Origin of the sequence: Streptomyces zaehneri, assembly GCF_032248645.1 — a bacterium.
GTDB classification, from domain to species: Bacteria; Actinomycetota; Actinomycetes; order Streptomycetales; family Streptomycetaceae; genus Streptomyces; species Streptomyces coriariae.
Genome location: NZ_JASTTJ010000019.1, coordinates 1 through 57671, shown reverse-complemented (window position 1 = coordinate 57671; position 57671 = coordinate 1). Strand labels below are relative to the sequence as shown.

Genomic DNA, 57671 nt, shown 5'->3' with positions numbered 1-57671 from the left:
CCTGTTCGCCCTCACTGTGTCCGGCGACTCCATGATTGACGCGGCGATCTGCGACGGCGACATCGTCACCGTCAAGCGGCAGGACAGCGCCGACCACGGAGACATCGTCGCCGCGCTTCTGGACGACGAGGCCACCGTGAAGTTCCTGAAGCGACAGGACGGACAGGTGTGGCTGATGCCGCGCAACCCGTCCTTCGAGCCGATCCCCGGCGACGACGTACGCATCCTCGGCAAGGTCGTCGGCGTCCTGCGGCTTCTCGGAGCAGAAATCCCTTGGAGAAGAGCCGGTGGGTCATGCCAGGCTGACTCCTACTGAAGGGGCGTAGCTCAGCTGGCCAGAGCGCCGGTCTCCAAAACCGGATGCCGCAGGTTCGAGTCCTGCCGCCCCTGCGAGACGAAGTCGGTGTGAGACCAGCGGGTTTCACCTCGCCGGTCTCACACCGATCCCGACAGAGCTGATGATCTGTAGGCGGCTCCCTCAAAGTGGACCGCACCCTCGGACACCCCGGAGACCGCGTGAGTGAGAGCAGCGCCCACCCCCTCGGCTTCGAGCCGCCCATCCCCCATCTCATAAGCGGCGCGGACGCAGAGGAACTCACAATCAACCTGGGGTTGGGGCTCGTCGCCCGGAAGGCCGCGGAGGCCGAGTACATCCTGCACGGGATCTACGTGCACCTCGTCGAAGCGGAGAAGGCCTATAGCGAACTGGCAGTCGCCACCGGCGGCGCGCTCGTACAGCAATGCCGAAAGAAGCTGGAAGCGGTCACCCTTTCCACTTCGTGCAAGACGTCACTCGCCGAAGCCCTGGACGCTGCGGAGGAAGGATTCCGCCTACGGAACCGCTACCTGCACGGCTACTGGATCTACGACGACGAGTCCTACCAGTGGCTCACCTTGAAGGGAGCCCACCGCAGTGACCGTCCCGAGATCACTTTCATCAACAGCAGCGAAGTGTGGGAATTGGCCGAGCGCTTCCAGAAGCTCTGCTTCAGCCTGCTTCACTGGGACACCGCCCACTTCGGCGAGCCAGCCGACGACGAGGACGGCCACCAGGGCCTGGTCTCGCGCAAGCAGATCTGACGCTAGGCCCGATACGGCTGGACGATCAGTTCGTGGGACGGACGATTGGACTGCTGGATGGCGACTCTGCGTTTTGTAGGTCCGGACGATATCGATGACATCTGGGGGGGCAGCAGCCCGCTGATCAGCCTTCAGCGGCACACGCTCACGATTCGACGCCACTCCGCACCTGCTAGTGCAAGAGTGGCGGTATGTGTGGTCGCTACGTATCCACTCGCAGCCCGCAGGAACTGGCGCCGCTCTTCCAGGTGCCCGACGTCCCCGCAAAGGAGACGCTCGCGCCGAACTGGAATGTCGCCCCGACCAACGACGTGTGGGCGGTCCTCGAACGCGCACCCCGCGACGACAGAGAAGACTTCCAGGCGGCGAAGCGGGAGCTGCGGCCTCTGCGCTGGGGCCTGGTCCCGTCGTGGGCGAAGGACGTCAAGATCGGCGCCCGGATGATCAACGCCCGGGTCGAGACAGTGCACGAAAAGCCCGCGTTCCGCCGCGCATTCACCCGCCGCCGCTGCCTGCTGCCCGCCGACGGCTTCTTCGAGTGGCAGCAGGCCAAGGACCCCGACACCGGCAAGGTCCGCAAGCAGCCCTACTTCATCAGCCCCGAGGACGACCAGGTGATGGCACTCGCCGGACTGTACGAGTACTGGCGCGACCCGGCCGTGAAGCAGGACGACGACCCGGCCGCCTGGCTGATGACCTGCACCATCATCACCACCGAAGCCACCGACACCGCCGGCCGCGTCCACCCCCGCATGCCACTCGCCCTCACCCCCGAGCACTACGACGCCTGGCTCGACCCCACCCACCAGGACCCCGACGAACTGCGGACCCTGCTCGACCAGCCGGCCGGCGGACATCTGGACGCCCGCCCCGTGTCCATCGCGGTCAATAGCGTCCGCAACAACGGACCTCAACTCCTGGACGAGCTCACCCCCTGACGAGGCTCAGGCAGCTCCTGCGGCGGCGACTTCCACTCAGGGGTGAGCACGCCGTCCTCAGGTGTGGCACCGTAGAGCCAGGCTGGCTCCGTCGCTTTCCCCCGTAGCGACGGAGCCAGCCTCACTGCATCCCGGACTCCTCCGCGTCCGAGGGCCCGGGGAGCGCCTGCCGGAGATCGGTGTACAGGCGGATCCGTACGCCGGGCTGACCCGGCTCCCGCGTCACGTGCTCGGCCTGCGCCGTCGCCCACGTCCGGACCACGGCATCCCGGAAGGCCATCACGCTCGCTTCATCGGCTCCAGCGACGTCGATGACGAGCAGGCCGGGTTCGGACAGGTGCACTTCTCGGATCGGGTCCACGCCTGCCAGTACGTGTTCGTGGACGCCCAGGGTTCTGTTCAGACTCCTGATTCACCTGCCCGGGTGAGTTGTCAGTGGCGACGTCTACCGTCCCTTGCATGACCAGTTCGCCGAACTCACGCGAGGACGCTTGGGTGTTGGAGGCCACCATCCGGACAGCACCGGCCGCCGATCCTCAATGGCAGAACCAACTCGACAGGCTCCGCCCGATCGCCGCGTACGATCCTGAGACCCAGACGTGGCATGCCCGCCTCGGCGCGCTCGACCTGGCGGGCCTGCAGATGCTGCAGACCCTCTTCGACACCGCGCGCGTCCACGGCACCGAGGTGCGCCTCACGCACGTGGCGGTCCCGGCGTACTGGGACGGCCCCGCCTTTAGGCGGGGGCCAGACGTGTCCGCTTTCCTGGAGGCGCAGGCCGACCGCGGTCGGCCGCTCGGTCAGCTGCCTCTGGCCTGACGAGCCCCCGCGGGTACGGCTATCGCACTGGGACGCTTGCCCATGGGCAGAATCCTGCGCCAACACCGCGAGCGTCAGCTGCTCACTCTGAAGCGGCGGAACATGTCCGGGATGAACTGCCGCAGAAGGTCCTGGGCTGCATCGAGACGCTTAAGCTCGTCGTGGCCGAAGCGGAACACTTCGTATCCCCTGAGCTTGAGGTCTCGGTCAGCGGCGACCATTTCGGCGTATTTGGCAGTGTCCGGGGTGCGGCCATGGTCGCGGGTGTAGTGCTGTGATCCGTCGACCTCCAGGACGACGCGCTGTCCGTGCGGCAGCAGCAGAAGGAAGTCCATTCGGGATCGCAGCAACGCCTCAGGGCCGCGTTCTTGAACGGTCCTGTGGTCCCAGTGCAGCCAGACTTCGGGCAGGAGAGCCGGATCATCGGGGGAGGGCGGGAGAGCCGTCTGGTAGGCCACGAAGAGGTTCCTCTGGCCAGGCGAATTGGCCGGCAGGCTCTTGAGGAGTCGTTGGTAGAGATCCGTCCTGACGTCGGCCTCACTGCTGATCTTGCGGGTGTCCTGCCACCAGCTATGCAGATCACGCCAGCGCAGGCCCGTGGCGGGGATCTCCCGGTCGTAGACAAGGGTGGCGTCCGCGCGCCCTTCGACGATCTCGATGTCGTTGTCCACCGAGGAGCGGAAACGAATGTCCGGTTTCTCAAGGGAGGCAAAGATGATGTTCTTCGGCCGCCGGTTGCCATGCAGTCGCGTCGACACCACTGTGAACAGGGGATAGCCGCCATCGCTGCCGGTCACTCTCAACTCGACCCCAGCAGTGACGAGATGACCGTTGATGATGCTGACGGCCTTCTCCTGGAGGTGCTCATCAAGGAGTACGTCCGCTGAAACCAGGCCCTCCAAGAAGCGGGCGAACCGTGCGTCCCCGGCCTCGAACACACCGAGGTTCTCGAAAAGGTCTTCCGTCGACCAGTCTCCCGGGTTGCGGAAGACGTGCCGCTCGATGCGGTCCCTCAGCGTCACCGGCCGCGTCCCCTTCAGCAGCAGGCCCTCAAGCTCCTGGAACGACAGGTCCGATTCCGCAGCTATCCAGAATCGGTCCAGTAGCCGCGTGAAGCGGTCGTGGTGCTGCGTCAGTTCCGACAGGTCGAGAGCGCGTGCCAGTTCACGGCGGGCCTTCTTGGGAATCTCGGGCGGTGCGTCCTCTGCCCACAGCAGGTCTTCGAGCTGGTAGCGGATCGGCGGCCTCACATGGACGTGACTCTGTTCCAGCATGCGTCGCGTGACCTGTGGCAGCTCAGCGTCGGGTACTTGGCTGAGACTCAGCTCAATCCGGTCGCGCTTACTCCCGGCATCGTCAGGGACCGGTGGCATGCCGAGGTGTTCGAAAGCCGGGTTCAGCTCGCGGTGCGTCAGGCTGCCAAGACCCGCGACGACCTCGCCCACCAATGTGCGAAGTGCTGAACGATCCCTGCTGTCGGCCATTGGCAGATGGTCGCAGAAACCGAGAGGATCCGGCAGCGGCACTATGTCGCACGACGTCCGCGGTCGTTCTCTGGGCGACCGCCTTGGTCCCACTGCTGGGCTGACGGGGGACGGGCGCTGACGGCGAGGGCGGCGGGGTAGATCACCTGGTGCCCGTAGCGGGTGCGGGCCCGATCGGCGACGGCTTCGATCGCGAGGGGTTTGTCGTCACCGCCGTCGAGGGCGAGCTGCCGGGTGGCCCGGTCGGCGGGCCGAAGAGCGTCGGCGCGCAGCGCGATGCTGCGGACCCGGGCGCGCTGGAGACCGAGGGAGTCGTACACCGCGTAGGCGGTGCGGGCCAGGAGGACGGTGTGCTGGGTTGCTTCGGGCAGGGTCCGGCTGCGGCGGGTGGCACTCAGGTCGGCGTAGCGCATCGTGCAGGTCACGCCCGTGGCGATCTGGTCGGTTGCACGGAGGCGGGCACCGAGGTCGTCGGCGAGGGCGAGCAGGATGCGCCGGTGGGCGCCCGGGTCGAGTTCGTCCCGGGGGAAGCGGTGTTCCGTGCTGAGGCTTGCCGGTGCCGGGGTGGGGTCGACGATCGTGGTGTCGTGGCCCTGGGCGTGCTCGTGGAGGGCGCGGCCGGCGCGGGCACCGAGGATGCGCTGCAGGGTGTGCTGCGGGACGTCGGCGACATCGCCGACGGTGTGCAGGCCGTACTCGCCCAGCAGCGCCGCGGTCTTCCCGCCTACGCCGGGCAGTTCCCGCACGGGCCGGGGCCGGAGGAAGGCCGAGATCGCCTCGGGGGAGTCGTCGATGACGGTGCGCCGTCCGAGCGGCGTGAGGGCGCATGCCATGGCGGCGAGCATCGGGGTGCCGGCCACGGCCGCCGAGCTGCGCATCCCAAAGTAGGCGAGCGCGCGGAGCTGGACGAGTTCGGTGATGCCGCGGGCATCGCGCTGCCACCATCGGGTCGCCCCGGTGAGGTCGAGGAGGGCACCGTCCTCGAGTATCTGAACGCGCGGCGTGAAGTCCTCCAGCAAGCGGCGCAGCCGTTCCGGGAGGTCGGCGCCGGCGTCGGGCGGCAGGTCGAAGGAGAGGCGGAGGATACGGCGGCCGCTCATCATGATCATCCTGCGCTTCCCTGGCTTCGGTGGCCGAGCCGTCGCAGGTCGGCGGAGCGGGTGCCGGCGGGCTGGAGGTCGGCGTAGGGGTGCAGCCGGGCCCCGGCCGTGCCGTCGGCGAGCGTGCGCTGGAGCGTGGCCGGCTGGGCCGGGGTGGGGGCCGGGCCGGTGCGGCCGAGGAGGTCGAGGGCGGCCTGGGGGCCGTGGTCGCGGCGGGCGGCGGCCACCTCGTCCAGGTCCCAGGCCATCTCACCGACGACGGTGCGGCGCGGGCCGCGGGCCTCGACCGTTCCGCGCACCAGCAGCAGGCCTGAGTGGAACACAGTGTGTGCGCAGGCCTCGTGGGAGTCTTCGAAGAAGGCGATGTCGACCAGGCCGGAGCCGTCCTCGAGCGTGGTGAAGATGACCCGCTTGCCGGACGGGATCGGCGGGGTCTGCGTGGAGGCCCGCACGCCTGCGACGAGAACCTTCTGCCCCGGCACCATGCGGCGCAGGTGGGCGGCGTCGGTCGCGCCGAGCTCACGCAGCAGCCGGTGATGGTGCTCCATCAGATGCCGGCTCACGTCGATGGACAGGGTGTCGAGTTCGGCTCCGAGCTTGTCGCGGCTACTCATGTCCGGCAGCCCGCTCGGCTCGGCGGTCACCAGTTCGCCGCCCAGCGGCAGTTGCCCGTCAGTGGTGGTGCGGTTGCGCAACTGGCGGTGCAGTTCGGTGGCCTGCAGCAGCAGGTCCCGCCGGGTCAGGCCGGGGGAGAGGGCCTCGAGTGCGCCGATGCGGATCAGGCGCTGCGCGAGCGGCAGCGACGGGCGGGCGCGCAGCCACAGGTCCTGAAGTCCGGTGTAGGGCTGGCCCGCCACCAGGCGGGTGGTCTCCGCCTCGTTGATGCCCTTGATGGTGGAGAAGGCGAGCCGCACGGCCCAGCCCTGTTCGGTCTCCTCGACGCTGTGGTGGGCGCGGGAGTGGTTGACGTCGACGGACAAGACAGGCACGCCGTGGCGGCGGGCGTCGGCGACGATGACCCGGCGTGGCCACATCCCCGGATCGTGCTCCAGCAGCCCGGCGTACAGATACGCCGGGAAGTGCGTTTTCAGATAGGCGGACTGCAGGGCGGGGACGGCGAAGGCGACCGCGTGTGCGCGGCAGAACCCGTACGCGCCGAAGGAAGAGACGATCTCCCACACCTCGTCCAGCACGTCCTTGGTGTACCCGCGCTCGCCGGCCGTGCGGCGGAACCACTGCTCGACCTTCGGCAGCCGGTCGGGGTCGGCCAGTGCGCGGCGGGCGATGTCGCCGGCGGCGCGGTCGCAGCCGGTCATCCGGGAGAGGATCGCGATGATCTGCTCGTGCCAGATGACGACGCCGTAGGTGTCGTTGAGTACTGGTTCCAGGTCGGGGTGCGGGTATTTGGGGGCGGCGCCGTGCCGGGCGGCGATGTACAGCGCCGGCATGCCCCCGGAGACCGGTCCCGGACGGAAGAGGCTGATGTCGGCGACGACGTCCTGCATGTGCCGGGGCTGGAGGCGGCCCACCAGGTCCTGCTGGCCGGGGCTTTCGAGCTGGAAGAGGCCGATGGTGTCGGAGGCCCGGATCATCTCGAAGGCTCGCTGGTCGTTGAGGTCGACGTGGTCGGGATTGTCGAGGTCGATCGCGCGGCCGGTGGTGCGGCGGATCTCGGCGACCGCGTACGCCATCGCCGACTGCATGCGCACCCCGAGCACGTCGAGCTTGAGCAGCCCGAGATCTTCGACGTCCTCCTTGTCGGCCTGCACCATCGCGTAGCCGGCCGGCGTCGGCTGCACCGGCAGCCGGTCCAGCAGCGACGCGTTCGACAGGATCACCCCGCACGGATGCATGGCATAGCCGCGGGGCAGCGCGTCCAGGCCCTCGGCGAGCTCCCAAAGCGGCCCGAACTTCTCCGCCCGCGCGGAGAGCTGACGCAGTTCCGGCAGTTCGGCCAGGGCGGCGCGGATGTCGCGTGCGCGAATGTGCGGGAAGCTCTTAGCGACGTCGCCGATGACCTGGGGCGGGATTCCGAGGGCGAGCCCGGCGTCGCGCAGGGCGTGCCGGGCTCGATACGTCTCGGGCATGCCGGTGACCGCGGTCCGCTCCTTCCCGAACCTGTCGATGATCGCGTCGTACACCTCCAGGCGCCGCTCGGACTCCACGTCGAGGTCGATGTCCGGCAGCGACGTACGCCGCTCGCTGAGGAAGCGCTCGAAGAGGAGCCGGTGCTCGAGGGGGTTGGCGGTGGCGACGAACAGCGAATGGTTGACCATGCTCCCGGCGCCGGAGCCGCGCGCGGCGACCCGGATCCCGAGCGCCCGGGTGTCCGCCACCACCTGGGCCACGGCCAGGAAATACCCCTCGAAGCCCAGGCGGCCGATGACGTCCAGCTCGTAGTCGAGCTGCTGTACCGAGCGCTCATCGCGGTCCAGGCCGCGGGCGACCATGCCGGCCTCGCACCGCTGGCGCAGCAGCCGCATCGCCGAACCCCGCTCGCCAGTGGCGCCGACGACGGACGGTTCGGGGAAGTGCGGCCGCCCCAGCCCCAGGTCCGCCGGGGTGAGCGTGCACGACTGGCCCGTGGCCTCGGTCTCCGCCAGCAGCCGCCCGGCCCGGGCCCGGTCGTCGCCCACAGCCTGGGCAAGCCGCTCGGCCACCGCGGCCATGCCAGCCGGGTCCTTCAGCCACCGCTCGCCGCCGTCCAGCCGGCGCCGGCCGACGGGCCGCAGCAGACGGGCGGCGTCCAGGACATCGGCCAGCCGGTGCTGTGCGGGATCGGCGTAACGGACCGCGTTCGTCAGCACCACCCGCACCCCGAGCTGATCGGCCAAGCCTACGGTGCGCGCGGCCAGCCGCAGCGAACCCGCACCGGTGCCCTGACCTCCCAGAAACACGCCCTCCAGCCGCAGCCGCTCCCCGGCCAGCTCCCGCCACGGCGCGAGCAACCGCTCGGCGACGTCGGGGCGACCGACGGACAGCGCCCGCACCGGTTCGGAGGTGGGGCCGAGGAGCACCACCAGGTCTTGGTCGGCGTACTCGCGCAGTACCGGCCAGGACACGACCGGCGCCGCGCCGTCGGCCTCGGCGTGCGCGGCAGACACGAGACGGCACAGCCGCGCCCACCCCGCCGCGTTCTGCGCGAGCAGGGTGATCCGCAACGGCGGCTCAATCACGTGCGCGCCACCACGTGCGGGCGTACGCGGCCGTCCAGCAGAAGGGTTCGGCGGGGTAAGCGGGGCGACGGCGATATCGACACCGAAGACGGGGCGGATGCCGGCGGCCGCGGCGGCTTTGGCGAAGCGGACGGTGCCCGCGACGGTGTCCCGGTCGGTCAGCGCGAGCGTCGTCATCCCACGCTCAGCGGCCCGCTGGACCACGGCCGCGGGAAGAGAGGCGCCGTAGCGGGCGGAGTAGCCGGACGCGACGTGCAGATGAGTAAATCCACGGCCCCACACCTCCAGCCTTTCGCTTGTCCCTCCCTGACCTGTGACCTCTCCAGGTATCCACCATAACGCTTAATCGCGCAACTGTTCGATTGCAGGGATCGATGCCATCCCTCCGCGAACGGGACCGAGGGCTGGGGCCTCGCCGCGAGGACCAATCCCCGCCTGTGCCGCGCGTCACCGCCAGCAGGCGGGGGCATTTCCCGGGGACGGACCCATCGCTCCGACTGCTCGAGGGGGTCGGGGCTGGAGAGGCCACCCCCAACGTCACCAGCTGGTCGCGTGCGACAGCGAGGAGGATCATCGACAGACTGGCGTGAAATTGAGAGAAGGGCACGATGACGACTTCGTATCTCGTCCGGTTGAGGTTCGAAGCTGACGGGCCGGCCGTAGAAGGCGAGTGGGCGCTACCAGGCTCCGCTGAGGGCCGGTACACGGAGTGGGTCGGGCTCTACACCAAGGACCCGAAGGTCGAGGTCCACCTCATCGAGAAGACGGGCGCCCGGGAGCGGGTGCTTCGGACGTGGACGGCGCAGGGCGAGAACACGTCGTAGGACATGCGCGTCCGGCGAGGTGTCGGAACCCCCGGCACGACCGACATAGGATCCGTCGTCGTGGCACACACATTCGAAGAACTGGTGGAGATGCAGAGACTGGCCGACGAGGCGCACAGCCGGGTCCTGGAACTGGGAGATACCTATGGCCGGCCCACGGTGACGCCGTGGACTGCGCAGCAGACCGAGACATACGAGACGGCCTGGCAGCACTGGCGGGATCTGGCCACGCAGGCCCAGGCCGCCGTCACCGCCCACGCCAAGGAGCAGGACAAGCCCCGCTTCGGCATCGAAGCTGCCGTACGGGCCAAAGCCTGGCATCCGGAGCAGGCCGCAGCCTAGAGCGGCAAATCCGCTCCACGGGCAGCTCGTGCGAAGAGGATGGAGCGCGCCAGCAGGCCCACCCTGCCACGAAGCAGGGAAGACGAAGTGCGCCGCTGAAGGCGCGCTCCGCAGCCCCTTACCCGGTCGTACTGCCCGCGTCTTTTGTGGCGAAGTCCGGCCATGGCGTGCACGCCGCCGGGAGGAGGGTCATGGTGCGACGCCTACGTCCCCTGACCGCCCCGCGCGCCGCTTGAGTTCCCTGCGTTAGCGCCGCGGTTCGGGGAGTTCCCCGGGCTTGACGGTCACGATCTCCACGCCGGTGCAGCCGGCCGTCTCAAGCGCGGCCTTCTGCTGCTGGGCGCTGGGCTCGTCATAGCCGACGGCGGAGCCGCGGGGCATGCCGTCGGTGTCGGTCCAGGTGAGTCCGAAGTTCTGCATGGTGATCGCCATGGGTGCATCTTCGCTGGTGGCACTGACATCGCATACTTCCGGCCGCGATCTAGCCCACTGGCTGGATTGTGGTGCATGGTGTGCCGGTGGGATCCCGCTTCACCCCCGGGTGGATCCCCCTTGCTGGGCCCTGCACTCCCGTGGGCGGCGGGGCCCGCCGCGCCTCCCGGCTCCCCACGGGAGGCATACGGCTGCCCGGGTTCAGCTGGTGCGGGCAGCGCGCACCCCTCGTAGGCTCGAACTGCTCGGGGCCTGCTGCGGAGGTCTCCCATGCCCCGAACCATCTGGTCCGGCGCCATCAGTTTCGGCCTGGTCACCGTCCCGATCCACGTCCAGTCCGCCACCGAGAACCACTCAATCCAGTTCCACCAGTACCACCTCGAGGACATGGGCCGGATCCGCACCCGCAAAATCTGCGAACTCGAGGACCGCGAGGTAGCGAACACCGAGATCGGCAAGGGCTACGAGTACGCCAAGGACCAGGTCGTCGCCATCAGCGACGAGGAACTGCGCGACCTGCCGCTGCCGACAGCGAAGGCCATCGAGATCGACGCCTTCGTCGCCGCGGACGACATCGACCCGATCCGGATCGGCGAGGGCTACTACCTCTCCCCGGACGGCCAGGTCGCGGCCAAGCCCTACAAGCTACTCCGCGAGGCCCTGGCGCGCTCGTCGAAGGTGGCCATCGCCAAGTACGCGTGGTCCGGGCGCGAGCGGCTCGGCATGCTCCGGGTCCGCGGCGACGCCATCGTCCTGCACGCCATGCACTGGCCCGACGAGATCCGCGACCCCTCGGAGCTGCTGCCGCCGCCGGTGGACGTGTCCGAGGAGGAGATCAAGGGCGCGCTCGCCCTGATGGAGTCCATGTCCCGCGACGACCTCGAAGGCGACGACTTCAAGGACACCTACACCGAGGCCATGGAAAAGATCATCGAAGCCAAGCGGGAGGAAAAGCCGCTCCCCGAGGCACCCGAGCCGGAGAAGCCGGGCCGCGTCCTCGACCTGATGGCCGCGCTCGAGGAGTCCGTGTCCAAGGCGAAGGCCTCCCGCGGTGAGGACGCCGACGTGCACGAGCTGCCGAAGCCGAAGAAGAAGACGGCTGCGAAGAAGACCGCGGCGAGGAAGCAGCCGACCAAGAAGAGCGCGGCGAAGAAGACAAGCGCACGGCGGCCCCGGAGCGCCTGAGTTGCCCGCCGGTGGCAAGTGTGGGCGCCTCGCAAGGATCAACAGCCACCGGCGTCGGCTTGGCCTGCTTCCGCGCAGAGGGGCTCATCGCGTTCTGACCAACGGCCTTGCGCGCCTCTGGTCAGCCATCCAAACGGATCCCCTTGAATCCGGGCCCCAGCCCCCGCCGCCGGGAAGGCTGTGCGGAACGCCGCAGGCCCGGCACGTCCACTGTGGCCGCCACACCTTCGTCGTCGCCGAGTCCGAGCTGCCGGCGGGCACGGGTGGTAGCAGCCGTCACCGGCGCGAGGGCGGCCGCGAGGTCCGGTCCGAGCGCGGACAGTGCCCCGGCGAGGGTGTCGATCGCGTCCAGGGCGTCGTCCGCGGCCGCCGGGCTCCAGCTCTCCGGCCTGGTCAAATCGGCGAGGTGGCAGGCGCTCTCGGCGGCCGTCTCGGCATAGTGCTCCACCCCGGGCATGGTGTTCGGCGACAGTTTCACGCCCGTCCAACGATTCTCAGGCGGAAAAGATCACCAACTGGCCCGGGTCGTCTGCTGAAGTCAGCGGGCTCGGACGACCTCGATGACCGTGTCCGGGCAGCCATCGAGGACTTCGCTGAGCACGGCCTGTTCGGCAGGGTCCACGGCAAGCCCCCAGCGGATTTTCACGGCGGTCCAGTCGGTGGCGTACGTGCAGCGGTAGCCCTGGACGGGTGGCTGCCAGGTGGCCGGGTCCTGGTCGGCCTTGGACCGGTTGCTGGTGGCGGAGACGGCGATGAGGGCGCGGGGGTCGTCGAGGTCGTTCGCGTAGGCCTGCCGTTCGGCTGGCGTCCATCCGGAAGCGCCGGAGTCCCAGGATTCGGCGAGGGGGACGAGGTGGTCGATGTCGAGGGCCCGGGCCTGGGTGAAGGCGGTGTCGTCGTAGCGCGAGTACCAGGTGCCGCCGCTCAGCGTGCAGTTGGCTCCCTGTTCGGGGGCGGTGAGGGCTTCCTCCAGGAGGACCTCGTTGCGGGTGCTGCAGCCGTCGCGGTCGGCGTCGATCCAGTGCCGGAACTTCGTGCGTTCATAGCCGGTGCGGTCCTCGTCCTGCACGGTGAGCGCGGCCAGGGCGTCGCGGACCGGGAGGGTGATGGTGTCACCCGGGGCATGCCGGAGCGATGCTGGAGCGGGGGAGACAGCGTGGGCGGCGGGTGAGAGCAGGGCGGCGAGCGCGGACAGCGTGGCGGCCATCACGCTGGCGGTGCGGGGGTGGCGCACGGAGTCGGGTCCTCTCGAAGATCACAAAGCGGTTGGTGATCTTCGTAGTGGCCGTGTCCGCGTCGTGACGGCTGTTCGGCTCAGGGTTCACCCGCGCGGTGGGCAAGTCACACGATCGCACGAGATCGACAGCGAACACCGCGAACACTTCGGACGGTGCGGCACGCTCGTTTCGGCCGTAAGGCCGGCCGTACGGCTGCTGTCGAGACGCGTATGGGGTGGCGAGGTGCAGGGAGACAGGACGCTCGAGGCGCTCAGGGCAGTCTGGGCGGCAGCGAAAGCGGCCGAGCACGGCTGGGTACTGGACACGGCGGCCCCGTCGCCGCAGCGCAGTGCGCGTGCTTTGGCGGGGGAGGGGCTGGTGGAGACGGCCGACCGGGAGACGCGTGCGGAGCTGTCGGCGTGGGAGGGGCGTCCGGTGCGCTGGGCGGTCCGCTTGTCGGCGACCGGGCACGACTTGCTCGCCTACGCCGGGGTCAGGCCGGCTCCGATGTCCCTGGAGCCGGGGCCGGGGGAGCGGTTGGTGGAGCTGGCTCCGTCGCAGATGACAGCACTGCGGGTGTTCGTCGGCCTGGTCGGCGAGCTGAAGTCACCGCCCGCGACAGGCCTTGCCGAGCAGGTCCGTACGGCCGTGTACGACCGAGGCGCAAGGCGGTGGCAGCTGCGTCTGACGCAGGAGCAGATGGAGTCGGCGGCGTACGGATTCTGGCTGCACCGCCTGACCGGGTCCGCGGCGGAGGCCAACCGCTTCGGCCGCGATTACAAAGTCCTGTTCATCCCGGAGCCGAGGAACAGCGGTTCAGCTGCCCTCCCGTGACGTTGCAGGTTCCGTGTGGCTTTGTACGCGAGAAGCGGCGTCGTTTATCGACGGCTTCGGGAGTCACTGGGCAGTCCCGTCTCTTGATCAATATCGATGAGTTCGGGAGTCACCATCACGCTGGGCACGCGTCCCTCATACGAGCTGATGCGGGACTGCGACACACTGCCGAGAGCCTTGAGGCATTCGCGGTGGGCGAGCGTCGGACATCGCCTTTTGCCATGGTTGCACTGATCGTGCGGTTACTGCGTGTGATCTAGTCATCGCTTTCCGTGCTTGCCGCTTCATGATCAGGTGGACCTGCCACTACACCCGGGGGCCGTCATGGAGCCCTGGGTGCCACCGCCGCAGCAAGGAGCGCCCGATGGCCCTTGACGAGGAAACACCAGCGACAGAAAGCCCCAGCCACGTACTGGGCACCGACCATGCGGAACCGACATCGCAGGACATCGCGCGCGCTCAAAAGGCCCAGGAGGAACTGGCCGCACGCGGGTACAACGTCTCGACCAAGACGAAGTGGTGGGGCTTCGAGGTCCATCTCGACGCTGAAGCCGCCAACAAGGCAGGGGACATCGCTGAGTACATCGGCGACGTGGCCGGCAACGTCCTGCCGTCACCCTACGGCGAGATCGTCGAGCTGTTCTGCAAGGTCAAGTCGGCATGGATCAAGGAGGTGGGCAAGGACTACGGCTGCAAGCTCGTCTCGCCGTGGATCGCGCCGGGCATGCTCATCCCGATCTCGCTGCGCCCCAGGGAAGACACCCACCTGTGGTGGACGGTCATGGACGCCTCGCACAAGTGGAGCGAGGACGAGAAGTTCACCGACCACCGCTCCAAGTCCAACCCGGCCATGGCCGAGTACCAGGGGAAGCTGTACTGCGTCCACCGCGGTGACGGGGACGGCAAGCTGTGGTGGACCGTCTACGACCCGGACGGCAACGGCTGGTCCGCGGACACCGCCTTCCCCAATCACTACAGCCAGAACGGCCCCGCCCTGGCCGTCTTCAACGGCCACCTCTACTGCGTGCACCGCGGCGGCAGCGACGACAACCTGTGGTGGACCCGCTTCGACGGCAGGACCTGGAGCGCCGACACCAAGTTCGGCAGCCAGAAGACCAGCCGCGGGCCGGCCCTCGCGGTCTTCGGCGGCAAGCTGTACTGCGCCTACAAGGGCACCGGAAGCAACAACAACCTGTGGTGGTGCACCACCTCCAACGGCACCAGCTGGAGCGGCGACCAGACCTTCGGCTCCCACCGCACCGACTCCAACCCCGCCCTGGCCGTCTACAAGAACACCCTCTACGCCGTGTACAAGGGCGTGGACACGACCGCCCTCTACTACGCGCGGTTCAACGGCGCCAACGGCTGGAACGGCGACAGCAAGCTGCCCAACCACCACAGCAAGGAAGGCCCCGCCCTGGCCGTCTACAACGATCACCTGTACTGCGTGCACCGCGGCGGGGCCAGCGGCGGCAGCCTGTGGTGGACCCGCTTCAACGGCAGCACCTGGCACCCGGACACCCAGCTCCCCGACCACTTCAGCGCGCAGGGACCGACCATCGTCAACTACCGCGACCGCAACGGCACCGAAAACCAGCTCTTCTGCGTCCACCGCGGCAACTGAACCCTGACAAGACACACCCGCACGGCCGCAGAAAGGCTCTGCGACCGCCGACCGCTTGCGGCCGTGCGACCAACACGACGCAGCGCCGCCGCCCCGGCGTGCAGGCACCCCTCGAGCCGAAGCGGGAGCGCCTCCCGAACTCGTGAACATCGACCGGGCCGCTCGCGAGGTGCCTCCCACGCTCATCGACAAACGACGTCGCAACTCGTGTACAAAGCCATTCCGTGCCTTCGGGCCTGCTGGGAGCGCGGACTGCTTCGTCAACCGGTTCACCTACCGCGCCGCCTTGCCGTCGCCGGAGGGCATAGCGTGCGCGGCATGCGCTTCCGCTGGGACTGGCTCGGGCCTGTGCTGTCCGTGCCGTACGTGCCGACCCTCGGACCGGTCCACCCGGGCGGCCCGCTCGCTGACCTCTTCGCCGCCGTGGTGGAGACCGCCGGGACGGGCCGCTTCCTCCCGCACGACAAAGACAGGCGGTGGGCCGACCGCAAGGCGGAGCACGTCCTGGCCGATGCCGTCGAGCACGAACAGCGGCGAACGCTCGTGCCGACGCTCACCGGACAAGGTGCCGGCGCGGTGAAGGTCTACGTCTACGGGGACGGTGCGGCTGTGGCCGTCGATCTTGCGCGGGAGCTGGCCGCCGCCCATGGTGCGGCGCGGGCGCGCGTCGTGTGCTTCCTCGGGCCGGACCAGCCTGGGGTGTCTGCCGGGGGTGGTACCCGCGTCCAGCTACGGGAGTTCGCTGGCGGTCCCGGGCTGCCCCCGGCGGTCCCGGTCCACGACTACAAGCAGCTGGTCGACGGGGCCGGGTTCGGAGAGTTCGCCGACGCCATGGCGGGGGACGGGTTCGCGTTCCTGTACGGACGGATGCGGGCCGGGGCGGTCGGGCCTGTGCTGACCGTGCTGCATCACGGCCGCGTGGCCGGTGCCATCGGTCCGATGGAGATCATGGCCGACGCCGCCGGTGCGGCGCGCCTGTTGCCCCAGTACTTCGGCGTCCTGCCGCAGCACCGCGGGCGCGGGTACGGGCGGGCCCTGTGGCGCGCAGCGATGCACTGGGGACACCGGCACGGCGCCGCCTACCAGCTCCTCCAGACCGAGGTCGGCGGGGCATCGGACCGGCTGTGCGCGGCGGAGGGCCTGGTGCCGCTCGGAGTCGTCCATCAAGCGGAGGCCTCGGTCGGCCCGCGCCTCGTCCTCCCGGCCGCCGGGAGCTCCGGGGGCGCCTGTCCCGCCGAACGCTGAGACAACCGGTACGCCCCGAACCGCTATGAGCCGCGCGGAAGATTTCAGTGCGGGCAGCAGGGGTGTCGGCCGGACGTGGACCGGTGGGACGCGGCGGCAACGGCGGAGAGGGTGTCGGAGACGAGCGCTATGGTGCGTGGCCGTGGACGCTACTGATCTTGAATACCGGACCCGGACGCGGTCCGGGTGCATCCCGCCGGAGCTGGTCTCTCGGCTGCTCGAACGCGGCCACGTCGACGTGGTGGAGGTGCACGCCGGACGCGGGGAGTGGTTCTGCGCACTGGCGTGGGCGCGGTTGCCGGGGGAGCAGGGCCGGCAGGCCGACGCGTTGGACGTGCTCGCCCCGTACCTGGCAACCGGCTGGTGGACCGCCGTCGAAGCCGCGGCCCAGCTGCTGGAGGGCTGGGGCCGCGCCGACGAGGCGATCGAGATCACCCGGGTCCGCATGGAGGCCGGACACCCGATGGCGCTGGAGTCCTACACGCGCCTGCTCGCGCGGCACGGCCGCGCCGAGGAGGCGTTCACCCTGCTGCGCCGGCACATCGGCGAACTGCCCCTCGGCACACTGGTCGACGTCGCGGGCGCCGCCGGCCGCGACGAGGAAGCCGCCGCGCTAGTCACCGCTCGGACCGAACACCGGTGCACTGACTTCCCGTGGTGCTGCAAAGGCCTCGATCGCGACACGGCATTCGGGTACCTGGCCACCATCCGCGAGCGCCAGGGCCGCACCGACGAGGCGATCGCCCTGCTGCGCGCCAGCAGCACCAGCCTGCTCAACAACCATGAGCAACTCGCCGCGGTCCTGGCACGGGACGGCCGGCTCGACGAGCTCCGGGCCATGGCGGCGACTGACGACTCAGGGTGCGCAGTTCGGCAGCTCGCGAGGTTGCTGGAGGAGGCCGGCGACGTGGAAGGGGCGATCGCGGCATACCGGCAGGCCGGCACAGCGATGGCCGGCACCTCCTATTCGGCTTTCGAACTCGCGCAGCTTCTGGCCCGGCACGGCCGGGGAAGCGAAGCGATCGACGTGATGCGGGGCCAGGCAGACATCTACAACGGGTACGACTGGGTCCTCCATACGCTGGCCGAGCTGTGCCTCGACCACGGCCGCCCCGAGGAAGGCCTGGCACACCTCGACGCCCTCGCCGCCGCCCGCGGGGGCGAGGAGGAGTGGGACCTGTACTGGATACGGCTGCCGCTGATCGCCGCCCGCGACGGCGTCGACGAAGCGGTCGCACAGGCCCGTTCCCACCCCGAGGGCACCACCCGGTACGCGGCGCCGCACATCGCCGAGCTGCTCGCCGGCGCCGGACGTACCGAGGAAGCCGTCGCCGTCCTGGAACAGCACTCCTCCTCGAACTGTCATGACCTGGCCGGGTATCTCATCGACCTCGGTCGCGTCGAGGACGCTTTGGCCATCCTCCTGCAGCCTGCCCCCCGCCCGCCCAAGTGGGCAGGCGGCCTCTGGCACGACGAGCCCCCGTTCTGAGGCCCAGCCCGCTACCGGGTTGCCCTGCAGCGCCGTTCTGCAGCCGGTGCAGGGGTCATCCGACCTCAGTGGGCGATGTGAGTTCGGGTACGTGAGGCATGTATGTGCCGCGGCAGGCCGGGGCCGTGTGGTACTTGGCCCCGGGCCTGACGTCCTGGTGTTCGGTGTGGGCTCAGGTGAGGTGGTCAGCGAGCGCGACGAGGCGGTCGAACTGACGCCGCCGTCGGGAGTAACGCCCGCAGGCACAGTACGGCCCAGCCCCGACAGCCGACCAGCTTGACGATCTATAGGAGCTTCAATAGGCCGTCCGCGCCCGGCACGACACCTCGGACTGGGTCGGCTCCTTCTGGTGGCTGCGGCTCGGCGGCCGTCACCGTGCCCTCGGTGACTGCGAGTCCGCGAGAAAGGTGTTGATCCGGATGTCGCATGGCCGGGGCGCCACGTTCACGCCGACCGCGCCCGCACCGGGCGACCCCGTCCCCGGACCGCCTGCCGGGTCGGTCCTCGTGGCCACGGCCCTGACCACGGACGACAGCTAGACAACGGAGTCCTTGGCGACTTCGGTCATCGGGGCCCGGGTCCGAGCCTAGGGCGGTAAGGTGCGGGCAGTGGCCGTCGCATCGGCCCAAGCCAGTGGCCCGGCCCATGACCGGGGCGCATGACGGCAGAGGTGCCCGCGGCCCCGTACAACGGGGTCCGGACTGTGAGCATCAGTGCGAGGCGAACATCAACTCCCAACGGCCGTACAGCTGTTGAAGCCTTCCGCATGCTGCTCTTCGTCGCGCGCATCGGGTCATGGGGCCGGGCGCGGGAAATGCGAGAGCCGTATGACCAAGAGCCACGGCCGCAAGAGCCGGGCGAGAAACAAGAGCCGTACTCGGGGCGCCGCGTACGCCGCGGCCAACGCCGGCACCCTCCATCACCACGGCAGCGCCCCCTCCAACGAGGACCTGCAGCCAGTCGACCCCGGCCGGTGGGGAGTCGAGACCGCACCGGACATGTGGACCGCGTCCGCGCTGATCGGCGCGCGCATCGAGCAGTGCGCCCCGTGCCTGGAGTCCCTTACAGCGAAGCTCCTCGACGAGGACCCGATCGTGCTAGCGGTGACGGCCGAGTCAGTCTTCCGCCTGCAGCCAGCCGACGAGTGGCCGAACGCGGGAGGCATCGCCGGCAAGTCCACCCAGATCTTCTACCTCCTTGTCCAGCACGTCCGTTACACCGCGGGCGATTACCAGATGCTTCCAGGCGCGGTCGAGCGGATGACCTGTGCCGACCGCGCGGCGCTCCTGGACGACGTGCTGGGCCTGTGGGCGATGTACGGGCCCAAGTACTCCGGTCTGCTGCGCGGCCCGGACGCCAACGCGGTCGGCCTGGCGGACCTCGCCATCACCATCCCGGGCAGCGAGCCGAACGGCGGCGGGCCAGGCACGGCGATCGACGTCTCAGGCCTCACGCACCCGGTTTCTGGGGGCCGCCCTGCAGAAGGGATCGGTCCTGCTCCGCGGCCTGCTGCTCCCGGCCGAAGTGCCCGCCGGCCCGTCCTGCATGCCATTCGTACCCGCCAGCACCAACCGCCCGTGACCACCACCAGCAAGGAGAGCCGGATCCACATGAGTGAGAACACCCCGAACATCGAGCAGCACGCGGAGGGCGCGGCGCGTTCCCTGGTCGAGCTGGTCAGCGCTCTTCAGTACGGCGGGATCAAGTACCCGCTGGAGGCGTACCACATCCTCAGCTACCTCACCCGTGCGGCCGGAGAAATGAGGACCGCTCTCGACCTCCTGCAGACCTCCGTACAGGGCCTCGACGACAGGGGACTCCTGATGCCCGACTACCGGGGCGAGCCGCTGGACGAGGTAATGGAGCGCTTCACCGAGTCGTCCGGCCGGGCGCGGGACCTCGCGGGCGGCCTGCACGGCAACCTGAGCACGGCCCACTCCGCGGTCGGACACCTCGCGTACAACGAGGCATCCGAAGTGCCGGGCGAACCCGAGGGGCAGGAGTCGGCGACGGGAAGCTGAGTCCGCTGGTTCGGCGGGTGTGATCGTCTGCGGATGGTGTGGAGCGGAGGCCGGGGCCGGGGCCCCGGCCTCCGTGCTGTCGGCTTCTGATCGACTTCGGGGCAACCCTGCCCGTCGACTCACCCCACCAAGACCTCCAAAAGTGAGTGAGATTTTCAAAAAACATAGTGACTTTACGTGTTGAGTGAGTGGATTCTGTTACTGTGGAGGGGAGTTGAAGTGTTCTAGGAGGGTGAGTGAGCCAGTCGCCGCAAGAAGAGAACCCGGTCAGCGTGACCACGGCGCGGAACAGCCTGTACTCGCTGGTGAAGCTCGTCGAAGAGGAGGGGCGCACCACGGTGATCACCAAGCACAAGGTGCGCGCTCTGCTCGCGCCGCTGGACCGGTTCCCGGCAGCCCGGAAGACCGATGCCTTCCCGGCCCACGTGCTGAGCGCGGCGCAGAAGGACTTCGGTGACCTCGTCACGCTGGCAGCGCAGGGCGAACCGCAGGTCCTCCTTCGCAACACCACGCCGGTCGCGGTTCTGCTCCCCGCCGACCCCGCCTCAAGTCCCCTCTCGACCGACACGGCCGCGCACTCCGGCGCGGCGACCGCAGGAGGTGCGGTGAACAGCCAAGGCCACCAGGACCACGGCAGCACCCCGCGCAGGCTCGCCACGCTCGGCGACGCCATGTCCGTACTCACCGGTGGCCCGGTCGGCGGCCCCACGTTCGGGCTGCCCGGTCTGGACGCCGCGACAGGCGGTCTACAGCCGGGCCGGCTGACGCTCGTGGCGGCCCCGCCGAGCGTCGGTGGAAGCCTGCTGGGTCTTGCCGCCGCGCGGAAGACTGCGCTCGACGACCACGCCGTGGTCCTCTACGCCGCGTCGGGACCAAACCGCAACGACATCTTCCGCCGGATCATCTCCGCCGAGAGCGGGGGCGACTACCCGCGCCTGAAGCAGGGCCGCCTCACCGAGCACGAGCAGCAGATCGCCCGGCAGTTGGTCCAGGCGGGCGATCTGCTGCTCATCGATGACGGCACCAACCTGAGGGCCGAGGACATCGCGGAGACCGCGCCGCACATGAAAGGCCTGGCCCTGGTGGTCGTGGACCGCCTCCAGGCCGCGCACAGCGCCCGGCTGCCGCTGTCCGGGGACCGTCTCCCGGATGCCTCCCAGGTCCTGGCCGGCCTTGCCCGCGACCTGCATGTACCGGTGCTGGCCGTCGTGGACAGCGACGACCCCACGCTCCTGGGACTCCTGGACGCCGACGTGGTGGTGACGCTCTCCGCGACCGCGGACCCGGGCAAGGTCCAAGTCACGGTCACCGAACGTGACTTCGGCACGATCGGCTCGGCGTACCTGAAGCCTGATCTGATGCACGCCCGCTTCCTCGATGCCGGAGTCGCTTCCCTCGAGCGCGTCGACAGTCCGGCGGGCCCGGGGCTCTCGACAGCCGCCGGCGGAACGGCGGCTCTGGAACTGGCCGAAGCCGCCCTTCCCTACACGTCCGGCGGACACCAGGGGATCCCCGCCGCCCTCACCCACGAGCTGGCGGCATGGCGGACCGCGGTCGCAGGCGGCGACCAGGAAGCCCTCAAGGAGATCCTGCCGTCGCTGCTCCAGGCCGCCGCAGCGGTAGCGGAGATGCCGGACACACATGAGGGGCACCGTCTCGCTGCGGCGCTGCGCCCCTACGGGACGCCCGTGCCCGCCGCCGCTGCCGAAACCACCGGAGGCGCCGCTCAGGCCACTGCTGCCGGTGCTTCTGTCCAGGCCCCGGTTGACAGGGGACAGGCCCAGGACGGTGTGGCGGAGGACGAGGAAGACGGCGAGGACGGTCTGGCGCCGGGGGATGAGGAGGACGAGCCCGAGGGCCACGTCTTCCCCGCTCTGAAGATCCTCAAGGACGCGGTCGGCCGCTCGAAGATGCACCCGATCCCCGTCATCCGAGCCGCCGACCGCGACAGCGGCCCGTGGCCGCTGATCAGTGAGGACATGGACGGTGAGCCCGGCTGGGTCCACCCCGACGTCACCAGCACCCGCGTCGCCCACGAGCGCAACGGCAAGCGGGTGCGGCGCGACCAGCTGGACGTGCCCGCATCGTTCGGGGACGGTCTGATGTGCCTGATCGACCGCAACGGCTCCTTCCCCTCCGCCTGTTCCGCGGTTCCGCTCGCCCCGAACAAGCTCCTGCACACCGGGCCCCTCGACGTCTTCGACAAGAGCCAGGCCGGCATCTACCAGATCAGCGTCCCCGAGTGGAACTACCCGGGCATGCCGCACCCGCTCGGGCGGCTCGCCGAGCGGCCCGACGAGCAGGGACGGGTGTGGGTGACCACCCCGCACGTCAAAATGCTCGAACGCCTCCACCGCGACGGCCACCTCGCCGAACCGGTGGTCATCCATGACTCGTGGACGGGCAAGGCCAACGAATCCCTGTTCAAGCCCTTCTACCAAGCGACCAAGGACGCCCGCACCGAGCTGATCCAGGCCGGCGGCGATCCGTACAAGGCCTACAAGACCCGTCTGTCGATCGCGCTGCGTCTGCTGTGGCCCAAGCGCCCGGAATCGCGCTCCCCGTTCTGGCGGCCGGACTGGCGCATGAGCATGGTCGCCGAAGCCTCCGTCCGCCACTGGACCGTCGCCTTCAAGGCCGTCCAGGCCGGCCACACCCTTATCGCCCTGCGCAACGTCGACGCCGCGATCTTCTGGACCCCCGACGAGACGGCACCCGACACCTACCGGATCGGGACCGGGTTCGGCGAAGTGAAGGCCAAGTTCATCCAACCCGGGACGTTCATCCCGGAAGGTGACGACTGATGGCCGGCCCCACCGGCCACGGAGGATCCCTCGGCGCCGCCCTCAACAACCTCCTGCGCACCCAAGTCACCCCACGCCACCGCCTGTCCACCTACAGCGCCAAGCACTGGCACGCCCAGCTCAGCCAGCTCACCGGCACCCGCCGCGGCTACGAAGCCCTCGAAACCGCCGGCCTCAACGTCCGCCCCGACACCTTGATCAAGTGGCTGTCGGACCCCGAGTACAACGTGCGCCGCGGCTACCGTGACCTCATCCACACCGCCTACGAGAACGTCGCCTTCGTCCCCGCCGAACCCCTCACCGACACCGTCAAGAACGGCCAGTACGAGATCAGCGGCCTGGTCAAGACCGGCGCGGACGAACGCGAACGCGGCAACCGCCGCGCCGCCCCGCTGCGGATCGACGCCAGCCGCGGCGACTGGACCGAGATCGAGACCCTGTGGCTCGCCGGCGACCTGCGCGATGACGACCTCGAAGACCTCTTCATCGACGAGATCATCGTCTCCGACATCGGCGCCGGCACCGACGGCTGGGAGTTCAGCGGAAGCTCGTACACGGTCGAGCTCCGGTGATTGCTGCGTCAGTTCACTCGCCAGAAGCGGTGCAGGGGAGTCCACGACCGGGAGATGCACGGGTGCGAGCCCGAGGCGTACTCGGCAGCCGCCGGACGCCGCTCGAACGTCGTTCGGGTATTCCCGAGCCGAACCCGCCACCGTCCCCCACGCCGCCCAAGCCGTTTTGCGGCGAGGATCCGCCGTTCAGGCCGCGTTGCGTCGCGAGTGGAGCCGGGTCATCTGGGCCTGTCATTCAGGGACGACTCCTCGGCACGCTGCTGGCCGCGGCCCTCCTCACGAGCTGCGGCCAGCAGCCGCCGATGACCAACGCCACTCCGGCGGCGGCTGAACCGAGCCCAGCCCTGGGCCCAAGGCGCCCCGCCCGCAGAGGCCCTGCGCCGGTAAGACCTTCCCGCCCCGGAGGGGTCCGGCCTGTCGGCCACCTCGTAGACGACGACTGTCCGGTGGTGCCCTGTTCCTGGAGGTCGCCGGGGACAGGACGACAATCGATGCTTACTTGGGGCGCCTTACCCGCCGTTCGGCGCTGACCAAGGGATATGTGCCCATCGATTCGTACACGGGAGCGGGAGGCGGGCTGGTCGCTGGACCGGCTCCCTGATGCCACTGGCGGTTCGGCGACCCTGTCACCGGGCGCACCGCCGCGCCGCCCCGCTGCGGATCGACGCCAGCCGCGGCGCCGATCGGCGTCGCCTGTCAGCGCCTCCTGACAGGATGCGCGGATGACCTCAACTGGCCACCAAGTCACCGACAATGACGATCAGCCGCGTGCCCGCCTTCTGGAGCTGGTTGGCGCCATCGAGCCCTGGGACAGCCTGGAGCGCACCCACCTGAAGACCGCCGCGCAGTGGATCGCCAGCGGAGCCCCGGTCTACCGGGTGCACAAGCCGGATGTTCCCGCGATGCACTTGGTGAGCTACTTCGTCGTCCTCGACGACACGCGCGGTCAGCTGTTGCTCGTCGCGCACCGGAACGCGGGCCTGTGGCTGCCGGCCGGCGGACACGTCGAGCCGGGTGAGGACCCGTGGGCCGCAGTGGCCCGCGAATGTCGTGAGGAGCTGGGCATCCACGCCACGGCATCGCCGATCACCGGCAAGCTCCCCCTCTTCCTTACCGTCACCGAAACTCGGGGGCAGGGCGCACACACTGACGTCTCGCTCTGGTACCTCCTCACCGCCAACGCTGACACCATCACCTCCTACGACAAGGACGAGTTCAACGCGATCCGGTGGCTGACCGACGAGCAGGTACTCGAGGAGTCGGACGACCTGCTCGACCCCCACATGCACCGCTTTACCCACAAGCTGCAGCACGCCCGGGCCGGAAGGCATTGCGGGTAGCCTCCCCCGGCCGTCCACGGTGCTGTCCGACGGCACAAGGCCGAGAACGACACCAGCACCGCTCCGGTCACGACTCCCCATGGGGAGTCGTGACCGCGAGGGAGGGGAATTACGTGACGCTCAGGCCGTCGGAAGTGGGGAATTGCGTGAGCGTCGACACGTTTCTCCGAATGGAGTGACTCGTTGGGGATACGTCTCTTCCCACTTGGCGAGCTCGAGCACGGCCGTTTCTTTCTCGGTATCGATGACGACAGTGAGATCTGCCTTGTCGAGACCTGGGTCGCCAGCTTCGGGCCAATGCCGCACGCCCTCGAGAATTTGATCCGCGGGGTGATTCCCCGCAGGATTGATGACGATCAGTAGGATCAGGCCCGCTGACTCGTCGGCGTCCCCTTCCCCTACCGGGCCGACCTGTGGGCTGCTCGAACGCATCCGGCATCGACGTCTGGTGCTGACCTTCACCTTCGGATCGATCAAGCTGCCGTGCTCCTCGGAGGGCTTCGGGTGGCGGTTGTAGGGACCGACGCCATGGCGTTCACGACTTCCTTCACTCGCGCCAGATCAGCCGCTGCGCTTGCCGTTCGGGGAGCGGTCACTGCGACCGCTCCCCGAACGCTTAATTCCTGCGGCTAGAGCTTCTGCTTTCACCATTCTGGCTGCGCACCAAACCGGTTAACCGCTGGTCCGTGAATCGCATAGTTTGTCAGTGCCTGCTGCTCCACTGACGACATGGCAGAACATAAAGCGTCCCTCGACGGCTCCGACCGTGCGGATGCAGACGAATGCGATTCGATGATCCAGGCCCTTCTGGATCGCGAGGAGCGGCGGCTACTCGCCTCGGCATCGACAGTTCCCGATGGCGTTGATGAGTGGCGGGCGCTGGTGGCCGCGGTTGGCTTTGTCCGACGCAGTTCGGTCCTGGCTCGTGGGGCCCCGCTGCACCGGATCGATCAGCGCCAGGCCTGGCAGCGCTTCCCCCGCGGTCTCTACGACCCCCGCACCCTTGCCCTGGCGGCGCTGGAGGCGGTGGTGAGCAGGCAGGAGATGGAGGCGGAGGCGACGACGGAGGAGGTGGTCGAGTTCCTCGCGTCCCTGGCGGCGGGCGCGGCGCCCGAGCGGGAAACCTCGGAGCATCTGGCGGTGTCCCGGTTCGTCCTGCGCGAGCTGCTGAATGACGCCCAGCACGGAGAGGAGTTCGAGGTCTCCTACAGCGACTACCGCGCGGGGCACAGCCGGGTCACGCTGTCGCTGCGGATGCTGGAGGAGGGCATCGGCAGGCGTGGCCAGGCCGTGCTGCGGGCCACCACCCCGGCCATCAATCTGCTGCTGTCCGGGCTGGAGCACGACCTGGAGGACGAACAGGCAGCGAAGGACACGATGCTGCGCCGCCAGGTGGCGAGCGGCCGGTGGGGACGCGCGGAAGAGAGCGCAGCCGAGAGCCTGAAGCTGTCGCTCATGTACTGCGAGCGGGTGCGAGCGGTGCTGGAGGAGACCGAACGCGATGTGCGGGCGGTGGACTGGAGCCGGGACGTTCCCGTGCTGCTGACGGCGTCCCGCGAACACCTCGGTGAGCGCCACCGGGTGGAGCGCGACCTGATGGAGTACATGCGCGGCGTCCGCAACGCCGTGGAGGACGCCGACGTTCTCCGTACCTGTGAGCGGGTGCTGCGGCTGCTGGGCCGGGCCCATCTGCGGCACACACAGCTGCTCGAGAAGATCATCGATGCCCGTCCGGCGTTCTTGCGATCGCAGGCCGACCAGCGCTTCCGTCCCCCGCCGCGTCTGGCTCTCGTGGGAGTGCAGGAGGACGTGCTGGAGCCATTGCTCTGCCTCGAAAACGAGGAAGCCGAAGTGATCGCGAGCCGGTTCGCCGATGCGGTCGGCGGTCCTGTGGTCTCACGTCAGCCGCGGCTTCAGGATTGGTGGGCGTCGCTGCTGGCCCCGGCCCGGGAAACACAGGAGACAGTGCCCGACGAGGACATCGAGCTGATCGCCGACGACCCGGGCGAGCTCTCTGCCTACAGCCAGGAGGACCTCGCTGTAGCGCGCACCGTGCTCATGGAGGCTCTGCGTACCCCGGTGCGGCTGTCCCAGCTGCTTGAACAAGCACTGGATCACGCGGCAGAAGCGGCGGACTTGCTGGCTGTCTCCGTGCTGCGCGCCTATGCCCCTGATCCCGAGGAGGACGAGGAGGACGATGCCGCGGACGAGCTGGCGGACCTGCTCGGTGAACTCGTGGTGGTGCTCGATGACGGCGCCGTCTTCGACATCGGTCCCCTCGCGGGCAGTGACCTGCTGCTCGTCCCCGCGCAGTCGCTGATTCCCGATCCCACTCGCGCTGAGGACGACTTGGAGGTCGTGGCATGACCACCAGCACGTATGCCTACTCTCCCGACGACCTGGCCGACGCGGCCGTGCTGGTGCGGTTCGGATGCCAGCCGCGCCTTCGGCCCTTGCAGTTCCCGCAGTACCGGGACCTGCTGCAGCGTTACCGGATGGACCAAGCCTTCCGCGACGCGGCGGACGCCGCCGCGGACGGTCTGGACCTGGACGTGATGGAGGCGCACACGGTCGAAGGGCTCATCCTGCATCCCCGGGAGGGCTCCTGGCTGTCCTATCGCCTCAAGGACCACCCGAAGCTGGGGGTCAACGACCGCCTCGTCCTCGGGCTCGCCCATGTCGCCATCGCCGCCCGCGCCTACCCCACGGCCGGGGATCTGGAGGAGGAGAACGTCAAGCGGATCTCGCTCACGGATGTCGACGACTTTCTGCGGCGGCTCACCGCCAAGCTCCGCGAGGCGGCCGTGGACGCGGACGGCCTGCCGGTTCCGCACCCCGAACTCCAGGCCGCCTGGCAGCTGTACACCAAGCTCCCGCCCTCCCAGCTGACACGCAAGAAGGGGCAGCTGTCGCAGTCGAGCACTCAGCGGGTGATCAAGGAAGCGCTGGAGTGGCTAGTGGATCAGGGCATGGCCTATCGCGCCGACGAGCTCGGGCCGGGGACCTACCGGCTCGCCCACCGCTTCCGCGTCCAGGTACGCGAAGCAGCCGCCTCGGCGGCATTCACCGCGCTGTGCGACCTGCGCCGCGCCCACCTCGCCGAGGAGGACTGACCATGCTCCAAGTCCGACGCATTCGTCTGGTGAACATCGGCCACCGGGCAGCCGGCTTCAAGTCGCTCGTCCTGGACCTGACCGGCGGACCCAGCTCGATCGACGGCCGCTCCCTGCAGCCGGTCGACGTGATCTTGTGGCTGCGCAACGGCGGCGGCAAGTCGAGCCTGCTCTCGCTGCTCTTCAGCCTGCTGCTGCCGGCCAAGAAGGACTTCATCGGAGCGGCCAAGGCCAAGTCGCTCGCCGAGTACGTCCCCGACGGACAGGTCTCCCATGTGATCGCCGAGTGGGGCGACTCCGAACGTCCCGCATCCGGCGCCGTCCTGCTCACGGGAGGGGTCTACCAGTGGCGCGACCGTCAGCGTCCGGCGGACCCGAGCATCGGCTGGGAACGCCTGGAGCGCCGCTGGTACCTGCTGCGGCCCCAGCCCGGCGGAATGGAACTGGACTCACTGCCGGTCCGCACCGAGGACGGCCAGCTCACCATGTCCACGTACGTCAAGGCGCTAGAGGCAGCCAGCAAGACGGAGCGGCGGCTGCAACTGGCCGTCGCGGACGAACAGTACGAGTGGGAGGAGCACCTGGGGAACCACGGCCTGGACCCCCAGGTCTTCAAGATCCAGAAGGCCATGAACCAAGAAGAGGGCGGCATCACCGACCTGTTCAAGTTCCGCACCGCCGAGGAGTTCGTTGACTTCCTCATCGACATGGTCGTTGATCCGGCCGCGCCCATTGCGGCGCGCGCGGCCCTGTCCAAGCATGCCGACAAGCTGGCCGCCCGTCCCGCGCGGGAAAGGGAGGAACGCTTCCTCGCCGAAGCTGTTCTGAGGCTGAAGCCGGTGCAGAAGAGCACGGCCGAGGTCAATGTCGCCGAGCAGACGCTCTACCAGCAGGCCCGGATCGCCCAGCGGGCAGGCGAGCACCTCCAGGCCCAGGCCGAGCGCCAGGAGCACCAGGAAACCGCCTTGCGCCGCGAGGCGGACACCGCCGAACACGAAGCGCGCGAGGCCGAAGGCCGGGTCGGGGAGCGCAAGCAACGCGTGGCCGAGGTCAGGGAGGTGGCCGAACGGCTGCGGATGGCTGACCACCAGCGAGACCATGCCGCTCGGGTCGAGGCGGTTGCCGACACGGGACGCGAGGCAGCGGCCTGGAACGCGGTCCCCTGGCTCCTGAAGCTTGCAGACCAGGAGACGGAACGCCGCGAGGCCAAGCAGCTCTTGGCCCGCGCCCACAGCGAGCAGGCCCCGTTGCGCGAGGCCGTGGAGCACGCCGGTGCCGAACTGTACGCCAAGCTCGAAGACGGGCTCGCACGGCTTGCGGTCGAGTCCGACCAAAGCCGCACCGCGCTCGAGACAGCCACCGGGCAGGCCCAGGCCGGTGAGCGGGAATACGCGGAAGCAGAGGCTGCGACCGGCCGGGCCGAGAGCCGGGCGCTGTCCGCCAAGGAGGCCCGCGAGAAGGAACAGGCGAAGCTGGCGACTGCCCGCCGCACTGGCCTCCTCGACAAGCAGGAAGATCCCACCCAAGCGCTGGCACGGCTCGTCCACGAGGAAGAAGCAGCCACAGAGCAGGCCGAACAGGCGCGGTGCCAAATGGAAGAGGCCCGCGAGCAGGCCACCGCCATCGCGGCGGAGCGGGTCTCCTGCGCCAGCCGGCTCAGTACCGCCCGCCAGCGGCACGACCAGGTGTGGGACCAGTGGAACGCCCTTGTCCAGGAGCGCCGCGACCTGGTAGCCGATCTCCGCCTGAGGGAGCTGGCCGGGATCGGGGAGACGGCCGGCGAGCTGGACCTGGACGCGGTCGGTGCCGACCTCGTCGCCATGCTCACGGACCAACTGGTGACCGCGGACGGGCAACTGGCCGCCGAACGCGCCCAGGCGTTCGAGGACGAGCGGCTGCGTGACGGCCTGGACCAGGACGGGTTCTGCCCGCCGCCTCGCGAAGTCGCACAGGCCGTCACCGCCCTGCGCGAGTTGGGCGCCCCCGCGGTCGCAGGGGTGCAGTTCCTCCGCGAGACCGTGCCCGCCCAGCAGCACGACGCCGTCATCGCGGCCATCCCCCACCTGATCGCCGGCGTGGTCATCTGCGGACCGGTGCCCGGCGGCGATCTGGCGGCGCTGGCCCGGCGGGCCGATGTCGCCCTGCCGACGGTGCTCACTCTTTCCACCGACGACCAGGCCCGCGCCCTGCTGTCCCAGCCCCTCGCTGACATCGCGGTGCTGCCGCTGCGCCCCTCGGTGCTGGATGCCGAGGCCGGCGAGGAGGAACTGCACCGCGTCAATGCCCGCCTGGCCACCGTGGACGCGCGGTGCACAGCCATCGTCCAACGGCGGGATGCCGATCGCGTTCTCCGCGGGCGGCTGCGCAACCATCTGGACAGGTTCGACGCGCGGACACGGACCAGTCTGGAGGAACTCCTCGCGCAGCTCGACGAGGAGGTGAACACGCTCACCGAGCGCACGAGCGTCCTGGTCAGCCAGGCCGCCGAAGCCGAGAAGGCCGGGCGCCGGGCGGAACACCGGTTGACCCAGCACACGGCTACGTTGCGGGCACTCGCCGCGGCGCTCCCCCAGGTCCAGTCGCTGATGGAGACAGCCCGCGCGGTGGAACACTGGACTGCGCAGCGGCAGCACGCTCAAACCGAGGCCCGGGAACACCGCGTGGCCGCCCAGGCATGCAAAGACCGCTGGCAAGGCGCCCAGGAGCAGCAGCGGGGCGCCCAAGCAGCACTGCGGCAGTGCCAGGACCGCGCGGAGCGCTGGAAGGGATGGGCGCAGGAAATCCGACAGGACCTGTCCGCCGAGGTCCTCCATGCCGCCAGTCCGGCTGCCGTACCCGAAAGCAGTGCGCAGGCCCTGCGTGAGCGCTGGACCCAGGCCCGCCGAGACTGGATCAACGGCATCAGCGACACGGTCCTGCACCAGCGGCTGACCACGGCCGAGACCGCCATCGAGAGCCTCAACCAGAAGCTCGCCGAGGCCGGCTCTGTGGCCCGCACGCGAGCGACGGAACTCGTCGACCACGCCCACACGATGGATACCGAGCACCTCGCCGCCCGCATCGCCGTCGCCGACAAAGCCCTCAAGGACGCTGAGCGGGCGGAGGCGGAAGCTGGGCTGCTGCTGCGGCAGGTCACCAAAGACCATCAAGAGGCGACCACCGCCCTCGACGACTTCCCCGGCGCCAAGGTGCCGGTCTTCGACAGCAGCCAGCAAGCGCAGGAACAACTCCAGTCAGCCAAGCAGCTGCTGGAACAGGACCGCGCCCTCGCCCAGGTACGGCACCTGGACGCCCAGAAGATCCACCGGCGCGCCGACCAGGCGGCCAGCCACGCCGCGCAGCTTCGGCAATCAGTCAGCGCCCTACGTGCGGCAAGCGACCGTCCGGCCCCCGGCCAGGGCGCTGACAGCGGCCCGGAGATGACCGTGGACGCGTTCCTGCTCGAACAGCACACGCTGTCCGCAGTGACCGCGCAGTCGCTGCAACCGATCGACGCCGAACAGATCAAGGACTCTCTCGTCCGCGAGGTCACTCAGGCCGACCGCGCCCTGGAAAGGGCCAGGAACGCCCTACGCAAGGACGTGCAGAAGGTTGAACGGCTCGCACAACAGCCGGAGTACATGGAGATCGTCGACGGACGGCTGCGCGAACGCCTGCAGCAAGACCTCACCACCCCCACCCGGCTGACCACACTCCTCGAGGACATCGAGGAACGTGAACGGCAGGTCGTCGCTTTGCTGGCCGAGTCCGCCGAGGACCAGGCCCGAGTCGTAGACGCCTGTACAAGCACGGTCGAAGCGGTCCTGGACAGCGTCGAAGAAGTCGCCCGCCACTCCCGTCTTCCCAAAAACCTGGGTACCTGGTCCAGCCAGCGGTTCCTGTCGCTGGAGCTGCGCCAGCGTGCCACAGGCGACGAACTGGCCCGCAGACTGTCCGCCGAGGTCGACCGTCTCATCACCGCTCTGCCGGCCAGCGCAGCCGGACGAGCCAGCGCCCTGCCCGAGGCAATGCCCCTGGCCAAGCGACTGGTCCTGGCAGCCCTCGGCGGCCGCGGCAACATCGTCGCGAAAATCATCAAGCCGACCCAGAGCCTGGACACCGTCGAACGCGAATCCGTCACCGAGATCCAGAAATTCAGCGGCGGTGAACTGCTGACCGTGTCCGTGCTGCTGTACTGCACGCTTGCCCGGATGCGTGCCGCCCAGCGCGACCGGCGCATCCCCGGCGGAGTGGGCACACTCGTACTGGACAACCCCTTCGGAAAGGCCAACTACAGGCCCTTCGTCGACCTCCAGCGCCGCGTCGCCGCCGCCCACGGCATCCAGCTCGTCTACACCACCGGATCCAACGATCTGCCCGCCCTGGGCCGCTTCCCCCTCATCATCCGCATGCGCAACGGCGTGGACCTGCGCACCAAACGGCGCTACGTCCAGATCCTCGACCGCTACGGCGACGCCGTAGCGGCCGGCGTCGCCCACGCCCAGGACGACGGCATCACCTCCGCCCACCTCCTGCGCCGCGCCGTCCTGCGCACGGAGACAGAACCAGACACGCAGGCCCCCGAGCAGGAGGCCGGGTGACCGCCACCGACCACATGGCCGCCTTCCTCGCCCAACAGCCGCGCCAGCGCGTCATCTTCGACGCGCTGGCGGGCGCCGCCGACGCGGGCGACTCCAGCCTGGCCACCTCGCCCCGGCGCCGCCGCATCCTCGCCGACGCCGCCCGCACCTTGGCCCACCGCGGGCTGGCCACCCTCCCCAAGGGAAACGACGGCTGGGACTACAGCGCCCACCCACCCCTGCCCCGCTGGGTCAAACGCCCGCCTGCCGCGCGGCCGCCCCGCCATCAGCCCGCCACCCACGCCTATGTCGAACAACTGCGCTTCGCCACCACCCTCCGCCTCACGGCAGGCGACCACGCCCTGCTCGGCCCCATCAACGCGCTGCTGCGCGACCAGCCGGAAGCCGAGATCATCCCGCTGGCCGACCGCTCCTACGAGCTGTACGGCGACGAAAAGCGCCTCAAGAACATCGAGCGCCACCACCTCGTCACCAAGGGACTGCTGGACCTCACCGTGCACCTCCGAGCCCGCCTCACGCCCGCCCCACTGGCGATGTACGAACTCGGGCCGGCGCCCTGGCTGCTCATCGTCGAGAACACCGCCGCGTTCACCAGTCTGCGCGACATCCTCGGCACCTGGCCCGACCGCAGCCAGGTCGGCTGGCTCGGCTTCGGAGAAGGCGACCACCTCATCGCCTCCCTGCCCACCGCCCAGGCCTCCTTCCGCGAGCGCGACCACCCCGTGGACACCCTGCTGCTCTACGCAGACCTCGACCTCAAGGGCCTGTGCTGCGCCCAGAAGGCCACAGAGCGCGCCCACGCAGTCGGTCTTCCCCCGCTCCAGCCCGCCGCCGGCCTCTACCAGTCCCTCCTCACCCGCCCACCGCGCTCTCACCCGCCCATCGCCGCCGACGACGCCCATTCCGCGGCCAGCTGGCTGCCACCACCCCTCGCCGCTCCCGTCGCACAGTTGCTCACCGACGGCTTGGTGCTGCGCCACGAAGCCCTCCCGCTTCCTCAGCTCCGCTCCCTCCTCACCCCCAATGCGCCGCTGCTGCCCCAGATCCGCGACATGGCGATGCCTTCACGCCGGTGATCTCGCAGCTCCCATTTTGATAGCACCGGCACCGAGAGGTTCCAGCAGATGAACCCCCGCTACCTCCCGCCCCGCCCGCCGTCCCCCACCAGCGCTATGTCCCGCTCCGACCCACAGACCTGGAGCGACATCTTCATCACGACCATCGACACCGTCCCCATCGAATGCATCCGGCCGAGCGACACCAACCGGCCCATCTGGAGCATCTACACCCGAGGCAGCTACCGGCCCGAGGACTACCTCGGCACTCTCCAGGCCCGCGACACCGACGGCCTCTGGCACGTCCAGGCCACCGGCGAGCGCCACGCCTCATTCACCGACGCCGTCCGTACCCTCCGACGCCCGCCCACCTGACCCCACGAACACGCCCGCGCCACGCGGTGGGCCCGCAGCCTGCTGGCCGATATCCGGCCTTCACCGCCGTGACCTGGCAGCTTGCCGACTCCGGCACGCTTCTGGTCGCCTGGCGCACCGTGGCCGAGCCGCCGTCGTTCAAGCCGAGGCGGAGCTGATCGCGGAGTTCACCGCGTTTCACGGAGTGCTCCCCTTCGCCAACCGCAACCGGGGTTCCTCGATCTTTGCCCCGCTTCGCCAACTCGTACTCGATCGGCGAGCTGACGCTCAAAGTCGCCCCGGCCTACCTGTTCGACCCTCAAAGCCACCGACGTCCTCGCCCCACCGTGCGCCGCAATTGGCGAGCGCCTCAAGAGCGGCCTGGCTGCCCGCCGCGGTGCCAGCGGATGAAGGCGCGGGCAGAGGCGCCGCACGGGGCGCAGGCCGGGCAGAGCGCCATACCGGTCATCAGCGAGCGTGCCGACAGCAGGAAATGCCGAGCCGGGCCAGGGCCGACTGTTCGTCCTCATCGCGATCAGCTGCAGGTGGCCGACTTCCTCGTCGCTGACGTCGCCAAGACTGCCTTGTGCGTTGGCGGCCTGGTGTGCAGGGGTCCTATTCTTCGTTTGTGCCGCGTTCCTGGAGGCTGGTCGGCCTGTCTGAGCGAGGAGTGAGCGGTTGAGTAGGGGGGCTTCCCCGATTGGTTCGGGCGGGGGCGGCACGATCTATGAGTATCGGGTTGCGGCACTGGATCTGGTTGGCCTGCTGTGTGGCGTGCAGGTTCCCGGTCTCGATGTGGTGCCGGACTCCGTCTGCCTGCAGAAGGCCAACGACTTCCCGTTGGACGACGTCGTCGTCCTCAATCGCCAGGGCTCCTACGAGCTGGCCGTGCAGCGGCAGGTCAAACGCACGCTTGAGATCGTGTCCAGTAGTGGCCCGTGGCGCAAGACGATAGGGCAGTGCTTGGCAGGTCTGGAGTCCTTCGGCGACGAGGTCGACGCTGACCGGCACCGCCTCGGCTTGACCGCCTCCGGACCTACAACCGGCCTGGAGGCATTGCGAGATCTGGCCGCGTCCGCTGCTGCACAGAAAAGTGTGGCCGACTTTCTACAAGAGCTGCCCCGCCTGGGACAGTCCTACCATCGTGTGTGGAAGCACCTGACACGAACTGTCAGTGATCTCCTCGCAGAGTCCGAGGGCAACGTTCCTGAACAGGAGCTGGTGCATCGCAGCGCCTACCGGATTGCTCGCCGTCTCGTCGTCCAGATCGAGCCCACGGATCAGATCAGTCCTCGCTACCCTGCTCTATGCGCCGCGCTGCAGGAACGCGTGCTGCACGCGGACACTTTGGTAGACGCCGCTGGAGTGTTCCGGATGGTCGAGGAACTTGCTCAGGAGTGGGGTCCACGGGGCGGTGCCATTGATGCGGCCATGCTGCGTAACCGGCTGCGTGCGCGGGGTGTCGCGCTTCGTGGCGATCCGCCGGCCCGATCTGCTGTGCTGGTCCGCCGAGGCGTTAAACAGCCTGGGGCGGAAACGCTCACCCCGGCAGCGCAGGTGCAGAGCCTCACCACTCACGCCGGCCGTTCCGCGCGGTCGGATGTGATCGGAGAGCTGAAGCCCTCCGACGCGCTGCGCTTGGAAGTACACCCTGCTGTGGAAGCGGATGTCGGACCCGGTGCGCTCGCTGCGCTTCCTCCCTACATTGCCCGCCCTGATGGCGTGGACGGCCGGCTGCGGCGCATGGTGGCTCAGTCGGCCAACGGGAGCCGACTGGTAATGGTGGTGGGTGGTTCCTCCACCGGGAAGACACGGGCCTGCTGGGAAGCGGTGCGGGCCGAACTCTCCTCTTGGCGCATTGTGCATCCGCTGGCCCCGGACCGGCCCGCAGCTCTCCTGCGTGCCTTGCAGGATGACGTGCTGGAGCCGCGCACGGTGCTGTGGCTAAACGAAGCCCAGTTGTATTTCATGGTGAAGGACTACACGGCCCAGGTTTCATCGGCACTTCAGGCCCTTTTGACGGACAGCCAGCGAGGCCCCGTTCTGGTCCTGGGCACCATGTGGCCAACGTACTGGAACCACCTGGCGGACGACCCGGCGGAGGGGGACGAACTGCATGACGGAATGGGCGCCGTGCATCAGCTTGTCGATCTTGCCCTGACCATCACGATGCCTCCCGCGTTCAATACGCGAGAACTGGCCGATGCTGCAGCGCTAGTCGCTTCTGACCCGCGCCTGAGACTGGCACGAAGCCGTGCCGCCAGCGGACGCATCACTCAGTTCCTGGCCGGTGCCCCGCACCTGGTGCGCCGATACGAACAGTCCGACGGGGCTGCTCGTGCCATCCTTCATGCCGCCATGGACGCGCGCCGATGCGGACACGGACCACTGCTGACCGAAGAGTTCCTACGGACCGCAGCCGAGGGCTATATCGATGAGGCCACCTGGCACACGCTGGACGAGGACTGGTTTACCTCCAGCCTGGCCGAACTCCTCAAGCCGCGCCGTAAACTGCCCGGGCCGCTGACACGGTATCGGCCCCGTCCGGGTGAGCCACGCCCGCATAGCTCGTTGTACCAGTTGGCTGACATCCTTCACGAGAAGAGCCGGACAACCAGGAAGAGGAAGCCTCCTGCCTCCTCTCTGTGGGCAGCGGCAGCGACTCACTCCCGCACGGACGCTGATATGCGGGAACTCGCCGAGGCTGCGCGCACCCACCAGGCGGTGGATTGTGAGGCGCTGTACCTGCGGGCAGCCTCGAGCGGTGACTCTTCCTTGCTGAGGTGGTTCATCCGCCGGCTCATCGCCCTCGGGCAGTTTCAACGCGCGGAAGAACTCATCGAAGAGCGTTGTCTCTCAGGTCTACTCCTCGGTGAGCTCTCCGCAGCTGTTGGCCTTGCTGGACGGTACGGGGACAGTGAACGCCTGGCCCATCGTGCGTTCGCCGTCAGCGGCGACCGGTACGGTCACCGTCGCCTAACCCACCATCTGCTCAGTCTGGGCATGCGCCGCGATGCGGCACGCCTCTACTCATGGGCCGCCGACCATGGCGACCCGTCGGCCGCTCGGTGGCTCGCTGGACACTATGAAGCCCAAGGAGTCCGGATCACCGCAGAACGGGTAGCGTGCGCCGCTCTTACACAGCACGGTAGCCCCGCCGCCCTCCTCGCCCTGGCTCAGATCCGGGTTGCTGCCGGAGAAGTCACCGACGCGGCGAGACTGTCCCAGATCATCGCTGACCATGGCCATGCCGACCGCCTCGTCGCCCACGCGCGCGAGCGTTCAGAACACCGGGATCACGCCGGCGCGCTGTGCTTCTACGGTGCTGCTGCCGCGGTCGAGCACCCCAAGGCCCTGGAGTGGATGTCATGGCGCTGTGACGGGCAAGGCGACCACCGGCGCGCCGAGGACCTGGCACACGTCGCGGCGGCCCGCGGCAACAGCCACGCCCTGCACGGCCTCGCCATCCTCAGATTTGCCAAGGGCCACCTCCAGGACGCCGAGCGACTGAACCGCGCTGCCGCACAAGCAGGATCGCTGTCCGCCCGCGGATGGCTCGCCCGTAGAAGCCTGCTCGCATAAGCCCCCGTCGACGCCATCTCATGCCGCCCGACCGAGTGCCGGCCCCTCACCAGTTATCCAGCGTGCTCATCAATCCAGTCTTGGGGGATGAGAGCCTCTCCGTTGCGCCAGTTGTAGCGGACGCAGTCTTGGTACCACTTGTCGGGCAGGTTGGCGTGGTCGCTGACGATGAGCTGGAAGTTGGGGGCGAGGTCGCGGGTGAAGCGGTACATCAGCTCGAACATGCCGCGGACGGTGTTGCGGTCGGCGTCGGAGCGGATGAGGTCGGGGTCGCCGCTGTCTCGGGCAACTTCGGAGGGGTAGAAGGGCTGGGTGACCTGGTCCAGCAGGAGCATGCGGGGCACGGGCCGCTGGTGGAGGGTGAAGTAGCGGTGCAGGGCCAGGTGGGCGACGAGGTGGTAGCCGACCCAGTTCTCGCCGCTGCCGATGCGCAGCAGAGGGACGATGCCGTCGTCGGAGTCGGCGAGGACGGTCAGTTTGCGTACGTCGAGGCGAATGCTGCGTGCGCTGTGCTCGAGGTTTAGTTCTTGGGCGTAGGCGGTCATGTCGGTGCTGATGTAGGTCAGGGCGTGATCGAGCCGGTCCTGCATGGCCTCGGTGTCGAGTTCGGCTTCGAGGTCGTCGACTTGGGCCTGGGCGAACGCTGCGGCCGCTCGCAACTGCAGGAGACTGCCTTCGTAGGTGTCTCCGGTGTCCGGGAGCTGACTGAGGTGGGCGTCGATCCGGCCTCGCAGGAAGGCCTGTTCCTCGGCCTGGGCGCGGAAGCGGGTCCGGCCGGCTTCCAGCTCGGCCAGTGAGTTGAGTGCTCCCTCGACGCCGCGGAGTTCTTCACGGGCGATATCGGCCTGGTCGGCGAGTTCCCGCAGTGTCTGCTCGCGCCGGGGTCGCACCGTGCGCACGGAGGTGAGCTGGCCGCGCAGCTCGTTCAGGGTCTGCTGCATGTCTTCGACCGCGTGGTCGGGCTGGGGCAGGTGCGATCCGCACAGCGGGCACGCAGCGGATTCAACCCGCGGGTCGGCGTCGGGGAGCAGGTCGACGGCGTGCAGCCGGGATATCCCGCGCTGTACCACCTCGGTGTAGCTGTCCTCCGCGGCTTCCTGCCGTATGAGGAACTGCCGCTGTTCGCCGATCTCGCCCAGCTGGGCACGTAGTTGGGAACGGCGCGCTTGCAGGGGCGCGATGCGCTCTGCGTGGGAGGGCTCCTCGCCGGGGGCCGGCGGTGGGAAGCGGACCGCTTCGCGCAGGGAGTCGAGCAGCGCCTCGCGGCTGTCGAACTCTTCGTCGGCCGATATCAATCCAGCCGTGCGGGCTTGGGCCAACAGCAGGTGCAGGTGGGCGTCGAAGTCGCCGTCGGCTGTCTCGGCCATCTTCAGGTCCTGCTGCCTGCGCCGCAATTCGCGCCGCTTGGCCGTCAGTTCGTGCTGCTTTTGCGCCTGGTCCTCGCCGACGGCACCGAGGAAATACGGCAGGGTGGAGGTCAGCCGCGCTCCTGCGTCGCGTTCGCCCTGCCGGTGGAACAGGATGCTGCGTGTGGTGATCTCGTCCTGGTTCTGCAGGCACAGCGGTACCGCGTGCCCGAGGTGGACTGCGAAGGGCGCCTGCAGACTTCCGGGCTGGGGTTCGCTGCGGACGTCGCCTAGGCCGATCCTCCGCCCGAGCTGCTGGCGCAGCTCGTCGGAGTCGCAGTTGTTCGCGAGCCGCTCGTAGGGCAGCGGCTGCAGGGTGGAGCCGAACTCGAGCATCGCTGTGGAGATGGACTTCTTGCCTTTGGCGGGGAGCCGGCGGGCTACGAACGCCCGCGTGTCGGGCAGCTGCAGCAGCACGGCCACCCATTCGACGGTCCTGGTGATCGGGCCGACCGAGACGGGGGCGTCGTCTCTTCCCAGGCAGAAGTCGACGATGTCCAGGACGATGCTCTTCCCGGTCCGTGAACTGCCCGTGATGATGTTGAGCTCGCCGAGCCGGAACGTCAGCTCGCGGACCTTGCCGCTCTTGCTGTAAAGGATCAGAGACCGAAGCTGCACGGTGATCAGACTCTCACGCCCAGTAGTGCCAGGAGGGTGGAAGGCTGATCTATGGTCGCCGTCCATTTGCCCACCAGGCGCGCCGCTTTCAACAGCTCCTGCAGTTCTCCTTCGGCACGTCGTGTGGAGAAGGGCACGGCATGCAGGGCCCCGGTCTCCAGGCGGATCAGGCCGTAGCGCAGAGCTAACCGCAGCCCTTCGCGGAGCACAGGCAGCGTCGAGTCGACCCGGGCGCCGAAGCCGGCGAGGAGGGCGGGATTGCGCCCCGCCCACGCCGGCAGGTGCGTTCTGATACTGGACGGCAGCGCCTCACGTGTGGAGCGGTGCAGCACCAGCACGGGAAGGACCATAGCCAGCGGCCAGACCATGGCCCGCCCCCGTTTGAGCTCGTACTCCTGGGCCATCACGGCCTGCACCGCACCCACCATCGCTGGATTCAGGAACGCGGCGAAGGCCTGCGGCTGCTGTGCGCGGCTAGGCATGTACGGCCCCGACAGTCAGATCCTGAACCCGTTGCAGGAACTCGGGATGCCATCCCACGCGGGCTTCATCCGCCAGGCAGTGGTGCTGGCCGCGGTGGAAGAAGATCTGGTCATACTTGTCCCGAATCCTGACCGTGACACTCTCCAGCACCTGCCACAGCAGTTCTTCGCCCGCGTCCCGCCGATCCTTCTCACTCGCATCCGCTGGCAGCCGTCGGACCATGCGGGCAAAGAGCCGCTCCCACTCGTCAACCAAGTCGGCCTGATAGCGCTCCAGGTCGTCCAAACCGATCAGGTCGTTGTCAGCCCAGGCCGCTGCCTGCTTGTAGGCGCGGTAGTAGTCCATCATCGCCTTCTCCAGCTCGGACCCGCCGAGGTTGACCCACCGCAGCTGATGGACGAAGTACCGCTCGCTGTAGTCCACGCCCCCCTGCTGAGCGGCCTGCCAGTCGCCCCGCTCCACCAGAGTGGGAAGCCGATCGGCGGCGTAGTCATCCCGGATCTGCTCCACCCGCCGCTTCACTGTCTCCACGGAGACGCTCGTCCGGCGCTTCTGCAGCATCTCGACGACCTGGTCGTACCACCACGCCCACAACTGCTCCATGAACACCGTCTGCGGACCGTCGCCGGACGGGAGAGCGAACAACAAGCACTTGCGCACAGCCCCATCGAGGCCGTCGATACCGAGCGTGCCGTCGATAACGCGCATACGCTGAACGAACGTCGCGCGCTCACCGGCCGACAGGGCAAGAAAGCGTGCCCGAGCCTCAGCAGTCTCCTTCGACTTCGACTCCGCCGCGGCCGTCTCAAGCCGTCGCAGAGCCACACCAGGATCTCGGCGTGGGCTGCGCAGCGCCGCAGCTGCCGAACCGTCGCGCGCGTGTTGGGTGGTGACGAGTGTCAGCCACGGCCCCTCTGCATCACCGGGATCATGGGTGTCCATCCAGGACCTGATCGTGCGCCACAGATCGTCATCACGATCGCCCAGCGTGCGCGTCGCTCGTTGGTGAAGCTTGGTCTGCAGCAGGTCGACAGGACGGCCAGCAACCTCCCAGGCCACATCGTCGTGCAACTCGAGACTGATCGCTCCGTCAGGCCGTTCGGAAGACCCACGCAACAACTCCAACAGAGCCCACTTCGCCTGGTACAGATAGCCCAGAGCGGAGGCTGACGCATCGTGAGATACCTGAGAGGTCATGATCCAGTCTCCTCACGTACCACGCACCGTGTCTAGCCGCTTGCATGCCGTGGACGCCAGTGAGCCTGCCGAGTCACGGTGTCCTGCCCAGTCAGATGGAGAGGATCTGGATAACACCGAGATGCCGATGAGGCTCCTGGGCACGGGGATGCCGTGCTGGTGGGGCACCTGCTGGAGGACGGCCTTGTCGATGGCCGCCCGTGCGGGCTTAAGGTCCGGGAGCCAAGGCCGCACGCCGAGGCGGGCGAGGTCGTCCTGCAGCGGGATGAGCGCGGGAAACTCGTGTTCGACGACGGGGACCACGCCGTGCGGTCACAGTCCCAGCCTCACTATTTTCACCACTTAAGAGGTGAAATCAGTGAGGGCCGCGACGGGTGTCTGTCGGGACCGGAGCGGGTCGCCGAGCTCGGATCAGCCTGTGGAATAGCGATCCCCGTGGATGAAGTCGAACACCCACAGGTGTACTTCGGCCGGTTCTTCGCAGGTGGCGCAGACGCCGGGGTAGAGGAGCGCCTCAAAGCAGTTGTGCGCGAAGCCGCCAGGGCCGTCGTAGTCGCGTTGCGCGGCACTCAGGCAGTCCCGGCCGAGTCGGCAGCGACCGCAGCAGTCGTGTCCGAAGATCGTCGGGTTGACCTTCTTGCTGCACCCCTTGTGGGTGCACACGAAGTAGCCGCCTGCATGGTCGGTCCACCGGCGGGTGATCAGATCAGCGTCTTCCTCGACTGCGTCGGCCGCAGTGGCGTGTGTGTCGGCGGGGGCGAGGAGGGCCTTGACCGCCATAGCGGCTACGGTGCCGATCACGATCACACCCGCTTTGCCAACCGGCCTGAGTAGGTTCCACGTTTCAGCGATGCGCTGGCGCACAGGTCTTGCCTCATCGTTGCCTTCCGTCCGCGGGTCGGAAGGGTGTGGGTCATCGTCGAGGGAGCGGGATGTCGTATCGTCCGGCGCTGCCATCTGACAGGTCGTCCTCTCTGCTCTGGGATCCGGCATCTTAGAGGCCGGCCGTGCTCGGCAGTGTGGTGATGTGCGTGATTGATAACTCCTGAAGAGCCCTGGCGCCGGTTCCGGCGCCGCAGGTGATCCGGCAGCTCCTCGTCATCCATGTGACCAACGCGGCTACCGGCCGACCGGCGTTTTGGGCACGTTCGGGACCGACGAGAAAACCGCCATCCGCTAAGCGGACTCAGCACGTGCGCTTCTGGGAGAATCTCCCGAGCAGACATCGCAGGAAACTCACTCGACTCGCTGGCCCGGTGAACGGGCCGTCTTGCCGATGGCGGTACGGATCTGCGGCGCCAGTGCTTGCTGGTCAAGAAGGATCCGGAAGTGGGCCGCGCTGCCAGGGTGGTCGCCCAGGGCAGCCGCCATGAGGACTGCGGCTTCGCCGCGCAGGGTGAGCAGCCATGCGGCGATCACGTCCCGGGGCCGGTACTGGTCCCATATGCCATCCCATACGCACATGGCGCGCGCCGCCTCGTCCATGAGGTCCCAGGAGCCGGCTGCCGCGGCGAAGGCGGCGACCCGCTGGAGCCAGAGGATGGCGCGGTAGGCCTCGGGGTGCGGGATGCGACGCTGCTGGCCCGCCGCGTGAGAGCTCAGGGCTTCGATGAGCAGTTCCGCCTCGGCTGGCAGACGTACCAGTCCTTCGGCTGCGGTCTCGGGCTTGAGTTGAGTGAGCACGCCGACGTAGAGGTCCTGGTCCTCAGGATGGTCGGCGGTGAAGGACAGGAAGGTCTCAACGGGTCCGGGGTGACCGCTGTGGGCAGCGGCCAGCAAGGACTCGCCACGCTCTGCCGGAGTCAGCACCGGGCCGGCGAGCTTGTCCTGTATCAGCCGGCGCAGGTCAGCGGCTGTCTGGGGGCGACTGTGCGGGTCGCGGGCGGTCGCCGCGCGGACGATCTCCCTCCATGGCCCCGCAGCGGGCAGGAGCCGCTGCGTCATGACGGGGACGTCTCCCGTCAGCGCCCAGGCGATGACGCGACCGACGCCATAGATGTCCGCCGCCGGGGTGGCGTCGTGCGCGTTGATGAGCAATTCCGGCGCTGCAAAGCCGTCCGTGCCGACTTCTGCCCGAGTGCGGTCGGATGTGGTCTGTCCGCGAGGACGGCGTACGACGCCCCAGTCGCCGAGTCTCCACCGACCGTCAAACCGCAAGATATTGGAGGGTTTCACATCGCGATGCAGCCAGCCCTCGGCGTGGGAGTCATGTGCGACCTCGAGCACGTCGAGGAGTGCGTCCACCAGTTCCCTTAGCTGTGAGGGTTCCTGGAGCTGGTCGCGGCGGTCTTCGGCGGTGCATTCCGCCAACGGCATGACCAGCCATCCCTCGCCCGGGTTGGCGTCGAGGATTGGCATGTAGTTCGGGTGGGAGTTGAGGTCTTGGGCGACTTCGATTTCGCGCCGCATACGTGCCGCTGGCGTCTCCCGCCAGGAGAGGCGGCGCTTGAAGGCGACACGGACACCGGTGGCCTTGTGGGTGGCTTCGAAGATCTCCGCCTGGCCTCCGACCTTCATCGGCAATCGCTCCAGGGCGTAGTCCTTCCGCTGCCTGCGGGCGACACCCAGTACCGCCGCGTAGGGCCCCAGGGGAGCTGGTGGTTCACCAGGAGGAGTGTCCTGGCCAGGGCTGGCGGCCGCGTGGCCATCCGGACCGGTGTGATCGGGCCCAGTGCCCGCCCCCGGCCGGCCCCAGGCCGCTGTGACCAGCCGCTCGAATGCGGATGCTTCTGGCCGGGGTGTGTACTGTGAAGCCGGGTCATGCGGCGCTGCGTCCTCAGTGAGGCGCCGTGCCTCGTAGATGGGGTAGCCGCTGATGGCGCTTACGGGCGCGAAAGCGTAGCCGTCCCGGCGCACCAAGCTGTCCACGAGTTCGGCCAGAAGGGCAGCTTCGGCATCATCCGAGCGCACCTCGGGATGCACCATCTGCGACAGGAACCGCAGGAGGACGAGGTCCGGGCCGTCGTTCAGTCCGAACCGGTCGTCGGTGTAAATCCAGTCGTCCTCCCAGTCGTAGTTGTTGTAGCGGTGTTGTGTGATGTCGCCTTCGGCATCGTCAAACCGGTCGTCCGAGCTGGGCAGTTCGTCAAGGGCGTACAGGCGGCCGAGGAAGACGATCTCGTCGAGATCGCCGAACCATTGCACATCCCGGCTCTTCAGGTATTTGAAGAGCCTCCTGCGCGTGACCTGGGTGATGCGGCGCGCGTCAGCAGGGACGGACGCGGCCTGCGGGCCCGGAACAGCTGCGGTGGAGGAAAGTTGCAGGCGTAGATCCCCATCCAGAAGGTAACCGTCGTGCTCCAACGCTTCGCGTAGATCCTCCAGTTCCGTGGGATCGATCCCCTGAGCGCCGGACTTCTTGCTGTCGCGGTCGAGACGACGCAGGAGCGTCTCAAAGACGCGCAGCCCGCGGCGTGCATGCTCTTGGTCGGTCCAGTCGACCGAAGTTTCATAGGCGTCGAAGGTCTGCTGGCGGACTCCGCCTTGACGAGGGTTGGCTATCTCACTGCGCGCGAAGTTCTCCCCCTGCCAATATTCCGCAATCGCCGCGACGTACAGGCTGCTCATCAGCCGGCGCACAGCGTTGCGCGTAGCACGGGAAACAATCGGGCGATCAGCAGCCATGAGGGCACATTAGACGACCAGTCACACTGTCCGCGCATGGCAGAAAATCCGCGTCGGCATACCCCAGCGTGAGAGGGGACGCGAAGTGGGGAGCGCCGTGCATTGGCCGGGCGCACGGCGCAGTCCCCGTAGCCGAACCGCGCTCTACGGCTTCAGCCGCCCCTGGGCGCGGGCATCCTCGTAGACCGGCCTGATTCCGATCCGCTGGTGGAAGGTGTCGGCGAAGGCCAGCGCCGCATTCCACGCCCAGGCGGTGCACCCGTGGCCCAGGCACTTCTGCGGGAAGTAGGGGTTGGCGGAGTCGGCGAAGAAGGCATTCGGCTCGAAGTGCCGCTGGAGCAGCCCTGCCACGAGTGCGTGGGAGTCGGAGCTGCTGTCCGGTTCTCCCCTGTCCGCAGGGCGCATTCGCGGCGTGTAGTGGACCAATTCGTTGCGCAGCTTGCGCAGGAGGTCCGCGTCGGCGTACGTCTGGGTGCGGGGATCGAGCGGGGGCTTGCGGAGGACGGCCAGCGCGAGCCGGAATTGCGTGAGCGTAGGCAGTCTCTCCGCATCTTTGGCGATGGCGGCGATGCCCTGTCGGTCGACGGGATCCAGCCCACCGCGTCCGCCAGCCATCTCCAGGTTGTCCCGGCTGACGGTGGCGTAGAACTCGTTGATCGTTGCTTCAAGGAAGGAGAAGGAGGCGATCACCGAGCCGATGGCATAGGCCATGTGCTCGCTAGGACCTCCTTCACCAGTGGCGTCGGTCTTCTCTTTGGCTTCGAGGCGTCCGCATTGCTGCGAGAGGATGCATGCGGTCAGCGCCTGGTCGAGCGAAAAGTAGTGCCAGACAGTGATCTCCACGTCGTCCACCTGCTCACGGTATGTCCCGCGCGGTCGACCCGCAGAAGCAGCGCGGCTGCCCGGCCAGTCGTGGGTCGTCAGCACCGGGGTCACCCCCGAGCAATCGCACGGGTGTCAGCTGACGATGATCCACACCGACCGAGCTGGGGCGCCGCTCACCCTTGCGCCGGAAGGCCCGTCGTGCGCAGCCGAGCCACCATTTGCGCCGAGGTCGCGCGGGGCGCCTGGGTCGGCATCGTCGCCAGCAGACCTTCCCAGGCGTCGGGGAGTCCCGCGTCCACGGCCGCCCGGTACGCGGCGCATGCCTCGGGTGTCCGTCCCTGGTCCAGGTACAGGGCGCCGAGCGCGGCGTACGCCTCCGTGTCACCGGCTCCACAGCCGCGGACGTAGGCGCGCTCGGCTGCGTCGGTGTCGCCGAGCTGCTCGCGCACGCGGCCCAGTGCCGTCCAGGCGTCGGAGGCGCCCAGGTCGGCGGCCCGCAGTACCGCGCGCTCGGATCCGTCCCGGTCCCCGGCGCGTTCCCGCATCCGGGCCAGCGCGGACCAAGCGTCGGCCGCACCGCGCTCGGCCGCCAAGTCGGCGGCGAGCTCTGCGCCGCTGCTGTCCCCGGCGTTCTCTCGGGCTCGAGCCAGCATGATCCAGGCATCCAGGTCACCCGCGCGTGCCGCCTCCGCAGCGGCGCGCGCGGCGCCGGCGTCGTCACCGATTTCCTCCCGCGCTTCGGCCAGCGCGGTCCACGCCTCCGGATCGCCGGTGCGAGCCGCCTGGACAGCAGCCTCCTCGGCGCCCAAGCTGTCGCCGTCGGACTCGGCGAGCAGCGCCAGTTCGCGCCAGGCGGCGCCGACGCCCAGGGCCGCCGCCTCGCGATGGGCCGCGGCTGCCCCCGACCGGTCACCAGCCATACTGCGCAGCCCTGCCAGGAGGGACCACCCTTCGGGATGCCCCGCGTCCGCGCCACTGGTGGCCGCTCCCAGGGCTGACGCGCGGTCACCTCGGGCCCAGTACAGGCGTACCAGAGCCGCCCAGGCCGCGCTCACCCCTGTACCTGCAGCCCGCGTGGCGTGTGTGACCGCTGTTGCGAGGTCACGGGAGCGTTCGGCGACCTGCGCGAGCCCCATGTGCCCCCAGCCGTCGCCGGCCTGTGCCGCCTTCTCGAACGCCTCGGCTGCTGGCGCGCCTTGGGCCATCCGCATCCGGCCGAGCGTCCGCCAGGCCAGCGGTTCGCCCGCGGTCGCCGCCTGGGCCGCGACCGCGTCCGCCGCGGCCGGGTCCCCCTCCGCCTCACGGATCCGGGCCATGGCCGCCCAGGCCCACGCGTCGCCCGACTCTGCCGCGCGCCGATACGCGTCGTAGGTACCCGGCCCGTCGCCCTCCGCTTCCCTCAACACGGCGAGCGCCGCCCAGGCAAGGGGATCCGTCGCGGCCGTCTTCTCCGCGGCCTCTCGCCCATCGGTGGTCGCCCGCAGCACGGCCAGGGCCGCCCGGGCACGGACGTGCCCCAACTCAATCGCCCGCTCGTACAAGGGCGCGGCGCTTCCATAGCGACGCCGCTGTTCGGCGGCCCGGCCGAGAGCGTAGACGTCGTCGGCCGTCCTGGCCCAGCGCGCCCCGGACCAGAAGGCGGCGGGCGGCGCCCGGTGGGCACGGACCCGGCGGATGTGCTGTTCGAGATAGCCGTCAGGGCGATAGCTGTCCGGCTCGCCGACACCTGGCTCGTACCGCTCCGCGATCAGCGGAGCGGGGCCGCCCTCCGGTGTCGTCAGCGCCCCGATGGCGGCCGGGAACCATTCCTCGCCCGCGGTCGCACGCGCGGTGGAGTCCATGAATCCGGGCGCCGCCTCCCATAGCAGAAGCTTGGGCACGGCACTTGCGTGACCCAGCCTGCGTGCTTCCGCGGCTGCCGTCAGCACGGCGTGCTCGGGCGCCGTGAACCATTGATCCGGGCCCATCTCCCAGCGCCGCACAAACTCTGGTCCTACGGTGAGGTGTTGCAGTACGCGCTGACCGGGCCCGGCCGCCCGTACGGCTCCGGCGAAACGCGGATCGCGGGCGGCGGCTGCGGCGACGGCCGCGGGGTCACAGTCCAGCGTGTCCGGAACGGTGATCATCGCGTGGGGTCTGGTCAGCAGCGCGAAGGTGTGCGGAGCGCTCTCCAGACTGCTCTGGCGGTTCGTTAGGCGCCGCATGTGTTCTGGCCACAGGGTGCCCACCACCGCGAGCGGCGCCACCTGATCAAGTAGCCGCCCCAGCACTCGGGCGGTCCGCTCGCCGGCGACGCCGTCCAGATACCGCTGCGTCTCGTTGAGCCACAGCACGGTTCGCGGGTCGATGCCGTCGTCCTCGATCCACGCGGTCAGTTCCTCCGCGTCGGCGGGGAACAGCACAGGCCAGTCGGGCAGCACCACGGCTATCGCCTCATACAACGCACGGGTCTTGCCGCTCGCGGAACGGCCCACCAACAGCACGAGTGCCGCCTGGTGGGCGGCCGCCGTACGGGCCAACCGCTCGCGCAGGGTGGTGTCGTGCGGGCGGGTGAGGTACTCGGTCAGCGGCGGATCCACCGTTCCGTCCGGGCCCGGCGCGGGGTGGACGCCCAGGCGCACAGGGTCCCATTCCGCTGTGGTGCGCAGCCGAACCCCCGGCGCCTTCCCCGCGACCGCCCAGAGCGCCTGCACTTCCGCAGTCACCCCGTCGGGGTCCTCGCCGGCCGGCCTCGCGAGCGCCGCGGCGACGGACACCATGTCCCGGAGCGAGGCCGGCGGTGCGCAGGCCAGAACCTGCCTCACGGTGTCCTGCGCGGGCAGCCCCTCGTAGCCATCAGCGTCTGCGACGAGGGACTCGAGTGCTGGGCTGCCCGCGGCCCGGTACAGCGTGTGTAGCCGTTGCTGGAGGGCGTGCAGGGGCCCGGGCGGCAGGCGAGAGGGGGCAACAGAGTGAGCGCCCTCCGACCCGTCGCCTACGGTCCGCATCTCGTCGTCAGCCATGGACACCAAGCTCCCGGCCCAGGAATTCAACCGCGCGATCCACCGTGTCGAACATGTCAAACACTCTCGCCAACCCGGTTATCCGGAAAAACTTCTGGATTCTCTCCGTAGGCGCTACCAACGCGATTCCGCCATCCTGGGCGCGGACCCGCTTCAGAGCACCAACCACCACACCGAGTCCCGTCGAGTCGAAGTAGAAAGCCTCCGTCATGTCCAGGACCAGGAATATCCTTCCGTGGTTAATAAGATCGACCAGCAATTTACGCAAAGGCGGCGCGTCATAGACGCTCACCTCGCCCACGATTGTCACCACGGTGACGTACTCGGAAACGTGCTCGTACGAATGACCGCCCTGTGGGACGATGCGGCTCTCCTGATCCGCGATGGCGGCGCGCCGCTGCTCGACGCTCACCTCCGCGTAGGCGGCGGCGAGTGCCGAGACCGCGCTCGCCACAGTCTCGTAGGTACAGACGGCCTCGGCCCAACGATCAGCCAGAGATTCCCGCACCTGCTGGCTCGTCACGGCCAAGACGAGGGCCCCGCCCAGGACGTGCACCCGCGTCCGACCGCCGATCAGCACGCGCAGGACCGCGCTATCGATACTGTCCACCGCGCTCAGGTCGACGACCAGAATGAGCCGCCCGCTGTCGATGACCTCCAGCGTTGTGGAGCGCAGCGCTGGAGCTGAGGCGGCGTCCAGCACAACGCCCTGGCCTTCGCCTTCGACCCGCACGACAGTGATGCCGTCGGGCCCGTCCTCGTACGACATCTTCAGGTGCACCCGGCTCCCGTTCCGACTGCCCGGCGCGCCAGCGTGCCCCACGCATGGTGGACCAAGCGGACAATGTAGCTATCTCGTGCACTACGTATTTTATCCGGCAGGTACCAGCTATGCAGGACGCGAGAGCCCACGCCGGCCGCGGTTAGGAAGGCGTCCTGCGCGAGCGCGCGGGCGCACGGGTCCTGCCGCTCGCGGAACGGCCACCAGAGGTACAAGCGCCGCCGTACACCTGGGGCGCCCATCCCGCGCCGACCTAACCGCCGGCTTCTGCCTCGCGGTCGCCCAGAGAGCCTGCACCTCCGCAGCCACCCGGTCGGGGTTTCTCGGCGGCCAGCCTCGCAACCGCCGCGGCAACGGACGCCGTGTCTCGGAGCGAGGCCAGGGGTGGTGTACAGGCCAGGGCCCAGTCGCCTGCGGCCCGCCTCGCGTCGTCAGCCATGGGCACCAAGCTCCCGGCCGAGGAATTCAATCGCGCGATCCACCGTATCGAAGATGGGAAACACTATGGTCAGCCCATTGATTCGGAAAAACTTCTGAATTCTCTCCGAAGGCACCACTAGTGCCAATGCCCCATCATGGGCACGGATCCGCTTCAGAGCACCAATCAGCACACCGCTTCCCGTCGAGTCGAAGAAGCTGATCTCCGTCATGTCCAGGACCAGGAACATCCTTCCGTGGTTAATCAGGTCGAGCAGTAGTTGGCGCAAGAGCGGCGCGGTATAGACGTTCACCGAGCCCATGAGCGTGACCACCGTGACGTACTCGGAGACGTGCTCGTACCAATGGCCGCCCGGTGGGAAGCTCTCCTGATCCGTGATGGCGGCGCGCCGTTGCTCGACACCTCTCTCCGCATAGTCGGCGGCGAGTTCCGTGACCGCGCTCGCCACACTCTCGTAGGTACCGATGGCCTCGCCCCAACGATCAGCCATAGATTTCTGCACCTGCTGGTTCGTCACGACCAAGGCGAGGGTCCCGCCCAGGACGCGCACCCGCGTTAGACCGCCGATCAGCACGCGCAGGACCGCTCCATCGATGGCGTCCGCTGCGCTCAGGTCGACGACCAGAATGAGCCGCCCGCTGTCCATGACCTCCAGCAGTGTGGAGCGCAGCGACGTAGCGGAGGCGGCGTCCAGCACGACGCCCTGGCCATCGCCTTCGACCCGCACGACAGCGATGTCGTCGGGTCCGTCCTCGTACGACACCTTTAGGTGCACCCGGCTCCCGTTTCATGCCGAGTGCTCGGCGAACCAGCGTGCCCGACGCCTGGTGAGCCAAGCGGACAATATAGTCATCTCGTGCACTACTAATTTTATCCGGCGCGCAGGTGCTACGCAGGGCGTGAGAGCGCGTGCCAGGCCACGGTAAGAAAGGCGTCCCGGGCGATGGCGTGGGCCACGGGTATTGCCACTCACGGACCGGCCCGCCAGCAGCACAAGCGCCGCCGTCCATCCCGCGCCGACCGACCCGTCGGCTTCTGACCGCGACTGCCCAGAGCGCCTGCACCTCCGCAGTCACCCCCAGTCGTGATCTGACCGGCCATCCTCGCAAGCGCCGCGACGACGAACATCACGTCGCGGAGCGAGGCCAGCGGTGTCCGCCTCGGTGTCCTGTGTGCCGGCTCCTGCGGGCGAGCAGACTCTCGATCCGGACTGCTCTGAGCCCGGTACAGCGAACGCAGCCTTTGCTGCAGCGCGCACGGCCCAACGACAGGCGACGCAGTGACGGGGCGAGCGTCCCCCGCCGGGTCGCCCACGATCGGCCACTCGTCGTCAGCGAAGGTCGCCATGCATCCATCGGCCGAGGAATTCGACGGCGGGGTCAACCGTGTCGAAGATGGGAAACACTTTGATCAGCCCAGTAATCCGGAACACTTTTGCAAGGATTTCGTGAGGCACCACCAGTGCCATCATGCCGTCGTGGGCACGGACCCGCTTCAGGCCACCTGTCACCACACCTAATCCCGTCGAGTCGATATTGGTGACCGCCGACAGGTCTAGTACCAGGAACCACCTTTCGTGGTTCACCATGTCGACCAGCAACTGACGCAGGCCTGGAGCCGTGTACACGTCCAACTCGCCCGCGAGCGTCACCACGGTGACGTACTCGGAAACGTGCTCATACGACATCTTCAGGTCCACCCGGCCCCGCTTCTTGCCGACTGCCTGGCGCGCTCGTGCGCTCACGACTGGTACACCCAGCGGAAACTCTGATGTTTCGGGCATTAGGGATCTTATCTGGCGACCATGCGTTATGCAGGGGCGAGAGCCGCGCGGGCCGCTCTCAGGAATGCCTCCTGCGCGGCGGCGTGCCGGGTTCCGGGAGCGTTGGCGGCCACTGCGTTGCGGAGGTTCTCCGCCGCCGCTGCCACAGCTTCGGGGCCTTCAAGGAGTACGACGTTCAGTGGCTCGGCTAGTGCGCTCACAGCGGCGTCGTACTCCCGCCGCCGCGGGGTCTCGTCCGCGGTGCCGATGGCGCCCTGCCAAGCTGTGAGTGCCTGATGGGCGCTGTCGGCGCGGCTCAGGTACGTGACGTAGGCGGCCCGCCGCACTGCCCGCTGGGTCGCGAGCGTCTGTTCGGTGAGGGTTCGGCGGGCGACGTCGAGTTGGGCCGTGGCCTGGAGTTGTCCGGAGTCCCAGGCGGCGGCTGCCTGTTGCCGGCCGGCTTCCCAGGCGGCCTCAGCTTGGCGTTCGCCTGCCGCCCAGGCTGCTGCGGCCTGGCGTTTGGCGGCAGCGAGGGTGAACACACCGGTCAGCGCTCCGCCGCTGACCGCGGCCCCGGCAGCAATCAGCGCCGTCGCCACGGCCTCGTCCACGTCAGGCGCCCAGCTCCGCGAGCACCACGGACCTGGCCTCCTCCTGGATCCGGCGCCTGAAAGAAGATCTCACCATGCGGTACTGCTAACGGATCCAGCTCCTTGCGCCGACGCCGCCTCGCCGTACCAGCGCAAGCATTCATTCCCACGGCCGCATGCCGGCCCAGCTCGTCGTCGTACCTGCCCGCTAGCCGTTCCGCCATAGAACAGGCTGTGAGCGATACAGCGAGCAGCTCCTCGCCGACTTCCGCGACGAACTCCTCAGGCGGCATTGGCCACCGGTCACCGTTTTATCCGTGTCATACGGCGAGGAGGGCGGGGCGGCAGTACCAGACGAGGTGCTGGCCGCGGTCGGCGAGGAGGTCGTGTCCGTGTGACGGGGCTCCTTGCCGTACGGGTGTGACAGCGTGCGCGTATTGCTGCTCAGTTGCGCCGCTGCTCCTCGGGCACGCGACTGCCCGCGACCTCGTGATTGGTGGCGACGTCTATGCCAAAAGCCAGGGGCCAGGAGGGTGAGGGGGGTGTGCTCATGCTGCGGCGGCTCCGCGGGTGTGTGTCGGGATGGCACGACCAAGGACGTGCTGGCGACCGGTTCTGGTTCAGGTAACGGCCGTGACGGCGCCACCGAGGCCTGCCACTTCTCGGCACCCGAGGTAACCGAGGCCGTCAGCCGTTTCCCTGCTCCCGGTCGGCTACTCGGCCGACCGGGAGCGCGTCGGCGTGGGAGGTTTCATCCGCAGCAGGCAGAGAACGCCCGAACCGCCCGCTTCGCCGTCACGGCGTTCGTTGCTTGAGCGGCTGCGCTTGGAGCAGTGGCAGCCACTGTGAGGGGAGGGCTTCTTCGGCCTGGAAGATTTCCGCGAGTTCGGTGGGGGACAGCGCGGTGATGGTGCGGGCGCGGGCGGTGTGCCAGGCCCGGACGAGGCGGTCGAAGATTGTCAGTACTGCGGGTGGGCGTACGAGGTAAAGGTGGTCCGCGGCGATCATGTGTGCGGCGGGAAGCACCTTCGGCTTGGGGGACATGAGCAGGGTGATCGATCCGCTGGGGGCGGACGTTTCGCGTTCGGCTTCGGTGTAGCTGAGGTGGCCTTGGGCTTGGCGTACGTTCTCCGGGCTCACCTCGCCGGTGGAGGTGGCTTCGCTCTTAGCTTCCCAAATGATCCATCGGGTGTCGTCGAAGATCCAGACGGCGTCCGGGGAGGCGGGTTTGAGTGTGTCGTCCTCGGCGTAGCTTTCCGACGCGCCGGCGAGAGTGCCGAGGCTGACCAGTCCGGCTTCGTAGGCCGTGAATTCGGTACCGGCGAGGCCGGTGCGCGCCTGAGCGATGGTGTGCTCGAAGCCGTGGGCGCGGTGGAGTTCGGTGCGGGCGATGATGCCGCGCATAGCGGCCTCGTCGAGGGGGTCGAGTTCGCCGAGAGCGGGTGCGTGGGCCTTGTCGCTGGGGGCTACAAGGTGGGCGAGGAAGTTGCTGGTCTGTCCCTTTCGCTGGAGGTCGCGGTAGTAGCGGGCGCCGGTGTCTCGGTGGGAGAGGTCTTGAGTCTGGCGGGCGAGGCGTTCGGCGATGCTGTAGCCGAGGTAGTTCCACAGTGCCGCGTAGCGCTGTGGGGTGCGCTGTCCGGTGAGCTGGTCGAGGACGCGTTGGACGGCAGTCAGGGCCCAGTCCAACTGGTTGTTCCAGAGGGCCTCCCAGGCCGCTACTTCGAAGCGGGCTGCCTTGCGCAGTTCCCCAGCGCTCGGGGCCACGGTGCGCGTGTACGTCTCGCGGTCGGCGACAATGTCGCTGTCGACGTCGGCCCAGTCCTGGCCGTGCTCCCGGAAGACGGCGAGGTTGTCGAGCATCTCGCTGGAAGGAGTGTTGAGGCTGTTGCGCCGTCCGAACTCGACTTCGGCCCGGACTTCAGGATGCAGGGAAGCTTGAACGTCGAGGCCGGACAGGTAGGAGGTCAGAGACCGGCCCAGGACGATGACGGCCGCCCAGTCCTTGTTGTTGCGGGTCGCACGGCCTGAACCCTGCACGATGCGAGCGCGGATACGTTCCTGGAGCACCTCCAGGGCGCCAAGTGACTCGTGCAGGAACCGTTCCTGCAGGTCTCCCTTGGCGGGCAGACCGGCCAGAACGACCAGGCGGCAGTCGTCGTCGGGGAGGTCGATGCCGTCGTAGCGGTTGGTGAGGAGAAGGACTGCCTTGTCCTTGGAAGTGAATGTGGTCAGGTCGTCCTCGACGTCGCCGGCCTTCAATACGGGATGGGTCTTCGGCAAGTAGCGCGTGAAGGCATCCGCGGTGCGGCCATCAGGGGTCAGCACGACAGCCCGGCCTGCGCTATCGATGATGCCTGATACGAAGGCGGGCACGTTCTTCGGAGCTGCCGACAGGTCGTTAGTAAGTTCGGGAAAGAGGAAAAATCGTCGCCCGGTACCTTCTCTGTCCCACCCCTTGGGGACTGGAATGCGGGCGATCCTCTTCCGTCCGAAGGAGCGCTCCAGTTCACCGCCGTCACCGAGAGTGGCACTCATGTAGATGCGCCGGGCAGGATCGCTGAAGGGCCGGTGCTGCATCGTCGGCGGGATCAGCGGCCGGATGAGGACCTGTCCGTAAGAGACGTACACCAGACAACGGTCGAGGTGCCCCTGCAGAAGCCTCCAGACATGCGTGGCACTCGTACTCAGCTTCCCTGCGCCAGCGGCCGCCCCGACTACTCGCTCCAGAGCCACGCCTTGTTCAGCGACACCAATCGGCGAGGCAAGGTACACGTACGACGACTGAGAGTTGTCCGGATCTGGGGCACGCAACCGTGTGCACACCAGAGGATCCAAGGCCGACTCGAGCACGGAAAGCACGTCAAGGTAGGCGCTCTCCGCGGAGGTTCGTGAGATGCCCAGGCTCCACGGGCTGGCGACGTACCCCTCGGCCGCGTGCGCGTCGTCCAGGACCAACATGTCGGCGTCATCGAGGGCGGGGTTCGAGTTGAAGACGTGACTGTAGACGCTGACGGCAACGGCTTCGCCCGCCTCGTACTGTGCCTGGTGGGCCTGGTTCCACGTTTTCACAGGATTGACGAGCAGGACATTAGGGATGCCGTATTCGTCGAACTTTGCAGCGGTCTGCCGGGCCAACTGCCGGGTCGGGCACAGATAGGCAATGCGCTCCCTGTACTTCCTTCGCCGGTACTCACCAATAAGGCCACCGACGAGAGTCTTCCCAGCACCTGTCGGCAACTCGATCGCCACGTCGGGCTCGTCCGACATATTCGCATGCCAGTCTCGGAGGATGTCTTGCTGATGGCCCCACACTGCCGCGGGTCCCCGATTTGTGACAGCCAGGGCCCGGTACAACTCTTCCGGATCCTTAGGCATCGCCGCATCAGCCGACTTACGCTTGAATGCCAAGACTCACTCCATCCCCCAGCCGAGCCAGAAACTGGCCCAGCCGTAATCGGATTCTCTTCGGGAAATCACCCACCCCACCGAAGAGATATCGGAAAGCTTTGCCAACAGCGGCTACTAGCCGACTGCGTGCAGCGCGCCGCGGCGTGCTGCGACGGCCTTCTTCTGCTGTTCGCGGGCTTGGCGCTTCTGGGCGAGCTGGTCCTGGTACATCTTCACGGCCTCGTGGTACCGCTCGACGAAGTCGGGTGCGTTGAGGCGTTCGGCGGGATCCATGTCGGCGATGGCCGCGGCGCAGTCGGCCGGGGAAAGGTAGCCGGCGAGCATGGCGTTGAGTTGATAGACGCCGTTGCGCTGCTTTTTGACCAGCTGCGCCAGGTCGAGGTGCCGGAGTGCTGCGGTGACGGCGGGGCGGCTGATGTCGAGCTTGCGCGCGAGGTCGGCCTGGTCGATCTCGATGCGGCCGCCGGCCTCGCTCAGGGCACGCATCTTCAGGAGCGCCCTGGTTGCGGTTGTCGGCAGGTCCAGGTCTGCGACGACACCGTCGGCGTTGACCAACGCGTAGCGCTTCGAGCTGACAGTCACTGCGCCATCCCCTCCTCTGCTGCACCAGGCAGCTCCCACAGGCCGTCGGTAGGCTCTTCAGCCGCCTGCCGGGCCTTCCTTCGCTCGTTCCGTCGTTCGGCCCGCTGGGCGCGCATCTCTTCCACTGCGCGCCGCAGGTGATCCAGTGACGGGAACCGCACCAGTTCGGGCAGCGAGGTGTCGCGACGGACTTCATTCAGGACTTCATCCTGCTCTACCCGCACGTACTTCTTTCCACCGTCCATCGTGCGAACGAGCTCGCCGATCCGGTACGAGTATGGCGGGTTGAACTGGTAGACGCCTCTGGACCTCTTGAAGACGATCCCATGCGTCATGATCTCTTGGAGCGCCTCGTTGACCGCCTGGCGGCTGACGTCCAAGACCTTGGACATCTCCTCCTGGGTCAGCTCGATGCGTCCGCCAGCGCGCTGACAGGCGATCAGCAGGAAGATGAGGCGCAGCGGCAGCGCCTCACGGAAGTACTGGCTGATGACGAGGAAGAACTCCAGGCTGTCCAGGGCAAACGCGTTGGGGTTGTCCTCGCTGCTGTACATCTCCAGCGGTGCGCGCTTGCGGCTGAGCGCCAGGTCTCGGTCTGGGAACTGGCGGGCCAGGTCGTCCAGGCTCCGTACCGGCGCCAGAGTTGCGTCGAAGGCAGCCAGTGGATCAGAGGGATCGTGCTCCGCCGGCTTCGGTCGCGGAGCGGCTTGGCGGCGCCTCGGCTGAGCGGATGACACGTGGCTGCTCTCCCACTTTCGGATTTTCGACAGCGGCAAGTATGTCAGCCCTGCTGACTTGCATGTCGGCACCCCTGACATTCGGCGCGCCGTGTGTCGCCCCTGGGGTGACACAACTCCGCGAACCGGTCTCGAAGCATCGCCAGGGACCCGCGCACCGCTCAAAATGTCAGCTCGGCTGACATTTTGAAGGCGACCGATGTCAGCTCAGCTGACATTTAGGGTGGGTTCCGTCTCGCCACGGACGACGCTTCGAAGTTGATCTGTCGTCTCTGGCCCTGCAGAGCTCGCATACCCATAACTCTCTGACCTGCGACTATCTGCCCACTCTCCTATCTGAGGTGTCACCTCGTGGTGGGTATGGACGTGCCACCAACATGCAATGGACCTCAAGCCCGACGCCGGCCTCTCGCTGCTGACGAGTCGTGTCCTGCACAAGCGCCAGGCAGACATGTCCCTATGCAGCCCGCCTCCGTGACCCGGAAGGCACCCGGGACAGGCAAGGCGCGAGCCGGGAGCCCGGAGGGCTCCTCTCCCCTCCTCCAGCTCCTTGCCCTTCCCTCTCTCCTGCCCCCTCCTCCACCCCATCCCCGGGCACCCGCTTAGCCGAAGCCAGCCCAACCCACCACCCTGAACGGGCAATAGGGCCCCGGAGGGGCCCTATTGCCCTCTCCTCGTATTCCGTGATTTACTTTTTCTCACGGAATACAATTCAAGTCCCCTCAGTTGTAGGGGAATCGGAGATGACCCTACAACCCGACTACGGAAAAGGGTGCATGACGAACCCTCAACCCAAACCCCAACTCTCCACCCCCACAATCAAAATCGACACCCGAAATTGTGCCGGAGGCACAAATCCCCTCCCTTTCGCTTTTCGTGCCGGAGGCACCCAGAGTTATGGAATGGCCGGAGGCCAATTCCATAACCTCCCCGCCGGAGGCGGGCAATTCGCGCGGGGACGCGCGAAACGGAGCGAAGCGGAGTATTCGGCTGGCGGAGGCAAAAGC

General features: G+C 68.4%; 43 protein-coding genes, 1 tRNA gene and 1 pseudogene (1 of these 45 running past the window's edge). 22 read left to right on the top strand and 23 right to left on the bottom strand.

Annotated elements, in window-relative coordinates; translation table 11 throughout:
• The 4 genes from lexA to QQM72_RS27655 form a co-directional block, all read left to right on the top strand.
• A protein-coding gene (lexA, locus tag QQM72_RS27670; RefSeq protein WP_314223555.1) for a transcriptional repressor LexA crosses the window boundary here: on the top strand, positions 1–316 show its 3' portion. The gene continues 410 nt to the left of window position 1, outside the view; the window shows 316 of its 726 coding nt (coding positions 411–726); its start codon lies off the left edge, out of view; its stop codon occupies positions 314–316.
• A tRNA-Trp gene (locus QQM72_RS27665) sits at positions 317–390 on the top strand.
• Between the two features lie 126 nt (positions 391–516).
• Positions 517–1080 (top strand): hypothetical protein, encoded by a 564-nt coding sequence (locus tag QQM72_RS27660; RefSeq protein WP_314223554.1) that lies wholly within the window; start codon positions 517–519, stop codon positions 1078–1080.
• Positions 1081–1271: 191 nt separating this feature from the next.
• Entirely contained in the window at positions 1272–2018 is a 747-nt protein-coding gene (locus QQM72_RS27655; protein ID WP_314223553.1) for an SOS response-associated peptidase, read from the top strand.
• Between the two features lie 121 nt (positions 2019–2139).
• Here QQM72_RS27655 and QQM72_RS27650 read toward each other — a convergent pair whose 3' ends face one another.
• The gene (locus QQM72_RS27650) at positions 2140–2379 is read right to left on the bottom strand and encodes a DUF6207 family protein (RefSeq protein ID WP_314223552.1); all 240 of its coding nucleotides are present in this window, start codon (positions 2377–2379) and stop codon (positions 2140–2142) included.
• Between the two features lie 98 nt (positions 2380–2477).
• Here QQM72_RS27650 and QQM72_RS27645 point away from each other — a divergent pair, with 98 nt between their 5' ends.
• Positions 2478–2837: a hypothetical protein gene (locus QQM72_RS27645; protein ID WP_314223551.1), complete on the top strand. Its 360-nt coding sequence runs from the start codon at positions 2478–2480 to the stop codon at positions 2835–2837.
• 74 nt (positions 2838–2911) lie between these two features.
• Here the strand turns inward: QQM72_RS27645 and QQM72_RS27640 are convergent, their stop codons facing one another.
• Genes QQM72_RS27640 through QQM72_RS27630 form a run of 3 tightly spaced genes read right to left on the bottom strand, consistent with a single transcriptional unit; the run spans position 2912 to position 8879 of the window.
• On the bottom strand, positions 2912–4321 hold the full coding sequence (locus QQM72_RS27640; protein WP_314223550.1) for an AbiJ-related protein: 1410 nt from the start codon (positions 4319–4321) through the stop codon (positions 2912–2914).
• A 41-nt stretch (positions 4322–4362) separates the two neighbouring features.
• Positions 4363–5430, bottom strand: a complete 1068-nt coding sequence (locus tag QQM72_RS27635) for a DNA polymerase Y family protein (RefSeq protein ID WP_314223549.1) — start codon at positions 5428–5430, stop codon at positions 4363–4365.
• Positions 5427–8879 (bottom strand): DNA polymerase III subunit alpha, encoded by a 3453-nt coding sequence (locus QQM72_RS27630; protein WP_314223548.1) that lies wholly within the window; start codon positions 8877–8879, stop codon positions 5427–5429. The genes QQM72_RS27635 and QQM72_RS27630 overlap by 4 nt, the downstream gene beginning before the upstream one ends.
• A gap of 326 nt (positions 8880–9205) precedes the next feature.
• On the opposite strand from QQM72_RS27630, the gene QQM72_RS27625 reads away from it, so the two are divergent.
• Both QQM72_RS27625 and QQM72_RS27620 read left to right on the top strand, forming a co-directional pair.
• Entirely contained in the window at positions 9206–9421 is a 216-nt protein-coding gene (locus QQM72_RS27625; RefSeq protein ID WP_314223547.1) for a hypothetical protein, read from the top strand.
• Between the two features lie 60 nt (positions 9422–9481).
• The gene (locus tag QQM72_RS27620; protein WP_314223546.1) at positions 9482–9763 is read left to right on the top strand and encodes a hypothetical protein; all 282 of its coding nucleotides are present in this window, start codon (positions 9482–9484) and stop codon (positions 9761–9763) included.
• Positions 9764–10009: 246 nt separating this feature from the next.
• On the opposite strand, the gene QQM72_RS27615 is transcribed toward QQM72_RS27620, so the two are convergent.
• Positions 10010–10195, bottom strand: coding sequence for a hypothetical protein (locus QQM72_RS27615; protein ID WP_314223545.1), 186 nt, complete (start codon positions 10193–10195; stop codon positions 10010–10012).
• 270 nt (positions 10196–10465) lie between these two features.
• On the opposite strand from QQM72_RS27615, the gene ku reads away from it, so the two are divergent.
• Positions 10466–11380 carry a non-homologous end joining protein Ku gene (gene ku, locus QQM72_RS27610; RefSeq protein ID WP_314223544.1) on the top strand — a complete coding sequence of 305 codons (915 nt, stop codon included), beginning with the start codon at positions 10466–10468 and terminating at the stop codon, positions 11378–11380.
• Between the two features lie 121 nt (positions 11381–11501).
• On the opposite strand, the gene QQM72_RS27605 is transcribed toward ku, so the two are convergent.
• Positions 11502–11837, bottom strand: a complete 336-nt coding sequence (locus QQM72_RS27605; protein ID WP_314223697.1) for a hypothetical protein — start codon at positions 11835–11837, stop codon at positions 11502–11504.
• Between the two features lie 81 nt (positions 11838–11918).
• Positions 11919–12587 (bottom strand): HNH endonuclease family protein, encoded by a 669-nt coding sequence (locus tag QQM72_RS27600; protein ID WP_314223696.1) that lies wholly within the window; start codon positions 12585–12587, stop codon positions 11919–11921.
• A gap of 253 nt (positions 12588–12840) precedes the next feature.
• Between QQM72_RS27600 and QQM72_RS27595 the strand changes: the two genes are divergently transcribed.
• From QQM72_RS27595 to QQM72_RS27560, 8 genes are all read left to right on the top strand, one after another.
• Positions 12841–13431, top strand: coding sequence for a DUF6417 family protein (locus tag QQM72_RS27595; RefSeq protein WP_314223543.1), 591 nt, complete (start codon positions 12841–12843; stop codon positions 13429–13431).
• 364 nt (positions 13432–13795) lie between these two features.
• Positions 13796–15055, top strand: coding sequence for a Kelch repeat-containing protein (locus QQM72_RS27590; protein ID WP_314223542.1), 1260 nt, complete (start codon positions 13796–13798; stop codon positions 15053–15055).
• Positions 15056–15373: 318 nt separating this feature from the next.
• The gene (locus QQM72_RS27585; RefSeq protein WP_314223541.1) at positions 15374–16300 is read left to right on the top strand and encodes a GNAT family N-acetyltransferase; all 927 of its coding nucleotides are present in this window, start codon (positions 15374–15376) and stop codon (positions 16298–16300) included.
• 142 nt (positions 16301–16442) lie between these two features.
• The gene (locus QQM72_RS27580; protein WP_314223540.1) at positions 16443–17789 is read left to right on the top strand and encodes a tetratricopeptide repeat protein; all 1347 of its coding nucleotides are present in this window, start codon (positions 16443–16445) and stop codon (positions 17787–17789) included.
• Positions 17790–18616: 827 nt separating this feature from the next.
• Positions 18617–19810, top strand: coding sequence for a hypothetical protein (locus QQM72_RS27575; protein WP_314223539.1), 1194 nt, complete (start codon positions 18617–18619; stop codon positions 19808–19810).
• A 236-nt stretch (positions 19811–20046) separates the two neighbouring features.
• Complete coding sequence (locus QQM72_RS27570; RefSeq protein WP_314223538.1) at positions 20047–22614, top strand: DnaB-like helicase C-terminal domain-containing protein; 2568 nt, start codon at positions 20047–20049, stop codon at positions 22612–22614.
• Positions 22614–23186, top strand: coding sequence for a hypothetical protein (locus QQM72_RS27565; protein WP_314223537.1), 573 nt, complete (start codon positions 22614–22616; stop codon positions 23184–23186). Before QQM72_RS27570 ends, QQM72_RS27565 begins: the two co-directional genes overlap by 1 nt.
• 722 nt (positions 23187–23908) lie before the next feature.
• The gene (locus tag QQM72_RS27560) at positions 23909–24526 is read left to right on the top strand and encodes an NUDIX hydrolase (protein ID WP_314223536.1); all 618 of its coding nucleotides are present in this window, start codon (positions 23909–23911) and stop codon (positions 24524–24526) included.
• A 120-nt stretch (positions 24527–24646) separates the two neighbouring features.
• Here QQM72_RS27560 and QQM72_RS41045 read toward each other — a convergent pair whose 3' ends face one another.
• The gene (locus QQM72_RS41045) at positions 24647–25003 is read right to left on the bottom strand and encodes a hypothetical protein (RefSeq protein WP_314223535.1); all 357 of its coding nucleotides are present in this window, start codon (positions 25001–25003) and stop codon (positions 24647–24649) included.
• A gap of 252 nt (positions 25004–25255) precedes the next feature.
• On the opposite strand from QQM72_RS41045, the gene QQM72_RS27550 reads away from it, so the two are divergent.
• The 6 genes from QQM72_RS27550 to QQM72_RS27525 all read left to right on the top strand — a co-directional run bounded on the left by QQM72_RS27550 (position 25256) and on the right by QQM72_RS27525 (position 37210).
• Complete coding sequence (locus tag QQM72_RS27550; protein ID WP_314223534.1) at positions 25256–26893, top strand: hypothetical protein; 1638 nt, start codon at positions 25256–25258, stop codon at positions 26891–26893.
• Positions 26890–27639 (top strand): hypothetical protein, encoded by a 750-nt coding sequence (locus QQM72_RS27545; RefSeq protein WP_314223533.1) that lies wholly within the window; start codon positions 26890–26892, stop codon positions 27637–27639. Before QQM72_RS27550 ends, QQM72_RS27545 begins: the two co-directional genes overlap by 4 nt.
• Before the next feature lie 2 nt (positions 27640–27641).
• Complete coding sequence (locus QQM72_RS27540) at positions 27642–32219, top strand: hypothetical protein (protein WP_314223532.1); 4578 nt, start codon at positions 27642–27644, stop codon at positions 32217–32219.
• Entirely contained in the window at positions 32216–33295 is a 1080-nt protein-coding gene (locus QQM72_RS27535; RefSeq protein WP_314223531.1) for a hypothetical protein, read from the top strand. Before QQM72_RS27540 ends, QQM72_RS27535 begins: the two co-directional genes overlap by 4 nt.
• A gap of 48 nt (positions 33296–33343) precedes the next feature.
• Positions 33344–33649 carry a hypothetical protein gene (locus QQM72_RS27530; RefSeq protein WP_314223530.1) on the top strand — a complete coding sequence of 102 codons (306 nt, stop codon included), beginning with the start codon at positions 33344–33346 and terminating at the stop codon, positions 33647–33649.
• Between the two features lie 657 nt (positions 33650–34306).
• Positions 34307–37210 (top strand): hypothetical protein, encoded by a 2904-nt coding sequence (locus QQM72_RS27525; protein ID WP_314223529.1) that lies wholly within the window; start codon positions 34307–34309, stop codon positions 37208–37210.
• A 53-nt stretch (positions 37211–37263) separates the two neighbouring features.
• On the opposite strand, the gene QQM72_RS27520 is transcribed toward QQM72_RS27525, so the two are convergent.
• From QQM72_RS27520 to QQM72_RS27445, 15 genes and pseudogenes are all read right to left on the bottom strand, one after another.
• Complete coding sequence (locus tag QQM72_RS27520) at positions 37264–39234, bottom strand: DUF3732 domain-containing protein (RefSeq protein WP_314223528.1); 1971 nt, start codon at positions 39232–39234, stop codon at positions 37264–37266.
• 5 nt (positions 39235–39239) lie between these two features.
• Positions 39240–39716, bottom strand: coding sequence for a three component ABC system middle component (locus tag QQM72_RS27515; RefSeq protein ID WP_314223527.1), 477 nt, complete (start codon positions 39714–39716; stop codon positions 39240–39242).
• Positions 39709–40914 (bottom strand): ABC-three component system protein, encoded by a 1206-nt coding sequence (locus QQM72_RS27510; RefSeq protein WP_314223526.1) that lies wholly within the window; start codon positions 40912–40914, stop codon positions 39709–39711. Before QQM72_RS27510 ends, QQM72_RS27515 begins: the two co-directional genes overlap by 8 nt.
• 411 nt (positions 40915–41325) lie before the next feature.
• A complete protein-coding gene (locus QQM72_RS27505; protein ID WP_314223525.1) occupies positions 41326–41778 on the bottom strand; it encodes a hypothetical protein in 453 nt (150 codons plus the stop codon).
• 372 nt (positions 41779–42150) lie between these two features.
• The gene (locus QQM72_RS27500; RefSeq protein ID WP_314223524.1) at positions 42151–44538 is read right to left on the bottom strand and encodes an AbiJ-related protein; all 2388 of its coding nucleotides are present in this window, start codon (positions 44536–44538) and stop codon (positions 42151–42153) included.
• A 144-nt stretch (positions 44539–44682) separates the two neighbouring features.
• On the bottom strand, positions 44683–45390 hold the full coding sequence (locus QQM72_RS27495) for a hypothetical protein (RefSeq protein WP_314223523.1): 708 nt from the start codon (positions 45388–45390) through the stop codon (positions 44683–44685).
• Positions 45391–45536: 146 nt separating this feature from the next.
• Entirely contained in the window at positions 45537–48167 is a 2631-nt protein-coding gene (locus QQM72_RS27490) for a hypothetical protein (RefSeq protein ID WP_314223522.1), read from the bottom strand.
• Between the two features lie 190 nt (positions 48168–48357).
• A complete protein-coding gene (locus tag QQM72_RS40950; protein WP_399078821.1) occupies positions 48358–49146 on the bottom strand; it encodes an anti-sigma factor antagonist in 789 nt (262 codons plus the stop codon).
• Positions 49147–49577: 431 nt separating this feature from the next.
• Positions 49578–49964 (bottom strand): anti-sigma factor antagonist, encoded by a 387-nt coding sequence (locus tag QQM72_RS27475; protein ID WP_399078925.1) that lies wholly within the window; start codon positions 49962–49964, stop codon positions 49578–49580.
• A gap of 120 nt (positions 49965–50084) precedes the next feature.
• Positions 50085–50348: pseudogene (locus QQM72_RS27470) on the bottom strand (STAS domain-containing protein); the annotation flags it as partial.
• 567 nt (positions 50349–50915) lie between these two features.
• Positions 50916–51284 (bottom strand): STAS domain-containing protein, encoded by a 369-nt coding sequence (locus tag QQM72_RS27465; RefSeq protein ID WP_314223693.1) that lies wholly within the window; start codon positions 51282–51284, stop codon positions 50916–50918.
• Between the two features lie 110 nt (positions 51285–51394).
• The gene (locus QQM72_RS27460; RefSeq protein WP_314223521.1) at positions 51395–51958 is read right to left on the bottom strand and encodes a hypothetical protein; all 564 of its coding nucleotides are present in this window, start codon (positions 51956–51958) and stop codon (positions 51395–51397) included.
• A gap of 774 nt (positions 51959–52732) precedes the next feature.
• Positions 52733–55312, bottom strand: a complete 2580-nt coding sequence (locus QQM72_RS27455) for a DEAD/DEAH box helicase family protein (protein WP_314223692.1) — start codon at positions 55310–55312, stop codon at positions 52733–52735.
• 147 nt (positions 55313–55459) lie between these two features.
• A complete protein-coding gene (locus tag QQM72_RS27450) occupies positions 55460–55927 on the bottom strand; it encodes a MarR family transcriptional regulator (protein ID WP_314223520.1) in 468 nt (155 codons plus the stop codon).
• A complete protein-coding gene (locus QQM72_RS27445) occupies positions 55924–56664 on the bottom strand; it encodes a hypothetical protein (protein WP_314223519.1) in 741 nt (246 codons plus the stop codon). Before QQM72_RS27445 ends, QQM72_RS27450 begins: the two co-directional genes overlap by 4 nt.
• Positions 56665–57671: the final 1007 nt, after the last annotated feature.

Excerpts from the sequence above, each read along its gene's own strand:
- QQM72_RS27655 (WP_314223553.1), top strand. The coding sequence starts at position 1,272 with ATGTGTGGTCGCTACGTATCCACTCGCAGCCCGCAGGAACTGGCGCCG.
- QQM72_RS27645 (WP_314223551.1), top strand. The coding sequence starts at position 2,478 with ATGACCAGTTCGCCGAACTCACGCGAGGACGCTTGGGTGTTGGAGGCC.
- QQM72_RS27640 (WP_314223550.1), bottom strand. The coding sequence starts at position 4,321 with ATGGCCGACAGCAGGGATCGTTCAGCACTTCGCACATTGGTGGGCGAG.
- QQM72_RS27635 (WP_314223549.1), bottom strand. The coding sequence starts at position 5,430 with ATGATCATGATGAGCGGCCGCCGTATCCTCCGCCTCTCCTTCGACCTG.
- QQM72_RS27625 (WP_314223547.1), top strand. The coding sequence starts at position 9,206 with ATGACGACTTCGTATCTCGTCCGGTTGAGGTTCGAAGCTGACGGGCCG.
- QQM72_RS27615 (WP_314223545.1), bottom strand. The coding sequence starts at position 10,195 with ATGGCGATCACCATGCAGAACTTCGGACTCACCTGGACCGACACCGAC.
- ku (WP_314223544.1), top strand. The coding sequence starts at position 10,466 with ATGCCCCGAACCATCTGGTCCGGCGCCATCAGTTTCGGCCTGGTCACC.
- QQM72_RS27605 (WP_314223697.1), bottom strand. The coding sequence starts at position 11,837 with ATGCCCGGGGTGGAGCACTATGCCGAGACGGCCGCCGAGAGCGCCTGC.
- QQM72_RS27600 (WP_314223696.1), bottom strand. The coding sequence starts at position 12,587 with ATGGCCGCCACGCTGTCCGCGCTCGCCGCCCTGCTCTCACCCGCCGCC.
- QQM72_RS27590 (WP_314223542.1), top strand. The coding sequence starts at position 13,796 with ATGGCCCTTGACGAGGAAACACCAGCGACAGAAAGCCCCAGCCACGTA.
- QQM72_RS27585 (WP_314223541.1), top strand. The coding sequence starts at position 15,374 with ATGCGCTTCCGCTGGGACTGGCTCGGGCCTGTGCTGTCCGTGCCGTAC.
- QQM72_RS27575 (WP_314223539.1), top strand. The coding sequence starts at position 18,617 with ATGACCAAGAGCCACGGCCGCAAGAGCCGGGCGAGAAACAAGAGCCGT.
- QQM72_RS27565 (WP_314223537.1), top strand. The coding sequence starts at position 22,614 with ATGGCCGGCCCCACCGGCCACGGAGGATCCCTCGGCGCCGCCCTCAAC.
- QQM72_RS27560 (WP_314223536.1), top strand. The coding sequence starts at position 23,909 with ATGACCTCAACTGGCCACCAAGTCACCGACAATGACGATCAGCCGCGT.
- QQM72_RS27550 (WP_314223534.1), top strand. The coding sequence starts at position 25,256 with ATGGCAGAACATAAAGCGTCCCTCGACGGCTCCGACCGTGCGGATGCA.
- QQM72_RS27545 (WP_314223533.1), top strand. The coding sequence starts at position 26,890 with ATGACCACCAGCACGTATGCCTACTCTCCCGACGACCTGGCCGACGCG.
- QQM72_RS27540 (WP_314223532.1), top strand. The coding sequence starts at position 27,642 with ATGCTCCAAGTCCGACGCATTCGTCTGGTGAACATCGGCCACCGGGCA.
- QQM72_RS27530 (WP_314223530.1), top strand. The coding sequence starts at position 33,344 with ATGAACCCCCGCTACCTCCCGCCCCGCCCGCCGTCCCCCACCAGCGCT.
- QQM72_RS27515 (WP_314223527.1), bottom strand. The coding sequence starts at position 39,716 with ATGCCTAGCCGCGCACAGCAGCCGCAGGCCTTCGCCGCGTTCCTGAAT.
- QQM72_RS27510 (WP_314223526.1), bottom strand. The coding sequence starts at position 40,914 with ATGACCTCTCAGGTATCTCACGATGCGTCAGCCTCCGCTCTGGGCTAT.
- QQM72_RS27500 (WP_314223524.1), bottom strand. The coding sequence starts at position 44,538 with ATGGCTGCTGATCGCCCGATTGTTTCCCGTGCTACGCGCAACGCTGTG.
- QQM72_RS27455 (WP_314223692.1), bottom strand. The coding sequence starts at position 55,312 with ATGCCTAAGGATCCGGAAGAGTTGTACCGGGCCCTGGCTGTCACAAAT.